Genomic DNA, 57,671 nt, shown 5'->3' with positions numbered 1-57,671 from the left:
TTATTTCTACTTGAAACTTAATGTTTCCCATAATGAAATAGGATGTTTTGTTTACACGTAACTAGTTTTTATTTCTAATTTGTTCCATTTTTCCTTCCATTGTTTCTTTTCAATTCTGGTATTGTATGTAGTTAAATCAAATCCAGGGGTAGGTAGCACCAAAAGATTGAATAGGTCTTCTAGACCATAAGGTGCTAGATATTCAATTTTGTTCTTGGAATTTAATCTTACAGCTATTGAGGTTGCAGTTTCGGGCCAGAAAGAAATCGCTTCATTACAATTAGCATATGGTTTATGTCCATTTCTGATATGCATTCTTGATTGATTTTTCACAGACCAATTTAGATTCGGATAAAAGTTTTTTAGCTTGTTTTCTATTTGCAAGTCATATGCTTTGGCTGAATTAGATTTGTCAAAGTATATAATATCAATATCATTAAGCTCAGTGCGCTCTTTTCCGTGCTTTTCATCCCAAACTTTGTTCCTGACAAAACCAGCTCCAATCCAACAATCATTTAGGTTTAAACTTCTAACTACTTTCAAAACATCAGTCATCCACACATCGTTTTCAATCATTTCAATTAGTTTATTTTCCAATTTTTAGTAAGTTTCATTTTTATTAATACTAATGGTTCCTGCATAAGAATCTATAGCTATTTCTATCATAGGAGACGTTTTATAGGGGCTCTTAATTATTTCTTTCGCGAAGTATGATATTCCAAACTGTTATTAGGATTAGTTACATGCATAAAAGAAATTACTTTATAAAGAGTAATCAAAACTTTAAAAATATGAAATTCACTTTAGGTTAGATATTTTTCTACACTATTTTCCTTTTACAGCATATTTCAAATTTTAAAATCTATAAACCTTCATAATATAAAAACGAGTATTTGAGTCTTAAAATGAAAACACCTAACTTTATGCAGAATAAAAAATAAAGTAATTAGCTACTCTGATTAAAATCTGTCTAACCTATTTTTAAGGGCAACATCTATTTAATAATGCAGTTAAGCTTATAAAAAGATTAAACAATTAAAACATGAAAAGAATTAAGCCTCTCATTTTACTTGCATTGGTATTCGTTATTAGTATCAATTGTAAAGAAAAAAAAGCCACACCAATACCCGAAACCGTTAAAGTTGAGGATAGCAAAACAGCAAAGCCTAATATTGTTGTGATATACGTAGACGATTTAGGATATGGAGATGTCGGTTTTAATGGGGCAACGGAAATTAAAACGCCTAACCTGGACAAGCTTGCAAATAACGGGGTGCGTTTTACTAATGGTTTTGCGTCTTCTGCAACTTGTACACCTAGTAGATATGCCTTATTAACAGGAACATACCCCTGGAGGGAGAAAAATGCTAAAATCTTACCAGGAACGGCTCCTTTAATCATTTCTACAGATCAAATGACCGTTCCTAAAATGTTAAAGACGAAAGGATATCATACAGGAATTGTTGGAAAGTGGCACCTAGGGTTAGGGACTGGACATGTAAACTGGAATGAACACGTAAGCCCAGGACCCAATGAAGTGGGGTTCGATTATTCGTATATCATGGCGGCAACTCAAGACAGAGTGCCTACTGTTTATATTGAAAATGGTGATGTTGTTGGCTTGGATCCAAACGATCCTATCGAGATTAGCTATAAAGAAAATTTTGAAGGACAACCAACGGGTAAAGCCAATCCAGAGTTGACCAATATGAAATGGCACCACGGCCATAATAACACGATTGTAAACGGGATACCGCGTATTGGTTATATGAAAGGAGGGGAAAAGGCTAAATGGAAAGATGAAGATATGGCAGATCATTTCTTAAAAGGAGCTCAGGATTATGTTAAAAAACATAAAGATGAACCGTTCTTCCTTTACTATGCTATGCAGCAACCTCATGTGCCTAGAACCCCGCATCCGAGATTTGTTGGTGCATCTGGTTTAGGTCCAAGAGGCGATGTTATCGTTGAAGCAGATTGGTGTATAGGAGAGTTTATAAAAACCCTTGAAACTGAAGGGTTATTAGAAAACACTCTCATTGTATTTACAAGTGATAATGGCCCTGTTTTAAACGATGGTTACTTTGATGATGCCGATACTAAAATTGGAAAACATACCCCAGCAGGAAAATTAAGAGGTGGAAAATACAGTTTGTTTGAAGCGGGAACCCGTATGCCGTTTTTTACTTACTGGAAAGGAACGATTCAGCCTTCGGTTTCGGATGCATTAGTATGTCAATTGGATTTATTGTCATCGATTGCCAAGTTGGTTGAAAGTGATGTTAGGGTAGAAGATAGTCAAGAGTTATTGGATGTTTTTATGGGAAAATCTCAAAAAGGTAGAGAAAGTTTAGTTATTGAAGCAACTTCAAGAACAGCTTATAAGGAAGGTGATTGGGTTATGATTCCTCCTTATGAAGGACCGACTGTTTTAAAAGATGTGCAAATTGAAATAGGGAACTCTGAAGATTTTCAGTTATATAATTTAAAAGAAGATATTTCTCAGCAACATAACTTGGCAGAAACCAATAAAGAAAAACTCCAGGAGATGATTGCTAAATTTGAGACTATTAGGGGTAAAGACTACAATAAAACTCAAAAGATCGAATTGAAATAAATCGCTTACATAGAAAATAAAAAGCGCTTTGATGTCTCTTTGAGAATAGAGATAAAAAAGTTATTAAGCTTATATAAATAATATAATGTTTGGTCGAGCCCAGTCGAGAAATTTTAAATTTCTTGACTGCACTCGATGAGGCAATTTTTAGTCTTTCCAACACATTTTTTAAAGAATAAAATAGACTAAAAAACCAAACTCACAGAAGTTCCTTTATCTTCAATGCTTTTAATTAATATTTTTCCTTTGTGAAGTAGCATAATCTGTTTACATAAGCTTAAGCCAATACCGCTTCCTGTTTTTTTAGTTGTAAAAAAAGGAACAAAAACGTTTTCAATAATTTCATCGGGAATGCCTTTTCCGTTGTCTATTATTTTCAAAACAGACTGCCCTTCAATTGTTTTTTGAGCTTTTAAAATTATTTTAGGGTTTTCAATATCCTTGCAAGCTTCAACAGCATTAAGTATTAAATTAATAAGTACTTGTTCAATAAGGTATGTGTCAATTTCTACTTCTAAAGGTGCGTTTTCATTTTCGAAAACGAGTTCGATATTTTTTCCTTCGAGAGAAGGTCGCATAAGGGTTTTAATATTGCCAAAAAGCTCATCCACCAAAATGGTACTTAAATTAAGCTTAGTGATTTTATTCAGGCTGCGATACGTTTTTGCAAATTTTAAAAGGCCTTCGCTTCTCTTTTTTATACTTTCAATGCCAATGTCTAAATCGTTCATATCAAGAGGATTATTTGTTGAATCTTCGATAGATAATTCTACTTTAGATTGTAGCGTCTCAGCTAATGAAGAAATAGGAGCAATAGAGTTCATGATTTCATGGGTCATAACGCTTAGAAGCTTTTTCCAGGCTTCAGACTCGTTCTTGTTTAGGGTCTCTTCAATATTTTGCAGAATAATTAATTTAAATGTATCGGTTTCTATTTCAAAGATTGAATTTGCAATTAAGAACTGCGCTTTTTCATTATTAATCTCAATATTAATTGTATCATTAGTCGTATGGTTTTCTATGAAAATGGTTTCATAAAGTTTAGGGTTCCTATTTTCAATAAACCTGATATTTTTTAAAGACGGAATATTTAGCTGCTTTTTAAAAGCATCGTTAACCCATAAAATCTTACCAGACTCTACATTATAAGCAACTATTCCTGTTTGAATGAGCTCCAAAATTTTTTTTAAGTACAGGTGTTGCGTTTCCTTTTCCTTATTTATTTCCAGTACGGTTCTGTTTACTTCATTAAAGCCTTTATGCAATTCCTTAACATCATCTGCTCCCGAATTTTCATTGTACCAACGGGAGAAATCTCGATACTTTACCGATTCGAAAAAATCATCCATTTCTTGAAATCGACTGGAGATAAATTTAAAAAGATTAAGAAAACTGAAAATTGCTAAAACAATAAAAGGAATGATTATGATGATTTTGTAGGGCACGTCCAATTTAAAATCAAGTGTGCCAATAGATATCGCTAACCCAGTGAGCGAAAAAAATAAAATAAGAGCCCTAATTATTAGAGCCAATTTATATTTTTTATAAGCCATATTTGTTTAATCTTCTGTACAAGGCGGTTCTTGTGATGCCTAATTCTTTAGCAGATCTTGATACATTGCCACCATGTTTTTCAAGTACTTTTAAAATGGCATTTTTCTCAATGGTTTCAAGCTTTAAATCGTTTTGACCGATTTTTTTTCCCTGTTTTTCTATGGGAGAAAAAACAAGATCTGTATCATACAAAATAGTGTTTTCTGCCATAATTACGGCACGTTCTATAGCATATTGAAGTTCGCGGACATTTCCTGGGAAATAATAGTTTTTTAATTTTTCAATAAAACTAGCATCCAATTGAAAACTGGACTTCAAATATTTTTCGGCATATAGCCCAATAAAATACTTTGCTAACAATACAACATCTTTATCCCGGTCTCTTAAAGGGGGCATGACAATTTCAACGGTATTGATTCGGTAAATAAGATCTTTTCTAAAATTAGCTTCGTCTGCTAATAATTTAATATCGAGATTGGTTGCACAGATAAGTCGTATGTTTATAGGAACCGCTTTATTAGATCCCAAAGGGGTTACCTGTCTATTTTGAATAACGGTAAGTAATCGTGCCTGTTGCTGTAAGCTAATATTGCCTATTTCATCTAAAAATAATGTACCGCCATCTGCAGCTTCAAACCGCCCTTGCCTGTCTGTTTTTGCATCTGTAAAGGCCCCTTTTTTATAGCCAAATAATTCGCTTTCAAATAATGTAGCTGTTAAAGCACCAACATCTACTTTTACAAAAGGTTTGTTTTTTCGTAAGGAATTATCGTGTATAGCTTTGGCAATGAGATCTTTACCTGTGCCATTTTCACCTAAAATTAAAATATTAGCATCTGTGGGGGCAATTTTTTTAATTTTGAAGAAGACATCATTCATCACATGACTTTCGCCAAGTATTTCTGTTTTGGTGATTAAAGTGTTTTGTTTTTTAGATGTTTTAGACTTTTTCTTATCTAAAACTTCACCAATGGCTTCAATAAGTTTGTTGTTTTCCCAGGGTTTGACTAAAAAATCCGAAGCCCCTTGTTTCAATGATTTAATGGCTAAATCTAAATCGCCATAGGCTGTTATTAAAATAACCGAAACCTCTTTATTGATGCTTTTAATTTTATTAAGCCAAAAAATACCCTCGTTGCCCGTATTAATAAGGCCATTAAAATTCATGTCAAGAATAATAATGTCGAATTTATGCTGCTGAATCAAGGAAACAATATGGTTTGGGTTTTTTTCTGTAACAACACTATTTACTTTAGATTTTAGCAGTAACCTCATGGCAGTCAGCACATCGGTATCGTCATCTACAATTAATATGTTTGCGTTTTTTAACAACATCATTACAATATTACAATAATAATGGTCTGGTTAAAAATTATTAAACTACAAAAAATGGAGTTGATAAAAAGTGTGTTGTTATCGAACGCAAGTGTATCATTTTCGAACACTTTGAAAATATTTTAGTTTTTTAAAGTATTGATATTGAGTATTTTGAAAAGTGGCACGGTAATAACTATATATTGAATAAATATAATAACATACATGGATATCCCATTAGAGAAGAAACGTTTTAGTAAAAAGAGAATTAGTATAGCAGTTGGCATATTGCTTTTAATATCGCTAATCATTTTTGTAGTGGTTTCTACAGGAGGAAAATCGAAGTTGAATGTAGATATGGAGCGTATTTCAATTAGTGAAATCAAAGAAGGCGTTTTTCAGGAAAATATTCCAGTGACTGGAGTAGTCATGCCCATTACCACTATATATCTAGATGCTCTTGAAGGTGGTCGTGTGGATGAAAAATTTGTTGAAGATGGGGCAATAATGAAACAAGGAGAGCCTATTCTACGTCTTTCAAATACCGATTTGGAATTGAGTTTGGTAAATCAAGAGACCTCTGTTTATAATTTATTGACACAAATGCAAATTTCTCAGAATGCAGCCAGTCAGAATACCATTAATAGATTAAATAGGATGACCGATGTAGAAAATGCATTTATAGAAGCAGATCGGGTTTATCAACTTAATAAAAAACTATTGGCAGAAAAAGCGATAGGCAATCAGGAGTTTCAGGAGTCTGCAAACAATTATAAGTACCAAAAACAGCGCATGAAATTGGCAAGAGAAGTTTTAAAACAAGATTCTATATCTACGAAACAGGAAGCTAATCAGAAAAGGAACTCCTTGGCAAGAACACAAAGTGCTTTAGAGCTCATGCGTAAAAAAGTAGGGGATTTGGTAGTTAGAGCCCCTGTAGATGGACAATTAACTTCTTTAGATGTTGAAATAGGTCAGTCTAAAACTAAAGGGGAGCGTTTAGGGCAAATAGATGTGTTAAGTGGTTTTAAAGTACGTGTAGATATTGATGAGCATTACATTTCAAGAATTTATACAGGACAACAGGGAACTTTTGAGTTTAATGGCGAAACACATGTATTAACCATTAAAAAAGTTTTTACTCAGGTAACTAACGGAAGATTTCAGGTAGATATGTTATTTGATGAGAAAGTAGAAGGGATTCGTCGGGGGCAGTCCTTACAAATTCGATTGGCTTTGAGTCAGGAAAAGCAAGCCGTTTTAGTGCCTAAAGGTGGGTTTTTTCAAAAAACAGGGGGTAACTGGATTTTTAAATTAAATGAAGATGGAACTCTGGCTTATAAAGTTGACATTCAATTAGGAACAAAAAATACCCAATATTATGAAGTGTTAGAAGGTTTGTCTCCTGGAGATAAGGTAATCACATCCAGTTATGATAATTTTGGAGACAAACAGGAATTAGTATTAAAGTAACAAACATATAAATAAATCATCATTATATAGGAAGTCAGAGTCTTACACCTTGATAATGACACTAAAAAATAAAACATTCAAAATGATAAAAATTACAGATTTAGAGAAATATTATAAAACAGAAGAACTTCAAACTATTGCATTAAACAAGTTGTCTTTTGAAGTTAAAGAAGGCGAGTTTGTGGCCATTATGGGGCCTTCAGGATGTGGAAAATCTACATTGCTTAATATTTTAGGTATGCTCGACGATTCTGATGGCGGTAGTTTTATTTTTAATGGTGAAGAGGTTATAAATTATAACGAGCGCAAGCGTGCCAACATTCGTAAGCATAACATTGGGTTTGTATTTCAAAGCTTTAATCTTATTGATCAACTTTCAGTATTTGAAAATGTAGAACTTCCTTTAATATATACAGGAGTTAAAAAAGCAGAACGAAAGAGACGTGTGGAAGAGGTTTTAGAAAAAATGCAGATTATGCACAGGCGCAAGCATTTTCCACAACAATTATCTGGAGGGCAGCAGCAAAGGGTCGCTGTAGCAAGAGCGGTGGTTAATAACCCCAAGTTAATCTTAGCCGATGAGCCTACAGGAAATCTAGATAGTAGTAATGGTAACGAAGTTATGGACTTGTTAACGGAGTTAAATTCTCAAGGAACCACTATCGTTATGGTAACGCATAGTGAGCATGACGCGAAGTTTACACATCGTATTATCAGAATGTTAGACGGGCAAAAAGTCGCAGAGAATAGTTTGGTTTAAGCTAAAATATGATGCAAACAATTTTTAATCATAAAGATTATATCTAAGTAAATGAAATCACATTTTCTAAAATCTATCATTAGAAATATAGTAAACAGAAAGTTTTTGTCACTAGCTAAAATTTTAGGACTTGTGGTGGGGTTTGCTGTTTTTATATTTTTGGCTGTAAAAATTCAATATGAAGATAGTTACGACCAGTTTTGGACAGATTATAAAGATGTTTATAGAGTTGCTCTAGATGTAAAGTATGCCAATGGTGAAGAAGTACTATCTGCAAAAAACTTTGGAGGTGCATCAGAATTATTAGATTTAGAATTATCGGAAGTTGTTAGCCATTGTAATTTTGGGAAAGATGTGGTAACCATTTTTAATGGTTCAAAACAAAAAATACAAGATGTAGATTTTGTGTACACAGATCCTACATTTTTTGATGTTTTTAACAGAAAGATAATAAAATCTGAAAACACCAAACTATTAGAAAATATTCACGGTGTTGTGATATCTCAGTCGTTCGCCAAAAAGTTATTCGGAAATGAAAACCCTATTAATAAAGAACTTACGGTTAATGAAGGTTGGAAATTTGTTGTAGATGCTGTTTTTGAAGATATTCCAAGTAATAGCCATATGAAAATAGATGTTGTGGCTGCCTATAAATCGCTTTTCTATTACATGCAGAATTTTGATAATACACGTCAGGTTCTATTAGAAAACCCTAATTACGAATATCATAAACCAGATCCTTATAGCCAAAGGCGATGGAGTACTCCAGTACAATACCGACCTTATTCTTACATAAAACTAAAAAAGGGGATTGAGCTAAAAATTGTTGAGTCTAAAGTTGCAGGTTTGCTCAGTAAAGCACCACTACCTTATAGGCTAAAAAATGGCCATATGAAATTTAAGTTTCAACCCATTCATGATATTCATTTAAAGTCAAACTTAAGTCACGAACAATCTGTAAATGGCAATGCAAAACAAATCATTTTTCTTTATATCATTATAGCAGTGGTGTTATTTGTTTGTGTAATAAATTTTATAAACCTGAACACTATTTCGAATATAGAACAGTTAAAAAATTATTCTATTCGCATATTTAACGGATCTACCTACTGGCAGATTTTTCAAATGATATTGGTTGAAAGCTTTGTTTTTAACGGCATTGCACTACTATTAGCATTGCCTTTGGCTTATGCTTTAATTGCTACGGAGCTTCCGTCTGCCAAAGTAGCTCCTTACATATTTTTATCTGTAATAGCTATTGTTTTGTTGGTAACTATTGTAGCTGCCCTTATTCCCTTTATATCAGTAGTAAAAAACCGTTTTGCTTCAGGGTTAAAAATAGGAGGCCAAAAGATAAGTCAAAAATGGAAAAGCCAAAAGGCATTGGTAACTATGCAGTTTTCAATAACCATTATATTAATTGTTTGTACTGTTGGTATTTACAAACAAATGCAATTTATGATGGCGTCTGATTTGGGGTTTGAAGGACACCAAACCTTATATAGTTTTTCCCCAATGACTATGAATCAGCATCCAGACATTCCAAATAAACTAAGAACTTTTAGAAATGAACTAGTCGCTTTAAACGGTGTAAAGGCCTTTTCGGTAAGTTCTAGCATTCCTGGAAAAAAGGCAAACCGCTTAAACAATCAAGTAAGACCAGTAGGCGTTGCTGAACCATTTCCTGCTTCTTTTAGTGAAATAAGCATTGACGATAACTACATAAAAGCTTATGGAATTCATTTAAAAGCAGGTAAAAATTTAAATGCTCAAAATGACTGGGTGTCAGATGACATTTTAATCAATGAAACAGCGTTACCAGTTATGGGAATAGCAAATGCTATAGATGCTCTGGGTAAAGTTATAACTGTAGGAAATAGAAACTGTACCATAGTAGGGGTGGTAGAAGATTACCATCATGCATCCTTACACAATTCGATAAAACCAAGCATTTTTACTCAAAATTTAAATTGGGATCATAGTGTGGGTTACTATTCATTTCAGTTGAATGCTAAAGATATAGATAAAACCATGTTGCACGTCACTCAAATATGGAATAAGCTTTATCCTAAAGAGGAGTTTATTTATAATTTTTCAGATGCCTCTTTTGCAGATCAGTATGCCAGAGACCAAAAGTTTAATCAAATTTTAACCTATTCTGCGTGTTTAGCACTTTTAATTTCTTGTTTAGGTCTACTCGGCATGGCTCTATTCAATATTAAAAAACGTGTTAAAGAAATAGGAATTAGAAAAGTAAGTGGTGCTACAGTGGGGCAGATTATGGTACTGCTAAATATAGATTTTTTAAAGTGGGTTATTGTTGCCTACATCATTGCAGTACCTGTGTCTTGGTATACTATAAATAGGTGGTTGGAAGACTTTGCTTATAGAACAAACATAAGTTGGTGGGTATATGGTTTTGCAGGTTTATTGGCAATAATTATAGCACTTGCAAGTGTAAGCTGGCAAAGTTTTAAAGCAGCGACAAATAACCCTGTTGAAGCACTTAAAGAAGAATAATTCATCAATAGATACTGAAACCATGCTAAGATAAATTCAGCACAAAGGTTAGTACATGAAAACGAATAGTTATGATACGAAATTATTTTAAAATCGCGTGGCGAAACTTAACAAAAAGAAAAGTATTCACTGCTATTAATATTCTGGGACTTGCTATAGGTTTCGGCAGCAGTATTATAATTTATCTGTTTTTAAACTATCATTTTTCTTTTGAAAAATTTCATGCCAATGCAGATAGGATTTATAGAATAGATACCGAAGAAACAAGAGGTACTGTAAATCATATACCAAGTGTGCCACCAGGTTTGGCAAATACCTTGAGGGATGATTATGATTATGCTGAAAAAGTTGCCAAAATTGTCTGGAAGGAAAATTTAGTATTAAGTATTACTAAAAATACTAGCAGGGTGAAGTACAAAGAAAATGTAGCATTTGTTGAAGATGGATTTTTCGATATTTTTAGTTTTCCTACAATAAGCGGAGGCAAACCTGTTCTTTCGCAACCCAACACAGCGGTAATTACCGAAAAAAAGGCGTTGAAAATGTTTGGAAGGCGGAATGTTACAGGAGAAGTTTTTAAGCTTGATAACGATAAAGTTATAGAAATAGTAGGGGTTTTAAAAGATTTGCCTAAATCTACTTTTTTAAAAACAGGTGTTTTAGTTGCTTTTGAAAACCTTAATAGTTTTAACTCTTTTGAAGCTGGTGAAAGCTGGTATGGAATATCTGGAGGTCTTAATTGTTTTGCACTTTTAAAACCAGACGTAAAGAAAGAAACCTTGGAAACTGCTCTTTTAGAATTTCCAGAGAAATATAGGGCAAATGACCCCACAACCAAACACATTTATAAATTACATGCCTTAAATGATATCCACTTTATGAAGGATTATGGTGATGTAGATGCTAAGTTTCTCATTTTATTTGGAATTATAGGCCTGTTTTTAATAGGAATAGCTGCTATAAATTTTATTAATATTTCTACAGCTTTATCCTCGTATCGTTCCAGAGAAATAGGTATCCGTAAAGTATTAGGTAGCATTAAGCAACATTTATTCTGGCAGTTCATTGTTGAGACTTTTTTAATCAGTTTAATGGCAATTTTGCTAGGGGTACTCATGGCGGCCATTTTTCTTCCAGCATTTAATACTTTATTTAACATTGAGCTATCTTTAAAAACACTTTTAAACGTTCAGTTTTTTGGTATGATACTGTTGCTCTTAGGAGTGGTTACTTTTTTGTCAGGTTCCTATCCGGGTATTTTAATGTCCCGTATTCTACCAGTGTTAGCTTTAAAAGGATCGTTTTTTCAAAAAAACACAAAAGGCATATCTACACGAAAAGTTTTAGTAGTAGCACAGTTTTCAATATCCATAATTCTTATTGTAGCTACTATAGTTGTTTCTAAACAAATTGATTATGCTGTTAATAGCGATTTGGGATTTGATAAAGACCAAGTTGCCATGTTAAGTCTTCCCAAAACTATTGATAAGGTTCAACAGCAAAGTTTAAAGGGGCGTTTAAAAAACATTTCAGGAGTTAAAGAGGTCTCTATGTGTTTAAGTAGTCCTGGTGCGGCTACTAGTAATTGGTATTCTACTGTTAATTATGATAATAGGCCAGAAGCAGAAAAGTTTCAAGTTTCATTAAAGCCCGGAGATGAAGATTATTTAAAATTGTATGATGTCTCTTTTGTTGCAGGGAGAAACTTCTTCAAAAAAGAATACTCTAATGAAATGATTGTGAATGAGCAATTTGTTGAAAAAATAGGAGTGACTTCAGAAGCAATTTTAGGTAAAAAATTAAGTGTAAATGGTGTTACTGGAAATATTGTTGGGGTAATTAAAGATTTTCACAATGAAAAATTTACAAGAGGTATAAGTGCCATGGTATTTACCCTTAATACTGAATGGTATAGTGAAATATCGCTAAAAATAAGTCACAGAGATACTAAAAGTATTATGGCAGATATTGATAGGGAATGGATCCAGGCGTTTCCAGATTATATTTTTGAATATCGATTTTTAGATGATCGAATTAATCAACAGTATAGAACAGAACAACGCTATCTTTTTCTATCAAAAGTATTTTCTGGTTTAGCCATTTTAATAGGTTGTTTAGGTATATATGGGTTGATACTCTTTTTTGCAAATCAACGTATTAAAGAGGTTGGTATTCGAAAAGTTCTAGGTAGTAGTGTAGGTCATATATTGAGCTTATTCTCTGTAGATTTTCTCAAGCTTATCTTAATAGCTGGAGCTATAGCTACACCAGTAGCATGGTATTTAACAGAACAATGGTTGCAAGGGTATGCTTATAGAACCAAAATACAGTGGTGGTATTTTGTTATCGCTATTGTTCTGGTAATGCTTATAACGCTTGTAACAATAAGTTACCAGACGATAAAAGTAGCAATTGCTAATCCAGTGAAAAGTTTAAGGACAGAGTAAGTCAAAACATCATCAATTTGTACTGAACCTGTTTCAGTATCAAAAAACGAAACTATGATACGCAACTATTTTAAAATCGCATGGAGAATTTTAGCTAAGAACAAAACGTTTGTTGCTATTAGTCTTATTAGTTTTTCATTTGCATTGACATGCTGTATTTTGTCTTATATAAATTATGACTACACAGATTCTTTTGATAGCCATCATACCAAAGCAGATGCTGTTTACAGATTAAATACCAATAGAGTAATTAATGGTAAAAAACAGCAATGGAGCTTGGTACCAGAGCCTCTTTTTGAGACTTTTGTAATCAACTCAAATACTAATCTGGAATATGCCAGATTATATAAAGAAGGGGTTTTAGTAAAGAAAGATGGTAATACCTTTAGAGAACAGATTAACTATACAGATAAAACATTTTTTGAATTTTTTACGCTCCCTTTAGAAAAAGGAAATAACCTAGATTTAGGTTATAATACCGTTATTTTAGGTAATGAATTCTCCAGGAAAATTTTTAAGGATAAAAACCCGGTTGGAGAAAACATTACATTAATAAATAATCTGGGTAAAGATGTTGTTTATACTGTAGTAGGGGTATTGGATAAACAGCCAGGTAATTCTAGTTTTCAATTTGACATTGTTACTTCATTTGAATCCCTGTCAAATGAAAATAAAAGTTTAAAATGGAATAGTTCTCGAAAATTAACCGCTTTTGTAAAGGTGGAAAACAGCAATGAGTTGTCTGTTTTAAAAAAACAGATACAGCCATTTATAAATAGTAAAAAGAATACTCTGGATAATTGGGACATTGTACAAGCCAATTTTCAGCCTTTTAAAGATGTTGCTTTTAGCTCTGATGTAGATTTTGCTTCCTATGTTCATGGAAATAATATGCTGGCAAGTAATCAGCGAGGTGTAATAGTATTTGTACCAGCAATTATGTCGTTACTTATTTTACTAATCACATGCTTCAATTTTATTAATATTTCTATAGCATTATCTACAAAACGACTTAAAGAGATTGGTTTACGAAAAGTATTTGGAAGTGAAAAAAAACAATTAATCTTTCAGTTTCTATTTGAAAATATACTCATCTGCTTTCTGGCATCTGTCATAGCTTTAGTTGCTGTGTATTGTATGTTGCCAATGGTGAATTCATACACAGGATTAGATCTGAAAATAGCATTACTAGAGAATGTAAAATTATTAGGTTTCTTATTTGGGTTACCATTTGTTATAGCAATTCTTTCTGGTATTTATCCAGCATATTATTTATCATCATTTAATGCGCTCACCGTAATTCAGGATAAGTTAAAGTTTGGAACCTTTGGAAAATTCACCAGGTTTTTATTGGGTGGGCAATTTACGTTTTCATGTCTGGCACTTGTAATAGGAATTCTTTTGACTAAAAATGCCTTGTATCAAGAATCTGTTGATTATGGATATAATATGGATGAACTAGCTATAGTTGAGATTGATGATAAGCGAGAGTTTGATATTTTGAGTCATGAAGCAGGTAAATATTCAAAGTTAGAAAAGTATGCAGGATCTTTTAACCATATTGGCGACTGGGCTAATTCGTCTGTAGCTAAAGTTGACGAAGAAGAATTAAATGTAACAGTATCAACAATAGGTGGTAAAAATTATCTGGAAACCATGGGGGTAACTCTGATAAATGGGAGACATTTTGATGAAAATATCAAGGTTAAAGAAGCTGAATCCATTATTGTAAATGAAACGTTTATAAAACATCTGCATCTCAATAATCCATTGAATAAGGAGGTGGTCCTGGATAAAAAACATTACCGCATAATAGGTGTAGTAAAGGACTATAAGCAAAATGGCTTACACGCTAAAGTGCCTCCCTGTATATTGAAAAAGGGCGATAATACTCAATTTAAATATTTTGTAGCTAAATTTCAGCAAGATAATCTTGAATCGGGTCATGCATTTCTCAAAACTACCTGGTTTAAATTATTTCCTAATAAACCATTTAGAAGTTTTTATCAAAAAGATCTGGTTGAAAAAGAAAGGCGAATTAATGCAGGGTTGAAAAACGTAGCTTTGTTTCTGGCTTTCATAACAATATTGTTATCTACATCTGGATTGTATGCTCTGGTAGCCCTGAAAGTAATTTCCAGAAAAAAAGAAATTGGTATAAGAAAAGTTGTGGGAGCTTCAATTTCCAGATTACTGTATTTGATAAGTAGAGAAATATTAATTATAACAGCCATTGCGTTCGTAATAGGTGCGAGTCTTGGGTATCTGGTAGTAAATGGATTAATATTCAATTTTATTTTTCCGTATCATGCACCCATAGGAGTTTTTTCATTTTTAATAGCATTACTTGTATTAACCACTTCTGTCTGTATTACAATAGGATTAAAAGTTTATGCTGCTGCTACCAATAACCCTATTGATGCTCTGAGATATGAATAAAATAAGCAAACAATAAAATCATGATACGTAACTATTTTAAAATTGCCTGGAGGTACCTGTTGAAAAACAAGGGATATTCCTTTATTAATATTGGAGGCTTAGCAATTGGAATGACCTGTTTTTTACTCATAGTTTTATTTATAAAAAATGAACTTTCATTTGATAATTACCATGAGAAAGGCAATAACATATATAGAGTTGTACATCACAGTAGTGAAAATAACTTAGAGGATAGATGGATATGGGGTAATGCACCAGTGGGTCCAGCTTTAAAAAATGATTTTCCTGAAGTTATTGAAAAAGTTCAGTTTTCAGGAAGATCAGATGTGTTGTTAAGTTATAATCAACACTCTTTTCAAGAAGGTGACTGTTTTTATGTAGACCCCACTGTTTTTGATGTATTCACGTGGCCTTTACTATCAGGTAATCCAGAAACAGCTTTAGAAGCACCTTATTCTGTAGTATTGACAGAAACTACAGCTAAAAAGTATTTTGGCAATGAAGACCCAATGGGAAAAACTCTGGATGGAAAAGGAGGAAGAGCCAGAGATGGCAAATATACAGTAACAGGTGTCATGAAAGATATACCTGGGAATTCTCATTTTTCTTTTGATGTGCTCATGTCTATGAGTTCATTTTATCAAACCAGACCAAATATTTTTGGTTATTGGGGATATGTAGATTTTTATACCTATTTCCTGGTGGCCGATAACTTTAATCAAGAAGCATTCCAGGCTAAAATGCCTGATTTTATAAAAAGAAACTGGCCAGAAAGAAGTGAAGATCACTACTACGATATTTCTTTTGAACCTTTATCTGATGCATATCTAAAGTCTAAAGTGGCGAGACAACCAGGTGTCACTGGTAACCTGTCAAACATATACATTTTTGCTATTATCGGTTTGTTTATTCTAATAATTGCGAGTATCAATTTTATGAACCTTTCAACAGCAAGATCTTTAGAAAGAGCAAAAGAAGTTGGTGTAAGAAAAGTGATTGGAGCAAACAAAAAGGGCTTGATATATCAATTTTTAGGAGAGTCATTAATCATAGTCTTGCTTTCAGCAATCCTGGGTCTTGGTATAGCAATGTTATGCCTGCCTTATATAAATGATATTACAGGAAAACAATTTGTTAGTAGTGAAATTTTTAATAGCTATACGCTCGCATTATATATTGGAACAGCGTTAATTGCAGGAGTATTGGCTGGTGTTTACCCTGCTTTTGTGCTATCAGGTTTTAATCCGTCCAGCGTTTTAAAAGGTGTTTTTAGTACTTCTAAAAGTGGTGTGAATTTAAGAAAAGGCTTAGTTGTATTCCAATTTAGCTTGTCTATAGCTTTAATAGCTTGTACCATAATAGTCTATTCTCAATTAGATTATATGGTGAATAAAAATTTAGGGTTTGATAGAGAACAACAGCTGGTAATAGACTACAATTGGGATCGTGAAGTGCTCCTTAATCTAGAAACTATAAAAAGTGAATTTTTAAGCCTTTCAGGGGTTAATTCTGTTGCATCTTCAAGAACGGTTCCAGGAGGTCATTTTCCAGCTGCAGGTACCAGCATGGAAACTAAAGAGGGACCAATGCAGGTTTTTGACCCTTTTTTATATGAAGTAGACGTCGATTTTATTCCGCATTACAATATAGAAATGGTAGCAGGTAGAGCCTATTCCAGAGATTTTCCTGCAGATACTATTTCCTCTATGGTAGTAAACGAAGCTGCCACGAGAAGTTTAGGATATACTAATCCATCAGAAATTATTGGCAAACGTTTTCAGCAGTGGGGAAGAGAAGGCACAGTTATAGGTGTAGTAAAAGATTTTAATTATGTGTCACTTCATCATGAAGTAGCTCCATTAGCTCTCCGTTTAGAGTCTGCAGGTAAATATTTATCATTACAAATAAAGTCTTCAAATCTTCAGAAAACTATTGCAGATATACGTGATAAATGGGTTGTTTTAGCACCACATCGGCCTTTTTTATATCGCTTTTTAGATGACTCTTTTAATACGCAATATGAAGCCGATTTTAAATTTAAAGAGCTGTTTACCATATTTTCATTTTTAGCAATTCTCATTGCTTGCTTAGGCCTATTGGGGCTTACAACGTATAGTGCTATGCAAAGAACTAAGGAAATTGGTGTTAGAAAAGTATTGGGAGCGGAAGTAAGTAGTATTGTCACATTATTGTCTAAAGATTTTATAAAGTTAGTAGGAATAGCAATTCTGGTAGCGACCCCATTTTCATGGTATGCCATGAGAAAATGGCTTAACGAATATGCTTTTAGTATAAAAATTGATTGGTGGGTATTTGCAATGGCGGGCTCTATGGCTCTGGGAATAGCCATTTTTACAATGAGTTTTTATGCTTTAAAAGCGGCGAGGGCAAATCCGGTAAAAAGCTTAAGAACTGAATAAATCATCGCAGGATCAAAAAACAAACAATTATGATACGTAACTATTTCAAAATCGCATGGCGAAGTTTTTCAAAAGATAAAAGCTTTACAGCTATTAATTTGTTAGGGTTGGCAACTGGTTTTGCAATAGCCTTATTAATTATTCAATATGTAAGGTTTGAATTAAGTTATGAAAACACACATGAAAACGCTGATAGAATAGTAAGACTTACTTATGATATTATGGATGGTGAAACAGTTAGTTCTCAAGATTGCGAAACGAATCCGCCATTAGGAGCTAAGTTACAAGCTGAAATGAACGAGATTAAAAACTTTACAAGAGCTTATCATATTGGAGAACCTACTATAACCATAGAAGTTAATAACAAACAGTTTATAGTAGAAAAAGTGTATGCCACAGACCCATCTTTCTTTAACCTCTTTTCATACCCTTTAATACATGGGAAAGAAGAGGGCCTTTTTAAAGAACCTAATCAAACCGTTTTAACAGAGTCTGTTGCCCTAAAATACTTTAACCGTACAAATGTAATTGGAGAAACCATTGCCTTACCAGCTGCAGGAACGGAATTGTTATTAGACATCGTTGGTGTGGTTCCAGATAGCCCCTCCAATACCCATTTAAAGTTTGATATGTTGATGTCTTATACAACATTGCTTAAAGACCCAATTATGCAAGCATTTTATGGTGAAACAGAAAACAACTGGGATGGAAATAATACCTATACCTATGCTTTACTAAATGACAACGCTTCCTATGAAAATTTTACACAAAACTTAGTTGCATTTAACAAGCAATTAAAACGTGAAGGTAAGTTAGAAACCGATCGTGTAATTAGTCAAAAAATAGAAGATATACACTTATATTCTAATAAGCCTTTTGAGCCAGAACCAAATGGAAGTGCTACAGCTGTATTTTTCTTATTAGGCGTTGCTTTTTTAGTCATTATTAGTGCTTATGTTAACTATATTAATTTAACCACCTCAAAAGCCTTAGATAGAGCTAAAGAAGTAGGTGTTAGAAAAGTAGTAGGATCCACCAAAAGCCAGTTGCGATTTCAATTTTTAGTAGAAGCCTTTCTAATGAACTTGTTAGCTGGAGTTTGTGCATTGATCATTATCTTTTTTGTTAAAGACAATTTTGTTGAAATAGCAGGATTACCAGATGGTTTTAATGTGTTTACAGATATAGTTTTCTGGGGAATTCTTGGAGTATTTTTAGTTTTTGGGGTGTTGTTCTCTGGTGTATATCCAGCTTTAGTATTGTCATCTTTTAAACCGTCACTTATTCTTAAAGGGAACTTTACGCATTCTTTTAAAGGGGTGCTATTGAGAAAGTCTTTGGTTGTATTTCAATTTACAGTAACCATCGTTCTTTTAATATTAGTATTTACTATTAAGTCTCAACTCAGTTTTATAAGAAATATTGAATTGGGAGTAGAAACTGAAAATACAATTGTAGTTGAGGCACCTATGCAAAATGGTTCTACGGAAAAATATAGTGTATTTAAGCAAAAGCTACTGGCAAACTCAAACATTAAAAACGTGTCTTTATCTGAAGCTGTACCAGGTGAATTGGCTAATGAGATGAGTACTACAACTGGTATTAATCTCTCGGAATCTTCAGAAAAGCATAATCATAATTTTTACATCACTACAATTGATAAAAACTTCATTCCTCTAATGAATATGCAATTACTGGCAGGTACGAATTTTGATAAAACCAGTACTCCTAACAAACAGGAAGTTATAGTGAATGAAAAAGCACTAAAACTTTGGGGAGTGACAGATTATGAGTCGGTTATTGGGAAAACAATAAAAATGTGGGGTGCCGAATGGTCTATAAAAGGGGTTCTTAAAGATTACCATCAAGAGTCGGCTAAAGCACCGTTTGTTCCTATAATCCATAGATTTTCAAACTCTTTTGATGGATTAGCTAGTATAAAATTTCATAATAGTAATCCGAAAAAGCAGCTAGCTCAATTAGCAAAGGTTTATAAATCGGTTTTTCCTGAAGCCCCGTTTTCATACTTTTTTATGGATACGGAATTTGATAAACAGTTTAAAGCAGATAGACGTTTTCAATCTGTATTTAATGTATTGACTGGATTTGCCATACTAATAGCTTGTCTTGGTTTATTTGGTTTAGCTTCTTTTACAGTGTTAAAAAGACAAAAAGAAATCGGTATCCGAAAAGTGATAGGGGCCAGTGTTTCTAATATTCTGGTATTACTATCAAAAAACTTTGTAAAAACGGTGTTTATCTCTATGCTTATTGGGGTGCCCATTGCCTATCTTTTAGCTAATAACTGGCTTGATAATTTTGCTAGCAGGATATCATTAAGCCTCTGGATGCTAGCACTACCTGTAATATTGGTTTTTCTACTTGTAATAATTTCTATCAGTATTAAAACTATCAATGCTGCTTTAATTAATCCAGTTCATTCACTTAAACAAGAATAGTATTATGATACGTAACTATTTCAAAATCGCATGGAGAAACCTTTTAAAAAACAAAGGGTTTTCATTTATCAACATTTTTGGATTAAGTATTGGTGTTGCAGCCTGTATTTTAATATCAATTTATATTCTACATGAAAGTAGTTATGATAAACATGTTTCTAATTCAGAAAATATATATAGAATAACGGGTAATTTCATTATAGACGATCAAATCACACCCACAATTCATTTTTCTGCAAACACTGCTCCTACAATTTTACAGGATTTTGAAGAAGTACAAAACACAGGAAGGCTTATGGCTACTGAACTATTTTGGGGTGCAGGCAGTAACAATATACGTTTTGATGGAGAAAACACCCAACATTATGAAGAAGGTTTTACCTATGCCGACCAATCTATAATAGATATTATGGATATTCAAATGGTGTATGGAGATGCCAAGACTGCCCTTTCAAATCCTAACACCATTGTGATTTCAGAAACCATAGCTAATAAGTATTTTAAAAACCAAAATCCCATAGGGCGTTCCATGTATTTGAATGGAAATAATGATAGGCCATTCAAAATTAATGGAGTGATGACGGATTTTAAAAGCAATTCCCATTTAGAATATGATTTTTTAATCACTTTAAAAGATGTAGAGTTTGGTGAAGGAGAACAAACCAGATGGTATCAAAATAATTACTTCTCGTATGTGGTTTTAAAACCAGAAATAGGTGTTACAACTTTTGAAAAAAAGATGAACACAACATTAATGGAACGGTATTTAACGCCAGCCTATAAAGCTGGAGGCTATGAGGTAGACAGTGATAAATTTAAAATGTTTCTACAACCATTAACCGATATTAATTTGCATTCTTCTCAGTTTGATTATGAATCAAGTTTTCGTAACGACATTAAGATTATCTGGGTTTTTGGTATCGTAGCTTTGTTCATCTTAATTATAGCCAGCATTAATTTTGTAAACCTATCTACAGCAAAATCAGCCAATCGTGCTAAGGAGGTCGGCCTAAGAAAAGTGGTAGGCTCTACACGTACTCAGCTCATTGGGCAATTTTTAGCAGAATCTATTATTATCTCTTTTATTGCATTTATTATAGGTATTGCATTGTCAGCTTTATTAATGCCACTATTCAGACAAATGTCTGGTATAGATTTAACAATGCCTTGGGCTAGTTATGGGTTTATACCCACTATTTTATTGGCATCATTAGTAGTAGGGACATTAGCTGGATTGTATCCTTCTTTTTACCTCTCAAAATTTAATCCAGTTAATGTACTTAAAGGAAAATTAGGTACAGGAAGCAAATCAGGAGGGTTAAGAGGTAGTCTCGTGGTTTTTCAATTTGCCATTTCTATTGTGCTGATAGTAGGGACGTTAATTGTTAATCAGCAAATGAATTTTATTCTAAATTCAAAAATAGGTTTTGAAAAAGACCAAGTCCTACAAATTTATAGTACAGGTGTTATGGGTGAGCACGTTGAAACTTTTAAAGAAGAACTTAAGCAACTACCAGGAATAAGCCATGCTTCCATAAGTGATTATTTACCTATTGAAGGTACCAAACGAAATGGAAATAGTTTTAAAAATGAAGGTAGTGATAATCCAGATGAAATTATATCAGGTCAAGCTTGGGCCATTGATGAAGACTATATAGAAACATTAGGAATGACACTTGTTGACGGGCGAAACTTTATAGCCAACAGGGCTTCTGACGAACAAGCTGTTATCATCAATCAAGCTATGGTTGCAAAATTAAAATTAGAGGAACCTGTTGGGAAAAGAATTGACAGATTTGGAAACCTTTATGAAATAGTTGGAGTTGTTGAAGATTTTAATTTCAATACCATGAAAGAAGCTGTGCAACCTCTAGCTCTTTTCTATGCCATAAGCCCTTCAATAACATCTGTAAAAATTAATACCACAAATGTCTCTGGAGTTTTAACTACTATAGAATCTAAATGGAAAACCTTTGTTCCCAATATGGCTTTTCGTTATGAATTTATGGATACCTCCTTTGCAAAGATGTACGATAACGTAAGTAGAATGAAATCCATATTTACCACATTTGCCATTTTAGCCATTTTAATTGCTTGTTTAGGTTTGTTGGCGCTTTCGGCTTATATGGTTGAGCAACGTAATAAAGAAATGAGCATTCGTAAAGTGTTAGGGGCTTCAATGCAAACCATATTTAAACTACTTACTAAAAACTTTTTAGTACTAATTGTAATTGCATTGGTTGTAGCTATTCCTGTTGCTTATTACTTAATGCAAAATTGGTTACAAGATTATGAATATAGCATTGATATGTCTTGGTCTGTTTTTGCTATTGCGGGTATTATAGCATTAGCAATAGCTTTCGTAACCATTAGTTATCATGCCATTAAATCTGCAATTATCAACCCCGCTGAAGTTTTGAGGTCTGAATAAAATCGTAAAAAAAATCATGATACTAAACTATTTTAAAATTGCGTGGAGAAACCTTTTAAAGAATAAGGGGTTTTCGTTTATCAATATTTTTGGATTAAGTATAGGTGTAGCCGCCTGTATTTTAATAACTGTATATATTCTTCATGAAAGTAGTTATGACAAAGATGTGCCTAACTCACAGAATGTGTATAGAGTGATAGGTCAGTATGTTGAAGATGGACGTATAGATGCAGGCATACATTTCTCTGCTAATACAGCTAGTACTGTTTTAAATGACTTTGAAGAAGTTGAAAACTCAGGGAGGTTAATGGCTAACCAGTTATTCCCTGGAGCTGGTAGTAATGATATCCGTTTTAATGGTGAGGATATGCAATATCATGAAGAAGGCTTTACGTATGCAGATCAATCCATGATTGATATTATGGGTGTTAAAATGGTTTATGGTGATGCCGCTACAGCATTAAAAAAACCAAAAACTATAGTGATTTCTGAGCGTATGGCTACAAAATATTTTCAGAAGGAAAACCCTGTTGGACGTATTATGTACCTAAATGGTAATTTAGAAGACCCTTTTGAGATTACAGGAGTCATGAAAGACTTTGCAAGTAACTCACATTTAGATTATGAGTTTTTAATCACTTTAACAGATGTTGAGTTTGGTGAAGGAGAACAAACCCGTTGGTTTCAGAACAACTATTTTACTTACCTAGTTTTAAAACCAGATACAGATGTCGCTGCCTTTGAAAAAAAGATGAGTAGCTCATTAATAGAAAACTATATAAAACCAGCATTTAAATCAGCTGGATTTGCAGGTTGGGAACAAATGGACGAACGCTTTAAAATGGAGTTACAGCCATTAATCGATATCAATTTATATTCAGCTCATATAGATTTTGAATCTAGTTTCAGAAACGATGCTAAGATTGTATGGATATTTGGCATCATAGCTTTATTTATTTTAATTATAGCCAGTATAAATTTTGTAAACCTTTCTACTGCCAAATCTGCTAATAGAGCAAAAGAAGTAGGTCTTAGAAAGGTGGTGGGCTCTACAAGAACACAACTTATTGGGCAATTTTTAGCAGAGTCTATTCTTATTTCCATCATTGCTTTTATAATAGGAATTGCATTATCTGCCTTATTCATGCCTCTTTTTAGAACTATTTCTGGTATCGAATTGAACCTACCATGGACTAGTTTGGGCTTCTTACCTACAATTCTGTTTGTCTCAATTATTGTAGGAACACTTGCTGGGTTATACCCTTCTTTTTACTTATCAAACTTTAACCCGATAAATGTACTTAAGTGGAAATTAAGCTCTGGTAGTAAATCTGGAGGACTTAGAAGTAGTTTGGTAGTATTTCAGTTTACTGTTTCCATTATTTTAATGATTGGCACCATTGTAGTAAATCAGCAGATGGACTTTATTCTAAATTCTAAAGTTGGATTTGAGAAAGATCAGGTGGTTCAAATTTACAGCACCAATATTCTGAATAGCAGAGTTGAAACCTTTAAAGAAGAGCTTAAGAAATTGCCAGGGGTAAGCAACGTTACTATTAGCGATTATTTACCTATTGAAGGTACCAAACGAAATGGAAACACCTTTGAAAATGAAGGAAAGAGTGGCATAGATGAAAGTGTGCCTGGACAAGCATGGGTAATAGATGAAGATTATATAGAGACCATGGGAATGAACTTAGTAGATGGTCGTAATTTTATTTCAGGTAGAGCTTCAGATGAACAAGCAGTGATCATTAACCAAGCCATGCAAAAGGAATTAAGACTTAATGATCCTATTGGTAAGCGCGTTTCAAGATACGGACAGCTTTGGGAAATTATTGGTGTTGTAGAAGATTTTAATTATGATACTATGAAGACTACAGTAAGCCCCCTTTGCTTTTTTAGTGGTATTAGTCCATCTATCACTTCAGTAAAAATAAATGCAAAAAATGCATCTTCAGTGTTATCATCAATGGAAGCAAAGTGGAAAGAATTTGTTCCAAATATGGCGTTTCGCTATGAGTTTATGGATGCCTCTTTTTCTAAAATGTATGATAATGTGAATAGGACTAAAACTATGTTCACTGCATTTGCCATTTTAGCAATATTGGTGGCTTGTCTAGGTTTATTGGCGCTTTCAGCTTATATGGTTGAGCAACGTAGTAAAGAGATGAGTATTCGTAAGGTACTTGGCGCTTCTATGGAAACCATATTTAGATTACTCACTAAAAACTTTTTAGCGTTAATAGTTATTGCGCTTGTAGTAGCAACCCCCATTGCTTATTACTTAATGCAAAACTGGTTACAAGATTATGAATATAGTATTGATATGTCTTGGTCTGTTTTTGCTATTGCGGGTATTATAGCATTAGCAATAGCTTTCGTAACCATTAGTTATCACGCCATTAAATCTGCAATTATCAACCCCGCTGGAGTTTTGAGGTCTGAATAAAATCGTAAAAAAAAATCATGATACTAAACTATTTTAAAATTGCGTGGAGAAACCTTTTAAAGAATAAGGGGTTTTCGTTTATCAATATTTTTGGATTGAGTATTGGTGTCGCTGCCTGTATTTTAATAGCGATATACATTCTTCATGAGAGTAGTTATGATAAACACATAACAAACTCTGAGAATATTTACAGGATGACTACCGATTATTCCAAAGTTCGTGGCTTAAATGGAACAGGAATCTTTTTTTCTGCCAACACAGCACCAACGGTACTGAACGACTTTGAAGAAGTGGAAAACACAGGAAGACTAATGGCCGTACAATCATTTTACGGTGCAGGAAGTAATGACATACGATTTGATGGTGAGGCGACACAACATTATGAAGAAGGTTTTGCCTATGCAGACCAATCTATAATTGATATTATGGATGTTCAAATGGTATATGGAGATGCTAAAACGGTATTAACAAACCCTAAAACCATTGTTATTTCAAAAAAAATAGCAAATAAATACTTCAAAAATCAAAATCCAATTGGGCGTTCCATGTATTTAAATGGTAATAATCAAGACCCGTTTAAGATTAGTGGTGTCATGAAGGACTTTGCCACTAACTCGCATATGAATTACGACTTTTTAATGACGTTAAAAGATGTAGAGTTTGGTGAGGGGACACTAAACGATTGGAGTTTTTGTGCCTATTTCACCTATGTACTGCTCAAACCAGATATAGATATAAAAGCTTTTGAGCAAAATATGAATACTATCTTAATTAAGAGGTATTTGAAGCCGGCATACAAAGCGGCTGGGTTTCCTAGTTGGGTTCATTTGGAAGAGCGCATGAAAATAGGATTGCAGCCCCTAACCGATATTAACTTATACTCTTCACATATTTTTAGTCAATTAAATTTTAGTAATGATATAAAGACCATTTGGATTTTTGGTATAGTGGCTTTGTTTATTCTTATAATCGCTAGTATTAATTTTGTAAACTTATCTACCGCAAAATCAGCTAATAGAGCTAAAGAAGTTGGGTTAAGAAAAGTAGTAGGGTCAACACGTAGGCAACTTATAGGTCAGTTTTTGGCCGAATCTATACTAATTTCACTTATAGCCTTTAGCATAGGTATTGTGTTATCTGCATTATGTATGCCTCTATTTAGAAGCATGTGTGGCATCCATTTAGTAATGCCTTGGTCAAGTGTTATGTTTATAGCTACTACCCTATTAACTTCTCTTATAGTTGGCATATTAGCAGGGTTATATCCTTCATTTTACCTCTCAAAATTTAATCCAGTTAATGTACTTAAAGGAAGACTTAGCATAGGAAATAAATCAAATGGATTAAGAGGAGGGTTGGTCGTATTTCAATTCGTCATTTCTATTGTTTTAATTGTAGGAACGCTTATAGTTAACAAGCAATTACAATTTATTTTGAATTCTAAAATAGGGTTTGAAAAAGATCAAGTAGTGCAACTATACAGTACCAATGTGTTAAATTTTAAAACAAAATCATTCAGAGATGAGTTAAAAACAATACCTGGAGTCGCAAATGCAAGTATTAGTGATTTTTTACCTCTCAAAGGATCCAATAGAGGCGGAGAATACTTTGTGAAAACAGAAAAGATTGGTATTGATGAAAGCATATATGCGCAATTATGGAGTATTGATGAGAACTATATTGAAACATTAGGAATACAACTACTTGAAGGGCGTAACTTTTTCAAAAAAGATAAAGCAGATAGAGAAACTATCATTATAAACCAAGCTCTGGTAAAAGCATTACATCTGGAAAATCCTATAGGGAAAAATATTTCAAGGGAAGGCGGAAGAACCTGGGAAATAGTAGGTATAGTAGAAGATTTTAATTATGATGGCATGAAACAAACTATAAAACCGCTTTGTTTCGTTAACAACATGAGTAATAGTGTGATGTCTGTAAAATTAAATACTACAGATGTATCTGCGACTCTTGCTGCTATTGCCCAGAAATGGAAAGCGTTTGTCCCTGATATGGCATTTCGTTATAAGTTTATGGATGCTTCATTTGCTAACATGTATAAAAATGTGAGTAGGATAAAAGCCGTTTTTACCACGTTTGCCATTTTAGCGATTCTAGTGGCGTGTCTTGGCCTGCTGGCGCTTTCGGCGTATATGGTGGAACAACGTAATAGGGAGATGAGTATTCGTAAGGTATTAGGAGCCTCAGTTCAAACAATCTTCAAATTACTTACCAAAAACTTTATTGTATTAGTTATCGTGGCATTAATTATTGCCGTGCCTATTGCCTATTACATAATGAAAACATGGTTACATGATTATGAATATCGAATAGATATATCATGGACTGTATTTGCCATTGCAGGAGTTGTAGCCATTGCAATCGCATTAATGACTATAAGTTACCATGCCATTAAATCTGCACTTATTGATCCTGCTAAAGTTTTAAGAACGGAATAAAATCATCAATAGGTACTGAAATAAATTTAGTACAAAAAACGAATAATCATGATACGAAACTATTTTAAAATCGCCTTTAGGAATCTTAAAAAACAACCGTTTTTCACATTTCTAAACATCTTTGGACTAACTATAGGTATGGCAGGTAGTTTATTAATTGCATTGTATATCTATGACGAATTGAATTATGATACGATGTTTCCTGATGCAGACCGTATACATCGTATTAACCTGGATATCAAGTTTGGGGGAGATATAAGCAATTTTGCCGAGGTTTCCAGCCCCGTAGCTGAAGTTTTGGAAAATGATGTACCTCAAATAGAGTTAGTCACACGCTTTCGTAATAGAGGCAATATGCTAATAAAGAAAAGTGAAACTGCTGTAAATGTAAAGGAACAGGATGTTAGTTATACAGACCCGAGTTTCTTTGATATGTTTGGGATTGACTTATTATATGGCGATAAAACATCTGCTTTAAGTGAACCAAATACATTGGTTTTAACTAGAACAGCAGCCGAGAAACATTTTAAAATAGAAGACGCTGTTGGACAAAACCTTATTTTAAATAATGGTGATACCTATGTAGTAACAGGGGTTATAGAAGATTTGCCAAAAAACTCGCTTTTACGAAATCATAGTGTGTTTTTAGCAATGGCTGGTAATCAGGAAGAACAAGAGAACAATTGGGGAAGTAATAATTTCCCAACATTTATAAAGCTTTTACCTACTGCTAATATTCAAGATGTTCAAACCGCTTTAGATGGATTTTTCAAGAAATACTTTATTCCTTTTGCGCAGCCTTACATGCCTGGTATGACGGAAGAGCAATTTTTAGCATCAGGTAATTATTATAATTTCAGTACCATTAAGTTACAGGATATTCATTTGCATTCTAATAGGTTCCCTGAAATGAGTCCTAATGGAAGCATTCAGAATATTTATATTTTATCATTTATAGGTCTCTTTCTTATTATTCTGGCAAGTGTTAATTTTATGAACCTGTCTACAGCACATTCTCTTAAACGTGCAAAAGAAGTAGGTATTAGAAAAACATTGGGATCTGGTAAATCTGCTTTGGTAAGTCAGTTTTTAGCAGAATCGGGTGTAATAACATTTATAGCATTATTAGTGGCTATTGCAGTTGCAGCTTTGGCACTTCCTTTTTTTAATGTACTCGCTGATAAGACCATGGAAATCCCTTATGGGAATCCTTTATTTTGGTTAGTTCTGGTTATATGCACATTAGTGCTTGGTCTTTTATCGGGAATATACCCTGCGTTTTTCATGTCACGCTTTATTCCTGTAAAGGTGCTTAAAGGAAGTGCTAATAATAGCCATAAAGGTGGTGGTATTAGAAGTTCATTAGTTGTATTTCAATTCGCTATTTCGGTGTTTTTAATCATTAGTACGTTGGTGGTTTTTCAACAGTTACAATACATTCAAAATAAAGATGTGGGCTATGCAAAAGATCAGGTTTTGGTAGTTCAGGATGTTGGAACATTAGGTAGTCAACAACAAGCATTTAAACAACAAGTGAAACAATTAGCAAGTGTAAAACAGGCTAGTTTAAGTAGCTATTTACCAATACCTTCTTACAGAAGAGATAGGAGTTTTTACGAAGAAGGTGCTATCTCTCAGGAGAATGCATTACAAATGCAGAGTTGGGATGTAGATGTAGATTATTTGTCAACACTAGATTTAGAGTTGGTGGCTGGTAGAGATTTCAATAAAAAGTATGGTAGCGATTCGCTTAGTATTATAATAAATGAAGCAGCTGTAAAAGTGTTGGGAATTACAGCAGAAGAAGCTTTAAGCAAACGATTCACATATGATCTAGGGGAAGAAAACCCTAGGTTTTTCAAAGTTATTGGCGTGGTAAAAGATTTTCATTTTGAAACATTACGAAATGATATAGCCGCATTAAGTATGCATATTGGAGGTTATGCCAATGATTTGGCAGTAAAAATAAATGGAGGCGATTATGCTACAACTGTAGCTAGTATTGAAAATATCTGGAAAACTACGGCACATGGGCAATCGTTTAATCATTATTTTATGGAAGACTCTTTTAATAATACCTATAATACAGAACAACGTTTAGGGCGTATTTTTATAACCTTTACCATTCTATCCATTTTTATTGCTTGCCTTGGGTTGTTTGGGTTGGCCGCTTTTAGTGCTGAAAAACGAGCCAAAGAAATAGGTGTTCGAAAAGTGTTAGGAGCCAGTGTGGGACAAATCACTTACAAGCTTTCTGTAGACTTTTTAAAATTAGTAGGGATCTCTATTGTAATAGCATTACCATTGGCCTGGTATGCTATGAATAGGTGGTTAGAAGATTTTGAATATAGTATTACTATTGGGTGGAGTGTGTTTGTATTAGCTGTGGTTTTAGCGCTTTTTGTTTCAATTTTAACTATAAGTTTTCAGAGTATAAAAGCGGCTATTGTTAATCCTATTAAAAGTTTAAGAACCGAATAAATCATCAATTAATGCTGAACTTGTTTCAGTGACATCAATCTAAAAAAATCATGACACATAATTATTTTAAAATCAAATTAAAAAGTACTATTAAAAGACGTGTTTTAGGTATTGTCTTTGTAATAGGTTTTACATCTGTATTTGCACAAAAAGAAGGGATTATTCCAGATTTAACAAAATGTAATGATACTACATTATGGCATTTACATAATAGAACGCTTATCGTTAATAATGGAGAAGTTCACCTTAGTGGAGACCCAAAAGATGGTGTTTTATGGTTGAAGTCACCTGTATTTAAAAATGGACAAATTGAATTAGATATAAAAGGAAAAGATTTAAAAGGACGAAGTTTTATAGGTGTAGCATTTCATGGAATAGATAACGAAACTTATGATGCTGTTTACTTTAGGCCATTTAATTTTCAAAATCCCCAGAAGAAAGCGCATTCTATTCAGTACATATCCCATCCGCAATTTACATGGTTTAAACTAAGAAAAGATGCTCCTAAAGTTTATGAAAATGCTATAGATATTCCATTAAATCCTAATGAATGGTTTCATGTAAAACTAGTGGTAGAGTACCCCTCCGTAAAAGTGTATGTAAATGATTCAGAAACACATTGTTTGAGTATAGATCAACTAAGTTCGCAAAAACAAGGTTGGATTGGGTTTTGGGTTGGAAATAATTCAGAAGGGACATTTAAAAACTTAAGAATCTATCCTAAAGAGAATTAAAATTATGATACGTAATTATTTTAAAATCGCATGGCGTAACCTTATTAAAGATAAGCTTCAAACTAGTATTAATTTATTAGGGCTTACCATAGGTATGGTGAGTTGTTTAGCTATACTGGTTTATGTTGTAGCACAGTTTGGGTACGATACGCATTATGAAAATGCAGATTCTATTTATAGGCTTAGAACCAAAATCAAGACAATAAAAAATAATAGTATTAATTCAGACTGGGCTTGCGCTAGTCCACCCATAGCCCCAGCAATGAAAGAAGACTTTCCAGAAGTATCTGAAGTGTGTCGTATCGTTTATTTTGGAAAAGATAATGCATCACTTCTAAGAGTAGATGGAGATGAAGAATCTTACTATGAGTCAGGAGGATATGTAGCGGATTCCACTTTTTTTAAATTATTTGATTATCCATTAATTGAAGGAAATAAAAATGCTTTAAATGCTCCCAATACCGTTGTGCTATCTTCTAAATTAGCCAAAAAGCTTTTTAAAAATGAAGATGCTTTAAACAAAACACTTCTTATAGGCAATAGAGATTTTGAAGCAAAATATACAGTTACAGGTGTTTTTAATGAAGATAATGGAAAAACACATCTAAATCCCAATTATATCATATGCATGCAATCACAAGGCGTAGGCAATTTTGTGATTAATGCTCAAAATTTCGCGACACATAATTTTGTGTACAGTTACATTAAACTAAAGGAAGACACCAATGCAGCTAACTTAGAAAAAAAATTACCCGCTTTTTTAAATAACAGAGGTTCCAAACACATAGAAGCTATGGGTTTTGAAAAAACATTGTTATTACAACCTTTAAAAGATATTCATTTACATTCTAAGGGTATTAGCAGTCAAATTGAAACGGTATCGAATATTGAAAACCTTTATGTGATGCTCATTTTAGGTGGGATCATTCTATTAGTAGCCTGTATTAATTTTATTAATCTAAGTACTGCCAGAACTAGTAAACGTGCCAAAGAAATAGGCGTTCGCAAAGTAATAGGTGCAAGTAAAGCGTCTTTGGCTAGACAGTTTTTAAGTGAATCACTACTCTTATCTCTTTTTGCTGTTATCATAAGTATTCCTATAGTCATATTGTTGTTGCCTTTTATAAATGATATTACACAAGGAGATTTAGCCTTATCACATATTTTCAACATTAAAATCTTAGCATGCTTTATCGTTCTAGGAATCTTTACGGGGCTAATGGCAGGAGCATACCCTGCAATTATTTTATCAGCCATAAAGCCAGTAAAAGTACTTAAAGGTGTTTTTAATTTGCAGCCAAATAATGGTAATCTTCGTAAAGGGTTGGTGGTATTTCAATTTGTAGTTTCAATAACACTCGTTATAGCTGTTACTATAGTTACACAACAATTAAAATATGCTCAAAATATAGATATGGGGTTTGATAAAGAGAACCTTATAACCATAAATTTAGGGAGTAGCGAGGCAATCACAAAATTTGAACCCTTAAGAGAAAAAATATCAACTATTCCAGGAGTATCTGGTGTTTCTGGGAGTAATAATTATCCGTCATTGCCAGTTAGAAACGATATGGGATTTCATCTTCCAGGTCAGGATCCAACCAATCAAACACTTATTTATGTTAATGGTGCTAGAGAAAATTATTTTAACACAGTAGGTACAAAAATACTTAGTGGAAGGGGCTTACAAGCAGGAGATAATATACAAAGTAAAGTTATTGTTAATGAAGCTACATTAAAGGCTTTTAATATTCCTTTAGAAAGTGCTGTTAGTTCAAAAATAGTAGGTATTAATAATGGACAACCTAATGAATTTGAAATAGTAGGTGTTATAGAAGACTACCTTTTTGCATCCTTAAAAGAAACCATTAATCCTATGGTTATACTTTATGATAATACTCCAGACTGGTTAATTACTAAAACAGAATCGGCAGATTTACAATCGTTATTAACTCAATTAGAAGACGCCTGGAAATCTGTAAACCCAAACACACCATTTGTATACACATTTGTAGATGAAGAAGTGGCAAAATTGTTTAAAGAAGAACAGCGCTTGGGTAAAATATCATCATTATTTACATTTCTGGCTATTCTTATAAGTTGTCTAGGGTTGTTTGGTCTGGTTTCTTTTATTGCAGAGCAAAAGAAAAAAGAAATTGGTATTAGAAAAGTATTAGGTGCCAGTATTCAAACGGTAGTACAGTTAATGACGAAAGACTATATCATATTGGTTATGATTGCTTTTATAATAGCGACACCATTAGCCTATTATTTAATGCAACAATGGCTGGAAGATTTTCAATACAGAATAGAGATTAAATGGTGGGTGTTTTTACTAGCTGGGGTTGCAACTTTAATGATTACCCTTTTAACTGTTGGGGTCCAGTCTGTAAAATCAGCAATAGCCAATCCAATTAAAAGTTTAAGAACAGAATAAAATGATACGAAACTATTTTAAAATCGCATGGCGAAATATTGTGAAAAGAAAGGTGTTCGCTGCTATTAATATTTTAGGGTTGGCTATTGGTTTTGGTAGTAGTATTCTAATTTATCTATTTTTAAATTATAACTTATCTTTTGATAATTTTCATAATGAAATTGATCGTATTCATCGAATAACTACAGAAGAACATAGAGGAAATGACGTAGAATATAGTACAAGTGTACCTCCTGCTTTTGCTAAAATTTTTAAAGAAGATTATAGCTATGCAGAAAAAGTAGCAAAAATTGTATTGCAAGATGGGTTTATTATAGATTTTAACGCAAGTGGAACAGAGAAAAAATTAAAGCAAGATATAGCGTTTGTTGAAGAAGATTTTTTTAAAATTTTTAATTTTCCGTTATTAAATGGTAGTAATAATGTATCTCTTTCTGCTCCTAATACAGCTATTGTTACAGAAGAAATGGCAGTTAAAATGTATGGTGATACTGATGTTGTTGGAAAAACATTTGTTTTAGAAAATGATAAAACTATTAAAATTACTGGGGTATTAAAAAGTCTTCCCAAAACATCTTTTTTAAAATCAGAATTGTTTGTTTCATTTCAAAACTTAACCGACTTTTTTGAGTTTGCAGCAGGAGAAAATTGGAATGGTATTACAGATAATTTGCAATGCTTTGCGTTATTGTATCCTAAGCAAAGTATAGCAAAAATAGAAACAACATTATTAGAATTACCCAAAAAACACAGGGCAAGTAGTAAAAATAGACATGTTTATAAACTACAGCCAATGTCTGATGTGCATTTTAACCCTGATTATGGAGGTATAAATCCTACTTTGCTATGGGCGTTTGCAATTATAGGAATGTTTTTAATAGTAATAGCTAGTATTAATTTTATTAATATTTCAACTGCACAAGCTTTTTATCGTTCTAAAGAAATTGGTATAAGGAAAGTACTAGGTAGTTTTAAACGAGACCTTTTTTGGCAATTTTTATCAGAAACGTTTATTATAAGTTCTTTTGCTTTAATAGTAGGGTTGTTATTTGCGTATTTGTTTTTACCATCTTTTAACAGTCTTTTTGAAATTCAATTGACTTTTGAGGGTTTGTGGTCAATAAGGTTTACTGGTTTTATTATACTTATACTATTCATAGTGTCATTTTTATCAGGTAGTTATCCAGGTATATTAATAAGCAAAATAGTTCCTGTTTTGGCCTTAAAAGGAAAGCTTAGTCATAATGTAAGAGGGAGTACAAATACACGCAAAGTACTTGTTGTGATACAATTTACAGTTTCAATTGTATTAATTGCCTCAACAATCATCATGTCTAAGCAAATAGATTATTCTATTAATGCAGATTTAGGTTTTGATAAAGAATCTATTGTAATGGTTACTATTCCAAGGGGTATTGATGATGAAAAATTTTATAGTCTTAAAGGACGTTTAGAGCAAATATCAGGCGTAGAGCATGTTTCGGGTTGTTTAAGCAGTCCTGGAGCATCCGAAAATATTTGGACTACCAATATAAAGTTTCATACCAGATCTGAAGATGAAGAGTTTAATGTATCTTCTAAATTAGGAGACGAGGATTATATTAAAACATTTAATATAGAATTAGTAGCAGGTAGAAATTTTATAAAAAGAGATATTATAGATGAGGTTTTAGTTAACGAAAAATTGAGCGAAAAATTGGGGTTATCTGCAGAGGATATGCTCAACAAACAAATTTATTTAAATGGAGGCAATATAAAAGCGAATATTGTAGGTGTGGTTAAAAATTTTCATGATGAAAACTTCACGAAAGCCATTAGTCCTGTTTTTATAGCTCCTAATACAATTGCTTATGGCGAAATTGGTTTAAAAATTAATCATAATGGTATAAATAATACATTATCCCTAATTAATGAAAAATGGTCCGAGACCTTTAAAGGAAATATTTTTGAATATCGTTTTTTAGATGAGCATGTAGCAGAGCAATATGAGAGGGAGCAACGCTATTTAAATTTATCTAAAGTGTTTTCTGGTTTAGCTATTCTAATTGGGTGTTTAGGTGTTTACGGTTTGATTTTATTTTTTGTAAATCAACGTATTAAAGAAATTGGAGTTAGAAAAGTATTAGGTAGCAGTGTAAGAAGTATTCTAACTTTATTCTCTTATGATTTTATTAAACTCATTTTAATTGCTGGAGTTATTGCTACACCAATTGCTTGGTATATCACAGAACAATGGTTGAGAGAATATGCTTTTAGAACAGATATTAAATTGTGGTATTTTATTATAGCAATTGTGTGTATTATGTTAATAACATTTGTTACTATGAGTTACCAAACTATTAAAGCAGCCATTGCAAACCCTATAAAAAGTTTAAGAACAGAATAAAATTCAAAACGTATCAATATAAAGAACAATTATGCAAGATTTAAAAAAACTTTTATCCTTTTTCACTATCGCTTTATTATGTCTGTCTAATACTGTAGTAGCACAAAATAAATATGAAATACAAGACTCTATTTTTTCTAACACATTAAATGAATACAGGAAATACAGGGTAGTCTTACCTGCAGATTATTATCCAAAATCAGACAAAAAATATGATGTTATTTACGTGTTAGATGGTGAAACAGTAGTAAATGTGGTGTCACCAACCCACCGACTTGCATCAGATTGGCAAGCAATACCAAGATGTATTATTGTTGGAATAGACAACAAGTTTGTTGATGGTGAAGTGATGAGAGATCGTGATTTACTGCCAACTCATGATAAGCGTTCTCCTTTATCTGGAGGGGCAGATAATTATATCAAATTCATTAAAGAAGAATTAATGTCTCATATTAATAAAACCTATGCTACATCAGATTACAACATACTTTTTGGGCACTCTCATGGTGGTACATTCGCTATTTACAGTATGTTAAAAGCGCCTAATCTATTTAGTGCCTACATAACAGCAGACCCATCTTTATGGTGGGATGATAGATATGTAACTAAACTGGCAAAAGAAACATTACCTGATCTTTTAAATTTAGATGTGAAACTATTTATAAGTGGTAGAGAAGGTAGACCATATAGGGGGATGGGAATTGAAGCTGTAGAGAATGTTTTAAAGGAAAATTCCCCTAATAACCTCTATTGGAAAAGTATAGCTTATGAAAATGAAACACACATTACCATTTTATTAAAAACCATTTATGACGGATTGAAATTTGTGTATCCAAATTTTAAAAAATAACCCACTATGGATTGGAACCCCATAGTTTTAAACAAAAGAATGACATTCTTCTTTAATGCAAGACTGTCATTCCTGCGAAGGCAGGAATCCAAGAACCAAGACTAGATTCCGCATCAAGTGCGGAATGACAAATCGATTGAAAAAGGTTTATAGAAACTAAAGTAACTGTAATGGAATTGAAGGGTTTTAACTTTATAATAAAAATACTATGTTTAAGAATAATTTAAAGTTTGCATTAAGGGTTTTTGGTAGAGAGAAGTTCTTTACTGCTATTAATATTGGGGGATTGGCATTAGGTTTTGCAGTATGCATTCTTGTTTTAGGATATGTAACCTTTGAGTTTTCATATGAAGAACATATTAAAAATAGAGCAAACGTATATAGAGTCACTACAACGAGATATGTACATGATAAAAAGGTATTTGAGGGTACTAAGGGCCCTTCAATACTAGAACAAATTGCTCCTGTTGAAATACCAAATATCGAACATGCAACAAGAGCTTACTTTGAACCTTGTTTGGTTAGAACAGACGAAAAGAAATACGCTAAACAAAAAGTGTATTGGGTAGATAAAGATTTTCTGAAAGTTTTTAAAGGGATACTAATTTCAGGGAATCCAGATACAGCTTTAGATGCACCTTTAAAAATGGTGCTTACAGAAACTAGAGCCCATGTGCTTTTTGGTAACGAGGATCCCATAGGTAAGGAGGTGAAAGTGAATGAAGGAATGCCTTTTAAGGTAACAGGAGTTGTAAAAGACCCACCGTTAAATACCCATTTTAAATACGAATATTTAGCTACACTTGATACTTGGGTACATTATGGCTGGATTCCAAAAGAAGGAGACTGGCGTTGGAACTTTGGCCAGAATTATATAGCCGTATCAGATCAGGGTTCAAAAGATAATATTCAAAAGACATTAAATAACTTAAGTCTTCTACATGTAAATCCTGAAAAAAGTGAAGGTAAAAAGATAGAATTTGGGTTACAGCCCATTGAGGATATTCACTTGACTTCTAATTATAATGATGAATTAGAAGCTAACGGCAACCTAAATCAGGTTTATATCATAATGGGGGTTGGTATTGCTATTTTAATTATTGTTTTCATCAATTTTATAAACCTAAGCACCACACTTTCGTTGCGTAGATCAAAAGATACTGGAGTAAGAAAAACATTAGGAGCTTCTGGTTTACAATTAAAAATTCAATGTTTTATTGAAGCTTTTTTATTAAATATTACAGCATTAGTAATTGCCGTAATTATAGTATTAATTAGTACGTCATTTATAGAAAGCTATTTTAATATTTCACTTAGCTTTAAAGTACTTTCTAAACCATTGTTTTGGTTTTTGGGCATTTTAATCTTCGGTATATGTGTACTGGCTGTTAGTTTTTACCCCGCATTTGTATTAACCTCAATAGATGTTAATACAGCTATAAAAGGAAAAATTGTAAAAGGAAGAACAAGCCATGCCTATATTAAACAAGCACTTTTAGTAGTGCAGTTTTGTGCATCAATCTTTCTTACTATAGCCGCTTACGTGGTATATCAACAAGTAGATTTTATGCAAAACTATGATTTGGGTATTAATACCAATCAAGTGCTCGTTTTGCAGGCGCCTACAAGTTTAAATGCAGGTGGGTGGCGTTCTTATGATGAAATAGCAATAAAAAATAACAAGTATAATGTGCTCAGACAACAACTTTTGCAAAATTCTGCATTAAAAGAAGTAGCATCATGTTACAGTATACCAGGAGAAGCAGCAGAGCTTTTACGCCACAGTGTTAAGCTTAAAAGTAGTGGAGAAGCTATACAAACTGAAGTGGAGGAACGTCTTATAGATGAAAATTTCTTTCCATTGTATGAAGCAGAAATTTTGGCAGGAAAAAACTTTGAAATAGATCCTACACAACAAAAAACCGAAACCATTATTAACGAAAAAGCTCTAGAGTTGTTGGGGTTTGAAAATCCAGAAGAAGCTATAGGTCAAGAGGTTTTCTTAGAAGAAGGCTTGTGGAAAATAAGAGCTGTTGTAGCAGATTTTCATATGAAATCCTTATCTGATCCAATTGTACCTACTTTTTATTCAAACAGACACCCTTTTGCTTTTGGTCATTATTTAGTTAAGCTGAGTCCTCAGAATCTTAGAGCACAAATGGATTTTATAGAATCTAAATGGCATACTATGTATCCAGAAGATCCCTTTTTGGCACATTTTTCCGATAGTTTTTTTAATAAACAGTATAATCAGTACAAGCAATTTGGAAATATTTTTAATGCCCTTACCATATTGGCAATTTTGATAGCTAACCTAGGACTTCTAGCTATGGTTTCTTTAACTACGGTAGAGAATTTAAAAGCGATCGCTGTAAGGCGCGTTTTAGGAGCTGATAACAAAGCGGTTTTTATGCTGATGTCTAAGGGTTACATAATGCTTATAATTATTGCGGCAACTATTGCTATTCCGCTAACTTGGTGTTTTTTAATGAACTGGCTTAACAATTTTGCATATAGAATAGAAATTCAAAGCTTAGTTTTTGTTAGTGCTGTTTTGTTGATACTCATGGTGGCAGTATGTAATATCATGTACTATGTGTTAAAAGTTTTAAAGTTAAACCCAGCAGTTATTATAAGAGAAGAGTAAAGTAATCTCAAAACATTATGATTAAAAATTATTTCAAAATAGCTTTAAGGAACCTTTTTAAAAATAAGGGTTATACATTGATAAATATAGGAGGATTGTCTCTAGGTATGGCCATAGTATTACTGATAGGTCTATGGGTTTATGATGAATTAACTTTTGATAAAAATCATGATAATTATGACCATATAGCCCAGGTGATGATGTGGAGAACTCGCAATGGTAAAAAAGCAATTCGTTATGCTATGCCTTATCCTTTGGGGAATGAATTAAGAGAAAAATATGGTGAAGATTTCAAACATGTTGTGATGAGTTCATTTCATGGAGACAATATCCTCTCTTTTGAGGAGAAAAATTTGTCATTACGAAGTGGTTTCATGGAATCTGGAGCACTAAGTATATTCTCTTTAGATATGATTTATGGCAACTGGGATGGATTGAATAATCCAAATTCTATTGTGTTATCTGAAACCGTTTCTAAAGCCTTTTTTGGAACCGAAAACCCCTTGGGAAAAACCATGAAAGTTAACAATGAACTTAATGTGTTAGTTACAGGGGTATATAGAGATATAGCTCATAATACCACATTAAAAGGTCTTGATTTTATTGTGCCCTGGGAGTTATATTCAGTGTTATATCCCTGGGTAAAAGCAGCGAAAGATAACAACCGTTGGGATAATAATTCTTATCAATTATATGTGCAGGTTGCTGATGGTTCAACGATGACTTCAGTAAATGGAAGGATTAAAGATGTCATATATAATAATTTACCTGAATATGGTAGAAAGAGTCAACCAGAATTGGTTTTACACCCCATGAAAAACTGGCATTTGCGTTCAAACTGGAAAAATGGCGTTAATGCAGGAGGTTTTATTCAGTATGTATGGCTATTTGGAACCATAGGGCTATTTGTATTGCTTTTAGCCTGTATCAATTTCATGAATTTAAGTACAGCCCAATCAGAAAAACGCGCTAAAGAAGTTGGTATTAGAAAAACGGTGGGGTCATCAAAATATCAGTTGATTAATCAGTTCTTAAGTGAATCGTTTTTAGTAGTATTAGTAGCATTTACAGTAGCTGTTGTTATGGTATTTATAGCGATGCCCTGGTTTAATCAACTGGCAGATAAACAAATAGTGTTTCCTTTTAAAAGTGTTACATTTTGGGTTGTGAGTGTTGTTTTTGTTTCACTTACCAGTATTCTGGCAGGGAGTTATCCAGCGTTATATTTATCTTCATTTCGTCCGGTTAAAGTACTAAAAGGAACCTTTAAAACAGGTAAATCAACAACGTCGTTTCGTAAAGCACTAGTAGTCGTTCAGTTTACAGTATCTGTTATATTGGTTATAGGAACTATTGTTGTAGAAAAACAGGTAGACTATTCAAAAAATAGACCTATAGGTTATAATATGAATAGTTTAATAATGATAGAAAAAACAACTAATAATTTTGATGGTAAGTATAACGTTATTCGTAATGAGCTTATAAACAGTGGGGCCGTTGTAGAAATGGCCGAATCGTCAAGTCCTTTAACAGATGTTTGGAGTACTAATGGCGGATTTGAATGGAAAGATAAAGATCCTAATTTTATAACTAGTATAGCAACTAATAGTGTGTCTCATGATTATGGGAAAACAGTAGGTTGGGATTTGGTTCAGGGACGAGATTTTTCAAGAACTTTTGCTACAGATTCTACAGCATTTATCCTTAATGAAGCGGCTGTAAAATACATGGGGTTAAAAGATCCTGTTGGAAAAACCATAAGATGGAATAATGGAGAGCATCAGGTAATTGGGGTGGTTAAAGATATTTTGGCTAAATCTCCCTTTGAACCTGTATTGCAAACGGTGTATATGATTAATTATCCTAATACGAATTGGATAGAATTAAAATTAAATCCAGAAAGAAGCATTACATCATCTTTGTCGTCTGTAGAAGCGATATTATCTAAACATGTGCCTAATGTACCTTTTGATTACCAATTTGTTGATGATACGTTTGCTGAAAAATTTGAAGCCGTAGAGCGTATTAGAAAGTTATCAACCATATTCGCAATTTTTGCCATTTTTATCAGTTGTCTAGGACTCTTTGGTTTAGCATCCTTTATAGCAGAGCAACGTACAAAAGAAATTGGCATTCGAAAAGTAGTAGGTGCTTCCATATTTAGTTTGTGGCAATTATTGTCTAAAGACTTTGTGAAACTGGTGATGCTTGCTATTATTGTAGCAACGCCTTTGGCTTATTTTGGCGTTACCAAATGGCTAAATAATTATACGTATCGAACAGAAGTATCCTGGTGGGTTTTTGCAATTTCAGGAATTGGAGCCATTGGAATTACATTATTCACTGTAAGTTTTCAGGCCTTAAAAGTGGCTGTTACTAATCCTATAAAAAGCTTAAGAGCAGAATAAAATAATTATGTCTTGCAATAAGACACTAAAAAATTAAAAAATGAATAATAATGATGATATACTAAAAATAATAAAGGATACTAAGGTAGAATACGATATGCTCCTTAATATCATTACAAATTTATCGACTCTTGACAAAGAGGATCTGTTTTATGTAGAGGTTCTAGTTAATGAAGTCATGAAAACCAAGCGTTAAAAATTAAAAAAAATAAACAAAAATGATACTACAACTTAAAAATATTTTTAAATGGGTAAACTCAGGAGGAAATCGCATTTTCTTATTGAACGATATTGATTTTACCGTTAATGAAGGCGAATTTATATCCATTATGGGACCATCGGGTTCTGGTAAAACAACATTGCTTAATGTCATTGGGATGTTAGACGGTTTTAATGAAGGTGAATACACGTTTCTTGATGAGTCTGTTCATGATTTAAAAGAAAAACATCGTGCAAATTTGTATAAAGAGTATATCGGATTTGTATTTCAAGCTTACCATTTAATTGATGAATTAACAGTCTATGAAAACATAGAAACCCCTTTATTGTATAAAAAACACAGTTCTTCAGAGCGTAAAGCGATGGTGGCCGATATGTTAGACCGTTTTAATATTGTAGGTAAAAAGGATTTATTTCCATCGCAGTTAAGTGGCGGTCAACAACAGTTGGTAGGCATAGCAAGAGCTTTGGTTTCTAGCCCAAAACTCATTTTGGCCGATGAACCAACGGGTAACCTAAACTCAACACAAGGTGAAGAAATTATGCAATTGTTTAAAAAATTGAATGATGAGGGAGTTACTATCATTCAAGTAACGCATTCTGAAAAAAATGCGGCTTACGGTTCACGTACCATACATTTAAAAGATGGATTAATCGTCAATAATTGATTTTGAAATATACTTATGATTAAAAGAATAATAATATTAAGTGTTTGGGGATTATGTTCAAGTTTAGGGTTCGGACAGGACAGCGTGCCATCAAGTTTTACCTTAGAAGAGTGTATTACAATGGCTATTGAAAATAACTTGGATTTAAAAAGTGCAGAACTAAGAAAGAAATCCTCTAAGGTTAATTATAAACAATCGATAAACGAATTGCTTCCTAACCTAAATGCAAATTACAATATAGGTGTTAATGATGGGCGTAGTATAGACCCTTTTACCAATAGCTATATTAACAGGGAACTAACGTTTTCTAATTTAGGCGTTAACTTAAACATGACCGTTTTTAATGGCTTTAGGGTTTTAAATAGCATTAAACAAAGTAAGTTTAACCTAAGGGCAGCAGAAATGGAAGAAGAAGGGGCTAAACAAAATTTGATTTTAGATGTAACCATAGGCTACATTCAAATATTAAATAGCCGAGATGCGTTCGAGCTTTCAAAGGCTAGGTTAAAAACTACAGAAGTTCAATTAAAAAGGCTAGAAGCAAATTATAAAGAAGGTGTTGGGAATCCTGCCGACTATACAGATATGAAAGGGCAGTATGCTTTAGATGAGGTTGCTATTATTGATGCTGAGAATAATTTTAAGTCGGCAGTGTTGGATTTTATAAGATTGCTAAACATAGAGGGTTCATCGCAAAAACAATTTAATAATATTTCTGGTTTGATCAATTCTGAAAAGTATCAGCTTTCTGCAAACGATGTATATCATGATGCGTTGCAAAACTTGGCAACTTTTAAATCGAGGCAATTAAGAATTGATGCCGCTAATAAAGGTATAAAAGTGGCTAGAGCGAATTATTTACCAGAGGTGTCTGTTTTTGGACAGCTAAACACAAATTATTCCAGTTTGGCAGAGACATTTACAGAAACAGGTACTGCTATTATAGAAACGGGTGATTTTGTTACCATTAATAATCAAGATTTTCCTGTACTTAAAAATGAAACACAATTTGAAGGCAAAAAAATAGACTATATGGATCAGTTCGATAATAACTTAAATACGGTTGTTGGAATATCTGTCCAAATGCCATTATTTAATGGGTTTCGAGCTAAGAACAATGTGAAACTTCAAAAAATTCAATTAGAAGAATCTCAATTAGAACTTCAAAACACAAAACTGCTTTTTAAGCAATCTATACAACAGGCGCATAACAATATGGAAACAGCTTATAACAAGTATCATGTTTTACTAGAACAGGTTGCAGCATTTGAAGAATCTTATCGTGTTAATGAAGTTAGGTTTAATAATGGTGTATCTAACATAGTAAACTATATTGTTAGCAAAAATAATATGGACAATGCCAAGCTTAATTTAAGTAGGGCGAAATACGAATATTTATTACGTGTTAAAGTTTTAGACTTTTATAGAGGCATTTATTGAACCCCATCTTTAACGCATTACTTTACATTAACGAACTTACCTTAAATAGATTATGAAAAATATTCTGAGTGTTTTTTGTTTGCTTTTGGTATTAGCTGAAAATTCATTTTCTCAAGCAGAACAAACAGGAAGCGCCTTTTTAAAAAAATATACAGTAACAGTAAAGGAAATAAAAGAAGACCTTCAAATTTTAAAACGTCATTTAGAAACTGTTCAAGCTGGATTATATACATATACAAGTAAAGCAAAAATGGATCAGGTTTTTGATGACATTGAAGCATCAGTAAATCAACCTATCTCATCTATCGAGTTTTACAGAAAAATTGTTCCTCTTTTACAGCATATAAAAAATGGACATACTAATATCATGCCTCATTTGGCCTATGAAGAAGCCATAAATAATTCTTTTACGTTATTTCCGTTTGATGTCTATTTTGATAAGGGCTCTCTCTATGTGCTTAAAAATAATTCTGCCAATCCTTCTATAAAAGAAGGAAGTGTCATTAAATCTATTAATGGTGAAGATGCGTCAAGTATTTTTAAAGAATTAGCCGTGAAATCCTCCAGAGATGGAGACAACAGAACCTTTCCAGAAATGGTTACAACTCTAGAGTTTAATAAACTGTATTCTAAATTAAAAGATGTATATCCCATATATAAAACTAAGTTTATTACTCCCAAAAATGAACTATTAGACATCCCTGTTAAAGGACTAACACTTAAAGAGATTGCTGAAAATAAATTAAAAAGATATAAAGATGATGGAAAATGGTGGGGGGAAACAAACAATCCTGTTTTAAAACTAAAGATAAATAATGACATTGCTACAATGGAAATAAGGACTTTTTCCATTTATTATGCACGTAGGGTTAAACAGAAATTTAAAAGATTCTTTAACAAAGCATTTGATAAAATTGAAGAAGCAAACGTCAAGCATCTTATTATTGATCTTAGGTATAATGGGGGAGGTGATGAAATGCCTACTATTGAATTACTTTCGCACTTGCTGGATAAACCGTTTACATTCTATAAAGATATGTACACAATTACCAATAAGGTTCCTAATATGGAACTGTACGATGAAAGTAAATTTGAAATGAACTTTTTGTACCCATTGTTTAAACTAAAAAGAAATGGAGATGTTTACAGAGTAAAAGGAATACCAGGTATGAAAGAAGTTCAGCCTTCAAAGTCGGTTTATAAAGAAAAAGTATATGTTTTAACCAACGGTCTTTCTTTTTCTGCAACAGGTGAGTTTGCATCATTTTTAAAAAATGCAGATCGAGCAATGTTTATTGGCGAAGAGGTAGGTGGCAACACAAACCAAAATGTGAGTGGTACTACTGTAACACTTACGCTTCCAAATTCTAAAGTTAGAATACGAATTCCAATGGAGCTCTTTAAATTAAATGTAAGTCATGAAAAAACAAATCATGGTGTCATTCCCGACTATTATGTAAGACCGTCTATTACAGACAAACTAACAGGCAAAGATCCTGAAATGGATTTTGTATTAAATATGATCAAAAAAACGAATAAATAAAACATATTTTAACAGTTAATGTAAGTATTGGATAGCTATTGCCAAAATTGAAACTGGAGTGTTTAATAAATGAGATAGCAATTAAATAACTATACCTGATTATCTAATACGGCATTAGGAATAAAGATATGTGGTCATATGAAACTAATCTATTTTCTATCCTTTAGGTTTTATTACCTTTGCAAGACTTAATACATGCGTTATGATATATTCAATGACAGGTTATGGAAAATCTGTATTGCAATTACCCACAAAAAAAATAACAATAGAGCTAAAATCTCTTAACAGTAAAAATTTAGATTTAAATGCGAGGATGCCCTCGATTTATAGAGAAAAAGAATTAACCATTCGAAAACTTCTTGCTGCGAAATTAGTACGCGGAAAAGTTGATTTTTCTATCTATGTTGAAGCCACTGCAGAAGATACCTCGACACAAATAAATACACCTGTTGTTAAACAATATATGGAACAGTTAAAACATGTTGTTGATGGGGATGCTATTGAGCTTCTTAAAATGGCGGTACGTTTTCCTGAAGCCTTAAATACTGTGCGTGAGGAAATTGACGAAGATGAATGGAAGGCTATCGAGGTACAAATTAATACAGCTATAGACGATTTGATCAATCATAGATTGGATGAAGGGAAAGTACTTGAGCAGGATTTTAATAAACGTGTGATTGCCATTGAAAATATACTTGAGCAGGTTATAGCGATGGATCCTGAACGCGTTGAAGCCGTTCGCGAACGTTTACTCAAAGGTGTTGAAGACTTAAAAGAAAAATATGACGAAAACCGCTTTGAGCAGGAGTTGGTTTATTACATTGAAAAATTTGATATTACAGAAGAAAAAGTACGTTTAAAAAACCATTTGGATTACTTTACAGAATGTATAAACTCCAAAGACTCCAACGGAAAAAAACTTGGGTTTATCGGTCAGGAAATGGGCAGGGAAATAAATACCATTGGTTCTAAAAGTAATTATGCCCCTATGCAACAGTTAGTGGTTCAAATGAAAGATGAGCTTGAAAAAATTAAGGAACAATTATTAAATGTGCTTTAACTAGTGTTTTTAAGAAAACACCACACTAAGCACAGTCGAAATGCAATCAAATCTAAATTATAAATAACGCTACCATTGATTACTCAAAACAACAATATAAATAAAGGAAAACTCATCGTGTTTTCGGCACCTTCTGGCTCTGGAAAAACAACCATTGTAAAGCATCTATTGGGTATCGAAGATTTAAACTTGGAGTTTTCTATATCGGCAACTTCTAGAGAAAAACGCAACGAAGAAATAGATGCTAAAGATTATTATTTCCTGTCAGCAGAAGAATTTAAGTCCAAAATTAAAAACGATGAATTTTTAGAATGGGAAGAAGTATATCGCGACAATTTTTATGGAACTTTAAAAACAGAGGTAGAGCGCATTTGGGCCATGGGCAAGCACGTTATTTTCGATATTGATGTTTCTGGAGGCTTGCGCATAAAACGAAAATTCCCTGAGGAAACTTTAGCGGTTTTTGTAAAACCACCTAGTATAGATGAATTAAAAATTAGATTGAAAAAGCGCAAAACTGAGAGTGAGGACAAAATAAATATGCGTGTTGCAAAAGCTTCGGCAGAATTAGCAACAGCGCCTTTATTCGATGTTATTGTTGTAAATGATGATTTAGATAAAGCGCTTGAAAATGCACATAAATTGGTGAGTGGTTTTCTAAACTCTTAAAATCATTAGAATGAAAGTTGGCTTGTATTTTGGTTCTTTTAATCCAATTCATATTGGTCATTTGGTTATTGCCAATCATTTGGCAGAACATAGCGACTTAGATCAGGTCTGGTTTGTAGTAACACCACATAGTCCATTTAAAAAGAAACGTACTTTACTAGACAATTATCAGCGTTTAGAAATGGTGTATCGAGCAACTAAAGACTATACAAAGCTTAAACCAAGTGATATAGAATTTAATTTACCACAACCTAATTACACCATAAATACACTTGTTTATTTACAAGAAAAATATCCAGGTAATACCTTTTCATTAATTATGGGTGAGGATAACTTAAAGGGCTTTCACAAATGGAAAAATTACGAGGTAATTCTTGAGAATCATCATATTTATGTCTACCCGCGTATTTCCAAAAATAAGATCGAAACCCAATTTGACAACCATAAAAAAATACATCATATCGATGCTCCAATTATGGAATTGTCTTCCACTTTTATCCGTAATGCTATAAAAGCAGGTAAAAATATTCAGCCCATGCTTCCTCAACATGTTTGGGAGTATTTAGATGAGATGAACTTTTATAAATAATAGAATCCAATAATCATGAAAAAAATAATGCTTTTATTAAGTATGTCTATTATTTTTTGCAGTTGTAAATCGAATAAGCATTTATCATATAATTATGAATCTGAAACATTAAAAATCAAACAACTCAGCGAATGTGTTTTTGTACATATCTCTTATCTAGAAACGAATGATTATGGAAAAGTAGCTTGTAATGGGATGGTGTATTTTAATGACGATGAAGCGATTGTTTTTGATACGCCTATAAATAATGATGTCTCAAAAGAGCTTATACATTGGATTGAAAAAGAGCAAAAAAAGAACATCATAGCCATAGTAGTTACTCACTTTCATGAAGACTGTTTAGGCGGATTACAACAATTCCATAATCATGGAACAAAATCATACGCTAGTAATGCGACCATTAAATTGGTAAAGCAAGACAGTAAAAAAGTGATACCCAAGTATGGTTTCGAAAATAAAACCGAAATCAAAGTAGGTAGAACTTCTGTTTTAACTAAGTTTTTTGGTGAAGGGCATACCAGAGATAACATTGTAGGCTATATTCCAAATGAAAATGCATTATTTGGAGGTTGCTTAATAAAATCGGTAAAAGCAAATAAAGGCTATCTGGGCGATGCTAATACGTTAGAATGGTCTAATACTGTCGAAAAGATTAAAAAAGAAATACCAGATTTAAAAATAGTGGTTCCTGGTCATGGAAAAAGTGGAAGTACAGAACTTTTAGATTACACTATTTCTTTATTTAAAACTTATAAAAAAGCCAACTAAATAATAGTTGGCTTTTCCCAAAATAAAATGCTATTAAATAGATTTTAGTTAAGGATAGGGATTCGTAATAATTGTCCTGGGTAAATTTTGTCAGGATCTGTTAGCATTGGCTTATTAGCTTCAAAAATAACAGGATATTTCATGGCATCTCCATAAAACTCCTTTGCTATTTTTCCTAAAGTATCGCCATTAATAACGGTATGAAATTGTGCTTCAGGTTTTTTGTACACTACTTCCATTCGGTCGTCAACAAGTGCTATGCCTTCAGAGTTTCCAACAACTAATATTATTTTTTCTTTAGTAGCTTGATCATAAGCCAATCCAGTAACGACAGCAATATCGTCATCAATAAAAATATTTAAATTCTCTGCTTGTAATTTTAAGTCTACAATTATTTTTTTAAGTTTTTCTGCAGCTGCTTTTTCTAAAATAAGTTCTTCTACAGTTGCTTTGGCAGTATCTTCTGCATCTGTTGTGCCAATTCCGAATATTTTTGCACCAGCATTTTTAATAAATGAGAATAATCCCATATGTTCAATGTTTTTTGAAGGTTAATGCTTTTTAGACACCCAAAAAAATATAAGGTCACATAATTGTGTGATTTTTTTATGTTTAGCAAAAAAGAAACCGCCTAAAGAATAGTTCTTTAAGCGGTTTCTAAACTAAAAATAACCAACCAAAATTTTAGTGAAACTAATTAATTGAATTAACCTTATTCTATTAAATCAAGGTCTCACTTTATTTCTTTTATTATTTAAACCTAGTATTTTCTCTAGGGTTATCTACTTTATTTTTTCTAAACTTACGTTTCTTATCAACCGAAGTTTTTACTTTTCCTTTTGTATCTCCATTTTTTAGGTATTGAATGTACCCTCTGCCTTCAAACTCATAAACTGTTTCAGACGATGGGTGAAACAACTCTATCTTTCCGTCATTTATAACGCTTAATTCGAAGTGTTCATTGTTGAAGAAATCATAATCTAATGTTAAAGTTTTTAAATACATATCTCCACTAACATCTCCAATACCATATATTCCTGTATAATCCCATATAAGGTTGTTGACTGCGGTATCGTTTTCATCTTGTGAACTTTGAAAAGTAGAATCGTTACCTCCAGCCAAAAACTGTAAATAGTTTTCATTATCAAATTCGTTTATAGCTCCAAACTCACTTGTATAAGTCTTTTCCCAGGCTTCATATTCTTGTAAGAAATAATGAATGTTATCATAGAAAACGAAGTCGTAATCGAAATTGCTACGTTGGTAACCTTCAAGAAAATATGAGGTGTCGTTATTGGGGTTGTAAAGCTCTATGGTATTACTGTTTATTTGAAAAACATCAAAAGTATCAAACCCGTCAATATCATGAGACACGTCTAAAATCATATCGTATGCATCATATCCTCCAACATCAATACCAAAACCGCCGCCATTATCACCTAATCCTACAATGTTATTGTTAGCATATATCACACCGTTTCTAAAAGATATTGTAAATGCTTTTTGTAAAAAAGGTGTTTCGCCAGGTCCTTTGGTGCTATTAATATCAACATACCATAGCTCGTATGAACTTAATAATTGATTTATAGATATTCTAGGTTCATCATCATCAATATTTACTTCGGTATAGCAAGATGTAAACAATGTTGCGATTAAAGCAAAGCTTAAAAGTAATTTTACGGTCCTCATAATCAAGCGTTTTTAAGTTTTATACTTTAGTGTTTTCAAAACACGTGCCAAAAACAATTTCTTAATCTTTTCTTGCCCTAGCAATGATTATTATTTTGTGTATTTTTGGAACAGAAATGATTTATTATTTATGGATAAACCTTTGAAATATGCGGTTTTTGGAGCAGGAAGTTGGGCAACTGCTATTGTAAAAATGCTTTGTGAAAATTTAAATGAAGTTGGTTGGTACATGCGAAGTGTTTATACCAAAGAGCATTTATTAAAAGAGCAGCATAATCCAAATTATTTAAGCTCGGTAGAGTTTCATTTAGAGCAACTAAAACTCAGTAATGATATTAATGAAATAGCAACTTATGCCGATGTTTTAATTTTTGTAATTCCATCGGCTTTTATATATAATGAGTTAGAAAAACTTGATGTTGATATTTCTAATAAAATAATTGTTTCGGCTGTAAAGGGGATTATGCCAGAGTCTGGACTTTTAGTTGGCGAGCATTTTCATGAGTTTCATAAAATCCCATATGATAATATTGCTGTTATTGCAGGCCCTTGTCATGCCGAAGAGGTCGCTTTAGAGCGCTTATCTTATCTAACTATTTCCTGTTCGGATGCAGCAAAAGCCAAAGCTATCTCTAGTAAATTATCTAGTGATTATATAAAAACTAAAATTAGTGATGATATTATTGGTGTAGAATATGCCGTAATGCTTAAAAATATTTATGCTATTGCTGCTGGAATCGCTCATGGTTTGGGATATGGCGATAATTTTCAGAGTGTATTGATGAGCAACTCTATTAGAGAAATGAAACGTTTTATTAAAAAAATGCACAAAATGAAACGTAACATTAATAACTCGGCTTATCTAGGTGATTTATTAGTAACTGGTTATTCGATTTTTTCTAGGAATCGTATGTTTGGCAATATGATTGGCAAAGGGTATACCGTAAAATCGGCTCAAATGGAAATGAATATGGTAGCAGAGGGTTATTATGCTACAAAGAGTGCTCATTTACTTAATCTAAAAAATACTAAAAAAACACAACTTCCAATTATTAATGCTGTTTATCAGATTTTATACGAGGGTAAAAATCCTAAAAAAGTGTTTAGAAAATTAACTGAGAAATTGGATTAATGCTCAATAAAAACCCTTCCTTGTTTTAAGAATAGGTAGATTCAGTTTCAATAAAAGGAATTAAATACGCAAGGGTTTATTTCACCACAACCCCTTTTACATCCATTAAGGGGACAGGTTGTAAAGCTTTTAGGTTAATGGTGTTTTTCCTAAATAAATAGGTTTTATCTAACATGTTATTACCTTCAAAAAAAGAGACTTTAAAAGTATTATTGATAGCGAACAGGTCTTCTTGCATCAATTCTATTTTTGCATAGCTTTTTTTAGGGAGCTTGTCTAACTTTTTTCTAAATATTGATGTTTGTTTATCCTCAGAATACCCACTGGTAACAATAAGAACCATCTCTAAATCTATGTCTTTATCGTTTATGATGTAGGCATTCCAGTCGTTTGTTTTATAAATATCATTGTATTCGTTTACAACAGCTACATAAACGCCTTCAACTTTAGGAATTTGGATGTCTTTTTTCACTTTAGTGATTTATTTAAAAGCACAAAAATAAGTGTTTTTTAAAGAATGCCATTTTGATAAAATAGTTATTTTAGCGATTACCCTTTTAACTGAATTTCATGAATGATTTAAAGGCTTATATTGATAAAAGTGTATTGTGTTGGCTGGCTACATCTTCATCCGATAACATCCCTAATGTGTCTCCTAAAGAAGTATTTGCCTTCTATCCAGAAAACGCTATTATTATTGCCAACATAGCATCTCCGTTATCGGTTAAAAATATTAAAGAGAACGATAATGTATGTGTTAGCTTTATAGATGTTTTTGTGCAAAAAGGTTTTAAAATTAATGGAAAGGCAGAGATCGTATCTAAAAATGATTTAGAATATGCAACTATGGAATCTATTATATTAGGTATGACAGAGGGAAAATTTCCATTTTCTAACATTATCAAGATATCGATCGATAATGTTAGAAAAATAATTGCTCCTAAATATATCCTTTACCCTGAAACTACAGAAGAAGATCAGATAAAAAGTGCTAAAAAAACGTATGGGGTATAGGGGTGTAACTAGAAAGCGCTCTTGAACTGCTCTAGGAATCTTACATCATTTTCACTTAATAAACGAATATCGCCTATTTGATGTAATAACATAGCTATACGGTCTATACCAACACCAAATGCAAATCCTGAATACTCGGTTGGATCTATGTTACAGTTTTCTAAAACATTAGGGTCTACCATACCACAACCTCCAATTTCTAACCAACCTGTGCCTTTGGTTATTTTATAATCGGTTTCTGTTTCTAAGCCCCAGTATACATCAATTTCTGCACTTGGTTCTGTAAATGGGAAGTACGACGGACGGAGACGTATTTTAGATTTTCCAAACATTTCGGTAGTAAAGTGTTGAAGTGTTTGTTTTAAATCTGCAAAACTCACGTCTTTATCTATATATAATCCCTCCAATTGATGGAAAAAACAGTGTGACCGAGCAGAGATGGCTTCATTTCGATACACCCGACCTGGAGAAATAGTACGAATAGGAGGTTTGTTATTTTCCATATAGCGTACTTGTACAGAACTGGTATGGGTTCGTAGTAAGATATCTGGGTTAGTTTGAATAAAAAACGTGTCCTGCATGTCACGTGCTGGATGATACTCTGGTAAGTTTAAAGCTGTGAAATTATGCCAATCATCTTCTATTTCAGGACCTTCACTAACATTAAAACCGATACGTGAAAAAATGTCAATAATTTGATTCTTTACAATCGAAATTGGATGACGCGCACCAATTTGAATAGGTTCTCCAGGGCGTGATAAATCACCATAAACGCCTTTTGTTTCCTCTTTACTTTCTAACTCTTCTTTTAAGGCGTTTACTTTATTCTCGGCTGTTTTTTTTAACTTATTGATAGTTTGACCAAATTCTTTTTTCTGATCGTTCGCTACATTTTTAAACTCAGCAAAAAAGTCATTTAGTAATCCTTTTTTACCTAGATATTTTATACGAAACGCTTCTACCTCTTCTTTTGTTTGAGCTTTAAAGGTTTCGGCTTCTTCAATGAGTTCTTTTATCTTATCTATCATGGTGTCATTTCAAAAATGAATGGCAAATTTAATCAATTTATTGGGATTTGTGTTAAGGATTGGAATGGCATCCTTTTTACTTTTTTGTAAAAAGGTATAATGAAAAGTCTAACTTTTTGTTTTTTCAAAAAGTAACACCAAAAAACTAATCAATATATTCGGTTTCTAAAAAATAATTTACAATGGCTTCTTTCATTAAAATGCTTTGTTCTCCAGCCTTTAAATGTGGTAGGGCTTCGAGTGTTTTATAATGCGGCCACCCATCATTATCTACAAAATCTAGTTCGTAATATCCGTATGGTGTAAGCAATTTGCAGATAGCTATATGCATAAGGTCTAGCTTTTGGTCTTTTTTAAAACTTCTATCTAGTTGACCAAGCTCTTGCACGCCTATTAAATAAATAATAGCATCGAGATCTAAAGTTTCTCCATCTGCAAATTGATCGGATAGTTTCTTAACTACTAATTGCCAGCGTTCTTTTAATTGTTCGTCTCTAGACATAATAAATTCAAAGTAGCAAAGTTAATAAACCTAAGTGTGACTATTATTTTATCTTTGTTTAAATTCTAATTAACTATGGGTATTATAGACATTGTTTTAGCTGCTTTTATTTTATTTGGTCTTATTCGAGGTTTTATGAAAGGGCTCTTTGTTGAAGTAGCCTCTCTAGTTGCATTAATTGCAGGTGTTTATGGCGCCATACATTTTAGCAATTTTGCTGGTGATTTTTTAGAAAGTAAAGTAGATTGGAATGAGAACTCTATCAACATTACTGCTTTTGCAATTACTTTTGTCATCATTGTTTTGGCCATTACTTTAGCAGGAAAAGCACTGACTAAATTAGCGAATTTTGCAGCTCTTGGTATTATAAATAAACTCCTTGGAGGTCTTTTTGGAGGTCTTAAAATTGCCTTGATCCTAAGTGTAATTTTAATTGTTTTTGATAGAATGAATAGCGCAATCCCGTTTACTGATGAAGAAACTTTAGAGACATCTATACTTTACAAACCTGTAAAATCGTTAGTGCCAACTATTTTACCAAGTATTATGGGTAGTGATGAAGAAGATTCTACTGAAGAAATGAGTAATGAAGCATAAAAAGAGCTTGTCTAAAAAGGTGTCATTCTGAATGTAATAAAGAATAAAGAACCTCTAATAATATAATAATATATGTTTTTATAAATATAAAAAATTCTTTGCTTCGCTCTGAATGACCAAATAGATTACTTCTTAGACATACTCTTTTTGTTATTTGCTATAATTATTAAAGCATTTCTATCTTACCCGTTGAAAGCATATACACACCACCAACAATTTGAATCTCACCTGCAGCTTCCATCTCTTTTAAAATAGGGCTTCTTTCCTTAATTCTGTCAATAGTCAATTTTACGTTATTTTCTACTGTTTTTGCAACAAATTCTGCATTTGAAGAATTGGCTTCACCTTCAACCTCATCGGCAGATTGTCTTACAGCTGGCTCGATGTTTGCCAATAAATCTGTAATATTACCAAGTTCGACACCATCGCAAGCAGCTTTTACGGCACCACAACTTTCATGGCCAAGTACTAAGATTAATTTACTTCCTGCTACTTTACAAGAATATTCTAAGCTTCCTAAAATATCTATGTTTTCAAAATTTCCAGCAACTCGAGCTACAAAAATATCACCAATAGCTTGATCTAATACAGTTTCTACTGGTACACGAGAATCTATACAGGATAACACGACTGCTTTAGGAAATTGCCCCCCTACTGTTTGTTTTACCAATGCAGAATGATCGATAGCCTGCATGTTATTTTCAATAAACCGCTTGTTTCCATCTAGTAAATCTTGTAAAACACTAGCAGGTGTTAATGTATCTTGAACTGCTTTTGTAATTGCTTCGTTTTTCATAATTATTTTACTGATTAAATTTTAATTAATACTTATCTTCTATATTTTCTTTTATCCATACCATGCATTCATCAAAGGTTTCAAATATATGTTCTTCAGGGATGAAGTCTGGTATAATATCGATGCGCTCCATCATATAACGTGGTTGCCTCAATAAATCTACGAATAGGAAGTCAACCCCTTTCTTTCTTAAATCCAATAACATATCTTCTAAAGCATATAATCCTGATTGATCCATATATTGCATTCTATCCAGTCTTAAAACAACGATATCAGCGGTATCAGGAATTTGAGCTGCCAACTGTTGGAAATCACTTGTCGAGCCAAAGAATAGTGGACCCTTAATATGCTTAATAAAAACTTCTTCTTTTAAGCTATCTGGAAACCCAACTTCATCTGCCCAGGATTCTTCCTTAAGCGGTTTTACATCAGAACGTTCGGCAGTTAAATCACCGATTTTTTTCATAAACATTAATGAGGCTATAACTAAACCAATACCTACAGCGTAAACTAAATTCCAAAAAGTTGAAAGAATGAGTACTACTAACATAACCAATACTTCAGAACTCAGTTTAAAAGGCCCTAATTTTATATCTCTTGGTAAACTTGGTATGGCTTTTAAGCCTTTGTAATCCATTACGCCAATACCTACGGTAACCAAAATACCGGCAAGTACTGCTGCAGGAATTTTAGACGCTATTGGACCTAACCCCAAAAGAATAATAAAAAGCAATAATCCAGCAATCATACCAGATAATTTGGTTTTACCTCCTGAAGTAATATTAACTACTGTACGAATGGTGGCTCCAGCTCCTGGAATACCTCCAAAAACAGCAGCTATACTATTACCAATACCTTGGCCAACTAATTCTTTATTGGGTTTATGTTTGGTTTTGGTCATATTATCAGCCACAACACTTGTTAACAAGGAATCAATAGCTCCTAATAAGGATAGTGTTAGTGCAGTAAAAATATAAGGGGTAAGATTGCTTAACTTGAACGAAGTGAATATTTCAAGGTTTGGAATTGGTAATCCACTGGGGATTTCTTCAATGGGTCTGTAATTTAAACCAAAACCAATGGCTATTCCAGACATAACAATTAAAGCTACCAGAGTACTTGGAATGACTTTTGTAATCCGTTTAAATCCATAAATGATAAAAATAGTTCCCAAAGCTAGTATTAATTCTAACCAATTTATTTGTTGTAAAGCTCTAGGCAATACTTTAAGGGTTCCTAAAACACCCGAAGCTTCTTTACCAGCTAAAGTTTTACTTTCTTTTAAAATATCCTCGTCGGTAATTTTTTCTGCCCTGTTAATGGTCTCCCTAAAATCTTCTAAAACTAAAATACCCTCCCCGGCCTCTTCCTTCAAAATATTATCAAGTATTATTTCTTCTGCTTGTGGCTTAAATTCGTTTACAAACTCTAAATCTTCCTTCGAATAATAACCAATTGAAGGTAATATTTGTGTAATTAAGATAATAACTCCAATAGCAGTCATAAACCCAGAAACTACTGGATAAGGAATATATCTTATATATTTACCCAGACCTAGTATCCCCAAACCGATCTGCATAAGACCTGCTAATAAGAAAACAGTTAGTATAAGGGGTAAAGCCTTATTTACATCACCGTCGTTAGCAGCAATAATACTAGCAATAATTACCATGCTTACAGCTGTCATTGGTGCTGTCGGTCCAGAAATCTGGGTGTCTGTTCCACCAAAAAGAGCCGCGAAAAAACTAATAAAAATGGCTCCATAAAGTCCAGCGCTTGGACCTAAGCCAGAAGACACCCCAAATGCTAAAGCTAAGGGCAATGCGACAATACCAGCAGTAATGCCACCAAAAGCATCTCCTTTTATATTTGAAAAAAAGTTTTTCATGATAATTTATTATTTTATTTACTGTTTAACTTTGAAAAGAAACTAATAAGATAATAAATAATTTATTAGGTTTTTAAAAGACTTAAAAATTAACAAATGTTATTATGTTAAATTGATCTCTGCCAGTTGTTTCAAAAAACTGGTTCATATAACCAGCTTCAACTCTTATATTTTTATTTATAGTATAACCTAAACCTCCGTAAGATCTATTCCTGTCAAAAACAGAACTTTTGGTATTTAAGAATATCTCATTGTATGCCGATAAATAAAATTTACTGTTTCCTTTTTCCTTAGTTTTAAAAGGGATCTTGAAAGCTAAAAAATAACGAAATCTCATTTTAAAATCGTCTTCAACAAAGCGTTGTTCAAACCTATAACGGTGACTCAAAACTACACTTCCAATATTTTGTTTAGAAACAAATTGCTGAAAAATTCTATGCTCATTAACAGATACTTTATTATTTGTATCACCTACATAATTTTCAGAAAGAATATAGCCATAACCCAGTAATACATTGTTCTTGCCTTCATTAAAAGTATAGCCCAAGCCCGTTCTTAAAAGCAATTGCTCCAAATCTCCAATGGCATCATAATTTCGATATTGAACCTCATGATGAAGATTCCATTTGTTATTTAGTTTTTTACTACCAATATAAATTAACCAATTACCAAAATTACTGTCTTGACTTTGGGCCAATACAGGTAGCATTAGCAATATTACTAATACTACCATATTAACTCTAGATAGTTTCTTTTTCATATAAAATAATTTCTAGCTTTT

Annotated in this window: 39 protein-coding genes; 28 read left to right on the top strand and 11 right to left on the bottom strand. The window is 32.8% G+C overall.

Annotation, left to right across the window (positions count from 1 at the left end; translation table 11 throughout):
• Positions 1-51: 51 nt before the first annotated feature.
• Positions 52-597 (bottom strand): nucleotidyltransferase family protein, encoded by a 546-nt coding sequence (locus tag HHX25_RS15515; RefSeq protein WP_205958051.1) that lies wholly within the window; start codon positions 595-597, stop codon positions 52-54.
• A gap of 445 nt (positions 598-1,042) precedes the next feature.
• Here HHX25_RS15515 and HHX25_RS15510 point away from each other — a divergent pair, with 445 nt between their 5' ends.
• The gene (locus HHX25_RS15510) at positions 1,043-2,617 is read left to right on the top strand and encodes a sulfatase family protein (RefSeq protein WP_169675390.1); all 1,575 of its coding nucleotides are present in this window, start codon (positions 1,043-1,045) and stop codon (positions 2,615-2,617) included.
• 185 nt (positions 2,618-2,802) lie between these two features.
• On the opposite strand, the gene HHX25_RS15505 is transcribed toward HHX25_RS15510, so the two are convergent.
• Positions 2,803-4,170: a sensor histidine kinase gene (locus HHX25_RS15505; protein WP_169675388.1), complete on the bottom strand. Its 1,368-nt coding sequence runs from the start codon at positions 4,168-4,170 to the stop codon at positions 2,803-2,805.
• Positions 4,160-5,506: a sigma-54-dependent transcriptional regulator gene (locus tag HHX25_RS15500; protein WP_169675595.1), complete on the bottom strand. Its 1,347-nt coding sequence runs from the start codon at positions 5,504-5,506 to the stop codon at positions 4,160-4,162. Before HHX25_RS15500 ends, HHX25_RS15505 begins: the two co-directional genes overlap by 11 nt.
• A 204-nt stretch (positions 5,507-5,710) precedes the next feature.
• Between HHX25_RS15500 and HHX25_RS15495 the strand changes: the two genes are divergently transcribed.
• From HHX25_RS15495 to bla, 24 genes are all read left to right on the top strand, one after another.
• Positions 5,711-6,958: an efflux RND transporter periplasmic adaptor subunit gene (locus HHX25_RS15495; RefSeq protein ID WP_169675386.1), complete on the top strand. Its 1,248-nt coding sequence runs from the start codon at positions 5,711-5,713 to the stop codon at positions 6,956-6,958.
• A gap of 82 nt (positions 6,959-7,040) precedes the next feature.
• A complete protein-coding gene (locus HHX25_RS15490) occupies positions 7,041-7,718 on the top strand; it encodes an ABC transporter ATP-binding protein (RefSeq protein WP_169675384.1) in 678 nt (225 codons plus the stop codon).
• A gap of 51 nt (positions 7,719-7,769) precedes the next feature.
• Positions 7,770-10,238: an ABC transporter permease gene (locus HHX25_RS15485; protein WP_169675382.1), complete on the top strand. Its 2,469-nt coding sequence runs from the start codon at positions 7,770-7,772 to the stop codon at positions 10,236-10,238.
• 71 nt (positions 10,239-10,309) lie between these two features.
• On the top strand, positions 10,310-12,685 hold the full coding sequence (locus HHX25_RS15480) for an ABC transporter permease (protein ID WP_169675380.1): 2,376 nt from the start codon (positions 10,310-10,312) through the stop codon (positions 12,683-12,685).
• A 54-nt stretch (positions 12,686-12,739) separates the two neighbouring features.
• Complete coding sequence (locus tag HHX25_RS15475; protein WP_169675378.1) at positions 12,740-15,124, top strand: ABC transporter permease; 2,385 nt, start codon at positions 12,740-12,742, stop codon at positions 15,122-15,124.
• Between the two features lie 20 nt (positions 15,125-15,144).
• The gene (locus HHX25_RS15470) at positions 15,145-17,544 is read left to right on the top strand and encodes an ABC transporter permease (protein WP_169675376.1); all 2,400 of its coding nucleotides are present in this window, start codon (positions 15,145-15,147) and stop codon (positions 17,542-17,544) included.
• A 29-nt stretch (positions 17,545-17,573) separates the two neighbouring features.
• Positions 17,574-20,003 carry an ABC transporter permease gene (locus tag HHX25_RS15465; RefSeq protein WP_169675374.1) on the top strand — a complete coding sequence of 810 codons (2,430 nt, stop codon included), beginning with the start codon at positions 17,574-17,576 and terminating at the stop codon, positions 20,001-20,003.
• Positions 20,004-20,007: 4 nt separating this feature from the next.
• Positions 20,008-22,434: an ABC transporter permease gene (locus tag HHX25_RS15460; protein WP_169675372.1), complete on the top strand. Its 2,427-nt coding sequence runs from the start codon at positions 20,008-20,010 to the stop codon at positions 22,432-22,434.
• Between the two features lie 16 nt (positions 22,435-22,450).
• A complete protein-coding gene (locus HHX25_RS15455) occupies positions 22,451-24,886 on the top strand; it encodes an ABC transporter permease (RefSeq protein WP_169675370.1) in 2,436 nt (811 codons plus the stop codon).
• Positions 24,887-24,903: 17 nt separating this feature from the next.
• Entirely contained in the window at positions 24,904-27,345 is a 2,442-nt protein-coding gene (locus HHX25_RS15450) for an ABC transporter permease (protein ID WP_169675368.1), read from the top strand.
• A 48-nt stretch (positions 27,346-27,393) separates the two neighbouring features.
• Complete coding sequence (locus HHX25_RS15445) at positions 27,394-29,826, top strand: ABC transporter permease (protein ID WP_169675366.1); 2,433 nt, start codon at positions 27,394-27,396, stop codon at positions 29,824-29,826.
• Between the two features lie 50 nt (positions 29,827-29,876).
• Positions 29,877-30,560, top strand: a complete 684-nt coding sequence (locus HHX25_RS15440; RefSeq protein ID WP_169675364.1) for a family 16 glycoside hydrolase — start codon at positions 29,877-29,879, stop codon at positions 30,558-30,560.
• A gap of 4 nt (positions 30,561-30,564) precedes the next feature.
• A complete protein-coding gene (locus HHX25_RS15435) occupies positions 30,565-32,997 on the top strand; it encodes an ABC transporter permease (RefSeq protein WP_169675362.1) in 2,433 nt (810 codons plus the stop codon).
• 1 nt (position 32,998) lies between these two features.
• A complete protein-coding gene (locus HHX25_RS15430) occupies positions 32,999-35,383 on the top strand; it encodes an ABC transporter permease (protein WP_169675360.1) in 2,385 nt (794 codons plus the stop codon).
• A gap of 31 nt (positions 35,384-35,414) precedes the next feature.
• Positions 35,415-36,233 carry an alpha/beta hydrolase gene (locus HHX25_RS15425; RefSeq protein ID WP_169675358.1) on the top strand — a complete coding sequence of 273 codons (819 nt, stop codon included), beginning with the start codon at positions 35,415-35,417 and terminating at the stop codon, positions 36,231-36,233.
• Between the two features lie 208 nt (positions 36,234-36,441).
• A complete protein-coding gene (locus tag HHX25_RS15420) occupies positions 36,442-38,880 on the top strand; it encodes an ABC transporter permease (protein WP_169675356.1) in 2,439 nt (812 codons plus the stop codon).
• A 17-nt stretch (positions 38,881-38,897) separates the two neighbouring features.
• Entirely contained in the window at positions 38,898-41,288 is a 2,391-nt protein-coding gene (locus HHX25_RS15415) for an ABC transporter permease (RefSeq protein WP_169675354.1), read from the top strand.
• A gap of 218 nt (positions 41,289-41,506) precedes the next feature.
• On the top strand, positions 41,507-42,175 hold the full coding sequence (locus tag HHX25_RS15410) for an ABC transporter ATP-binding protein (RefSeq protein WP_169675352.1): 669 nt from the start codon (positions 41,507-41,509) through the stop codon (positions 42,173-42,175).
• 15 nt (positions 42,176-42,190) lie between these two features.
• The gene (locus HHX25_RS15405; protein WP_169675350.1) at positions 42,191-43,615 is read left to right on the top strand and encodes a TolC family protein; all 1,425 of its coding nucleotides are present in this window, start codon (positions 42,191-42,193) and stop codon (positions 43,613-43,615) included.
• Between the two features lie 52 nt (positions 43,616-43,667).
• A complete protein-coding gene (locus tag HHX25_RS15400) occupies positions 43,668-45,158 on the top strand; it encodes a S41 family peptidase (RefSeq protein ID WP_169675348.1) in 1,491 nt (496 codons plus the stop codon).
• A gap of 202 nt (positions 45,159-45,360) precedes the next feature.
• Positions 45,361-46,218 (top strand): YicC/YloC family endoribonuclease, encoded by an 858-nt coding sequence (locus HHX25_RS15395; protein WP_169675346.1) that lies wholly within the window; start codon positions 45,361-45,363, stop codon positions 46,216-46,218.
• A 78-nt stretch (positions 46,219-46,296) separates the two neighbouring features.
• Positions 46,297-46,887, top strand: coding sequence for a guanylate kinase (gene gmk / locus HHX25_RS15390; RefSeq protein WP_394352862.1), 591 nt, complete (start codon positions 46,297-46,299; stop codon positions 46,885-46,887).
• Between the two features lie 10 nt (positions 46,888-46,897).
• A complete protein-coding gene (nadD, locus tag HHX25_RS15385; protein WP_169675343.1) occupies positions 46,898-47,476 on the top strand; it encodes a nicotinate (nicotinamide) nucleotide adenylyltransferase in 579 nt (192 codons plus the stop codon).
• 15 nt (positions 47,477-47,491) lie between these two features.
• Entirely contained in the window at positions 47,492-48,244 is a 753-nt protein-coding gene (gene bla / locus HHX25_RS15380; protein ID WP_169675341.1) for a subclass B1 metallo-beta-lactamase, read from the top strand.
• Positions 48,245-48,288: 44 nt separating this feature from the next.
• Here the strand turns inward: bla and lysM are convergent, their stop codons facing one another.
• Positions 48,289-48,774, bottom strand: coding sequence for a peptidoglycan-binding protein LysM (lysM, locus tag HHX25_RS15375; RefSeq protein WP_169675339.1), 486 nt, complete (start codon positions 48,772-48,774; stop codon positions 48,289-48,291).
• A 220-nt stretch (positions 48,775-48,994) separates the two neighbouring features.
• Positions 48,995-49,933: a nicotinic acid mononucleotide adenyltransferase gene (locus HHX25_RS15370; protein WP_169675337.1), complete on the bottom strand. Its 939-nt coding sequence runs from the start codon at positions 49,931-49,933 to the stop codon at positions 48,995-48,997.
• Between the two features lie 130 nt (positions 49,934-50,063).
• Here HHX25_RS15370 and HHX25_RS15365 point away from each other — a divergent pair, with 130 nt between their 5' ends.
• Entirely contained in the window at positions 50,064-51,065 is a 1,002-nt protein-coding gene (locus tag HHX25_RS15365) for an NAD(P)H-dependent glycerol-3-phosphate dehydrogenase (RefSeq protein ID WP_169675334.1), read from the top strand.
• Positions 51,066-51,141: 76 nt separating this feature from the next.
• On the opposite strand, the gene HHX25_RS15360 is transcribed toward HHX25_RS15365, so the two are convergent.
• Positions 51,142-51,537 carry a hypothetical protein gene (locus tag HHX25_RS15360; RefSeq protein WP_169675332.1) on the bottom strand — a complete coding sequence of 132 codons (396 nt, stop codon included), beginning with the start codon at positions 51,535-51,537 and terminating at the stop codon, positions 51,142-51,144.
• A 98-nt stretch (positions 51,538-51,635) separates the two neighbouring features.
• On the opposite strand from HHX25_RS15360, the gene HHX25_RS15355 reads away from it, so the two are divergent.
• On the top strand, positions 51,636-52,079 hold the full coding sequence (locus tag HHX25_RS15355; RefSeq protein WP_169675330.1) for a pyridoxamine 5'-phosphate oxidase family protein: 444 nt from the start codon (positions 51,636-51,638) through the stop codon (positions 52,077-52,079).
• 8 nt (positions 52,080-52,087) lie between these two features.
• Here the strand turns inward: HHX25_RS15355 and pheS are convergent, their stop codons facing one another.
• Both pheS and HHX25_RS15345 read right to left on the bottom strand, forming a co-directional pair.
• Positions 52,088-53,107, bottom strand: a complete 1,020-nt coding sequence (gene pheS / locus HHX25_RS15350) for a phenylalanine--tRNA ligase subunit alpha (protein ID WP_169675328.1) — start codon at positions 53,105-53,107, stop codon at positions 52,088-52,090.
• A 145-nt stretch (positions 53,108-53,252) separates the two neighbouring features.
• Positions 53,253-53,609, bottom strand: a complete 357-nt coding sequence (locus tag HHX25_RS15345) for a hypothetical protein (protein ID WP_169675326.1) — start codon at positions 53,607-53,609, stop codon at positions 53,253-53,255.
• 75 nt (positions 53,610-53,684) lie between these two features.
• Here HHX25_RS15345 and HHX25_RS15340 point away from each other — a divergent pair, with 75 nt between their 5' ends.
• Positions 53,685-54,206: a CvpA family protein gene (locus HHX25_RS15340; RefSeq protein ID WP_169675324.1), complete on the top strand. Its 522-nt coding sequence runs from the start codon at positions 53,685-53,687 to the stop codon at positions 54,204-54,206.
• A gap of 166 nt (positions 54,207-54,372) precedes the next feature.
• Here HHX25_RS15340 and HHX25_RS15335 read toward each other — a convergent pair whose 3' ends face one another.
• The 3 genes from HHX25_RS15335 to HHX25_RS15325 all read right to left on the bottom strand — a co-directional run bounded on the left by HHX25_RS15335 (position 54,373) and on the right by HHX25_RS15325 (position 57,650).
• Entirely contained in the window at positions 54,373-55,002 is a 630-nt protein-coding gene (locus HHX25_RS15335; RefSeq protein WP_169675322.1) for a carbonic anhydrase family protein, read from the bottom strand.
• Between the two features lie 25 nt (positions 55,003-55,027).
• Positions 55,028-56,890 (bottom strand): SulP family inorganic anion transporter, encoded by a 1,863-nt coding sequence (locus tag HHX25_RS15330; protein WP_169675320.1) that lies wholly within the window; start codon positions 56,888-56,890, stop codon positions 55,028-55,030.
• A gap of 82 nt (positions 56,891-56,972) precedes the next feature.
• On the bottom strand, positions 56,973-57,650 hold the full coding sequence (locus HHX25_RS15325; RefSeq protein WP_169675318.1) for a DUF2490 domain-containing protein: 678 nt from the start codon (positions 57,648-57,650) through the stop codon (positions 56,973-56,975).
• Positions 57,651-57,671 lie beyond the last annotated feature (21 nt).

Origin of the sequence: Flavivirga algicola, from assembly GCF_012910715.1 — a bacterium.
Taxonomy (GTDB): domain Bacteria; phylum Bacteroidota; class Bacteroidia; order Flavobacteriales; family Flavobacteriaceae; genus Flavivirga; species Flavivirga algicola.
This window is presented reverse-complemented; position numbering and strand designations above follow the sequence as displayed.

Bases quoted from the DNA above. Each gene is read 5' to 3' on its own strand.
- HHX25_RS15510 (WP_169675390.1), top strand. From the start codon at position 1,043: ATGAAAAGAATTAAGCCTCTCATTTTACTTGCATTGGTATTCGTTATT.
- HHX25_RS15505 (WP_169675388.1), bottom strand. From the start codon at position 4,170: ATGGCTTATAAAAAATATAAATTGGCTCTAATAATTAGGGCTCTTATT.
- HHX25_RS15500 (WP_169675595.1), bottom strand. From the start codon at position 5,506: ATGTTGTTAAAAAACGCAAACATATTAATTGTAGATGACGATACCGAT.
- HHX25_RS15495 (WP_169675386.1), top strand. From the start codon at position 5,711: ATGGATATCCCATTAGAGAAGAAACGTTTTAGTAAAAAGAGAATTAGT.
- HHX25_RS15490 (WP_169675384.1), top strand. From the start codon at position 7,041: ATGATAAAAATTACAGATTTAGAGAAATATTATAAAACAGAAGAACTT.
- HHX25_RS15485 (WP_169675382.1), top strand. From the start codon at position 7,770: ATGAAATCACATTTTCTAAAATCTATCATTAGAAATATAGTAAACAGA.
- HHX25_RS15480 (WP_169675380.1), top strand. From the start codon at position 10,310: ATGATACGAAATTATTTTAAAATCGCGTGGCGAAACTTAACAAAAAGA.
- HHX25_RS15475 (WP_169675378.1), top strand. From the start codon at position 12,740: ATGATACGCAACTATTTTAAAATCGCATGGAGAATTTTAGCTAAGAAC.
- HHX25_RS15470 (WP_169675376.1), top strand. From the start codon at position 15,145: ATGATACGTAACTATTTTAAAATTGCCTGGAGGTACCTGTTGAAAAAC.
- HHX25_RS15465 (WP_169675374.1), top strand. From the start codon at position 17,574: ATGATACGTAACTATTTCAAAATCGCATGGCGAAGTTTTTCAAAAGAT.
- HHX25_RS15460 (WP_169675372.1), top strand. From the start codon at position 20,008: ATGATACGTAACTATTTCAAAATCGCATGGAGAAACCTTTTAAAAAAC.
- HHX25_RS15455 (WP_169675370.1), top strand. From the start codon at position 22,451: ATGATACTAAACTATTTTAAAATTGCGTGGAGAAACCTTTTAAAGAAT.
- HHX25_RS15450 (WP_169675368.1), top strand. From the start codon at position 24,904: ATGATACTAAACTATTTTAAAATTGCGTGGAGAAACCTTTTAAAGAAT.
- HHX25_RS15445 (WP_169675366.1), top strand. From the start codon at position 27,394: ATGATACGAAACTATTTTAAAATCGCCTTTAGGAATCTTAAAAAACAA.
- HHX25_RS15440 (WP_169675364.1), top strand. From the start codon at position 29,877: ATGACACATAATTATTTTAAAATCAAATTAAAAAGTACTATTAAAAGA.
- HHX25_RS15435 (WP_169675362.1), top strand. From the start codon at position 30,565: ATGATACGTAATTATTTTAAAATCGCATGGCGTAACCTTATTAAAGAT.
- HHX25_RS15430 (WP_169675360.1), top strand. From the start codon at position 32,999: ATGATACGAAACTATTTTAAAATCGCATGGCGAAATATTGTGAAAAGA.
- HHX25_RS15425 (WP_169675358.1), top strand. From the start codon at position 35,415: ATGCAAGATTTAAAAAAACTTTTATCCTTTTTCACTATCGCTTTATTA.
- HHX25_RS15420 (WP_169675356.1), top strand. From the start codon at position 36,442: ATGTTTAAGAATAATTTAAAGTTTGCATTAAGGGTTTTTGGTAGAGAG.
- HHX25_RS15415 (WP_169675354.1), top strand. From the start codon at position 38,898: ATGATTAAAAATTATTTCAAAATAGCTTTAAGGAACCTTTTTAAAAAT.
- HHX25_RS15410 (WP_169675352.1), top strand. From the start codon at position 41,507: ATGATACTACAACTTAAAAATATTTTTAAATGGGTAAACTCAGGAGGA.
- HHX25_RS15405 (WP_169675350.1), top strand. From the start codon at position 42,191: ATGATTAAAAGAATAATAATATTAAGTGTTTGGGGATTATGTTCAAGT.
- HHX25_RS15400 (WP_169675348.1), top strand. From the start codon at position 43,668: ATGAAAAATATTCTGAGTGTTTTTTGTTTGCTTTTGGTATTAGCTGAA.
- HHX25_RS15395 (WP_169675346.1), top strand. From the start codon at position 45,361: ATGATATATTCAATGACAGGTTATGGAAAATCTGTATTGCAATTACCC.
- nadD (WP_169675343.1), top strand. From the start codon at position 46,898: ATGAAAGTTGGCTTGTATTTTGGTTCTTTTAATCCAATTCATATTGGT.
- bla (WP_169675341.1), top strand. From the start codon at position 47,492: ATGAAAAAAATAATGCTTTTATTAAGTATGTCTATTATTTTTTGCAGT.
- lysM (WP_169675339.1), bottom strand. From the start codon at position 48,774: ATGGGATTATTCTCATTTATTAAAAATGCTGGTGCAAAAATATTCGGA.
- HHX25_RS15370 (WP_169675337.1), bottom strand. From the start codon at position 49,933: ATGAGGACCGTAAAATTACTTTTAAGCTTTGCTTTAATCGCAACATTG.
- HHX25_RS15365 (WP_169675334.1), top strand. From the start codon at position 50,064: ATGGATAAACCTTTGAAATATGCGGTTTTTGGAGCAGGAAGTTGGGCA.
- HHX25_RS15355 (WP_169675330.1), top strand. From the start codon at position 51,636: ATGAATGATTTAAAGGCTTATATTGATAAAAGTGTATTGTGTTGGCTG.
- pheS (WP_169675328.1), bottom strand. From the start codon at position 53,107: ATGATAGATAAGATAAAAGAACTCATTGAAGAAGCCGAAACCTTTAAA.
- HHX25_RS15345 (WP_169675326.1), bottom strand. From the start codon at position 53,609: ATGTCTAGAGACGAACAATTAAAAGAACGCTGGCAATTAGTAGTTAAG.
- HHX25_RS15340 (WP_169675324.1), top strand. From the start codon at position 53,685: ATGGGTATTATAGACATTGTTTTAGCTGCTTTTATTTTATTTGGTCTT.
- HHX25_RS15335 (WP_169675322.1), bottom strand. From the start codon at position 55,002: ATGAAAAACGAAGCAATTACAAAAGCAGTTCAAGATACATTAACACCT.
- HHX25_RS15330 (WP_169675320.1), bottom strand. From the start codon at position 56,890: ATGAAAAACTTTTTTTCAAATATAAAAGGAGATGCTTTTGGTGGCATT.
- HHX25_RS15325 (WP_169675318.1), bottom strand. From the start codon at position 57,650: ATGAAAAAGAAACTATCTAGAGTTAATATGGTAGTATTAGTAATATTG.